Consider the following 57,671-nt stretch of genomic DNA (forward strand, 5'->3'; position numbering starts at 1 on the left):
GTGGGCGGACGCCCTGGGGGCGGTAGGGTGGCGCAATTGCTCCGGTTAGTGAAGCGTTGCGGTCTCGCAGAGAAGCCGACGCCCGGGGCGGAACCCCCGGGCGTTCAGCAACGGCGCTTATTTATTAGTGGACACGTCCGGCGCCCGCTGTCAAGCCGGCGCTGCCCGGCCGGGCTGCCGCGGAGGCGGCGACGCGGCCGCCGGGGGCCGCAGGACTCAGTGCCAGCCGCCCTTGGCGGCCATGCCGATCGCCAGGATCACCACCAGCAGCGAGGCCGCGGCCAGCAGGCCGAACAGCGACAGAATCACCACGGTGACGGTGCCCAGCTTGCGCTGCTGCCACTCCGGGTGGTCGGTGTAGGCCCACTTGTCCACCACCAGGGTGTCGCAGAGCATGTCGTGCAGGGCCTGCTTGCGCTCGGTGAAGGCCGCCATCAGGTAGCCGATGCCCACGGTCAGGCCGCTCAGCATGAAGCCGAAATAGCGGCCGATGCCGCGGGCCACGGTGATGCGGCTGCCATCGGTACGCACCACCTTGATGCCGACCGCCATCTTGCCCAGCGTGGCCTGCTTGGTGGACGCGTGGAACAGGCCGTAGTACAGGGCCGAGATCGCCAGCGGCACCAGGTACATCATCAGCAGCATGATGATGCCGGCGGCGGAGGTGAAGTTGGGTTGGCTGCCGACGCGGTTGACCCCCATGAAACCGAGGATCACCACGAACTGGATCACGTTGGAGACGATGCCGACCAGGAACGCGTCGATCAGGTAGGCGGCCACGCGCTTCCAGAAGCCGGCCTGCACCACCTCGCCGCCGCCGACCACCCGCGCACCGCTGTCCAGCATGGCGCTGGGCGCCGCGTAGGGCGATGCCGGCGCGGTGGGCGCGGGCGAGGCCCAGGCGTCGGGGATGGGCGCGGCCGGTGCCGGAGGCGGGACCTCTCCGCCAGCCTCGATGGGCGCGATCGCAGGGGCCGGCACCGGTGCCTGGGCCAGGCCGAGCTCGTCGACGAATTCGGCCAGGGTGCGCCATTCGCTCAGGCCCTCGCGCCAGACCAGGGTGGACAGCCCGATCTCGCCGCGCTGGAAGCGCTGCTGCAGGTCGGCGGCCGCCAGCGGGCCATGGCGCTGCTGCGCCGCATCGGCGTAATACCACTCAGTCATTCTGTTCCCCGGGTGTTGCAGTCGAAAACGGTGCGCCGGTCAGCCGCCGCGGCAGTGGACCGGCAGGACGCGATCGTCCAGGTCGGAACTGCAGTTCCAGGCGGACGTGCGCTCATCGTAGTCCAGCCACAGCGCTTTGCCATCCAGCCGCTTGGTGTCGGGCAGGTGCAGTGTGGCTTCGAGGCCGCAGTGGCCGTTGTCGAAGCGGCCGACCCGCACCTGCGCGATGGCGTCGCCGGCATAGCTCTGAGGGGTGCCGAAGCCGGTGTCGCCGTTCACCGGGCAACGGTGCTCCTGCGCGGTGAACGCGCCGATCTGGTCCTTCAATGGCGCCAGGGTGCCGAGTGCCTGCGCGACCTTCGCGCGCGCCATGTAGTCCTGATAGGCGGGCAGGGCGATCGCCGCGCCAATGCCGAGGAAGGCCACCAGCAGCACGCCGGCGACGGCGCCGACGATGGCCATGATCGCGCAGCCGGACAGGCCGCTGCGTGGCGGGGCAGCCGCGGGGCCTGCGGGAGCGGCCGCCTGGAGCGGCGGCGGCAACGGTGGCGGGATGGGAGCGTCCGCCAGGCCCAGCTCGGCGGCGAGCGCATGCAGCGGTCGCCACTCCGGCAGGCCTTCGCGCCAGACCAGGGTGTCGCGCTGCAGGCGGCTGTCGTGCAGGCGTTCCAGCAGGGCCGACGCCGGCAACGGACCATGCCGCTCGCGGGCGGCATCGACGTAGTACCAGACTGCCAAGGGAGAGGTGTCTTCGTGCATCCGTGCGCGACCGTCAGCGGCTCAGTGGACCGGCTCCGGCTCGTCGACGAACATCTGCGTTTCCATCCACGCGTACGCCGCCTCGGCACCGGGTTGATTGAACAGCACCATCAGCACCACCCACTTCAGGTCGTCCAGGTCCAGTTCGTCCTGGTCCAGGGCCATGGCCCGGTCCAGCACCAGCTCGCGCTGGTCGCTGTCGAGGATGCCGTGCTGCTCCAGGAACAGCAGGAAGCCGCGGCATTCCACGTCGAGCTTGTCCAGTTCCGGGCCATGGTAGATGCGGATCGGACCGTCGATGCGCGGCTGCGCCACGGCCGGGCGCTGGTCGGCCAGGGCGTCGAGCCAGTCGAACGCCTTGCTGATCTCGGTGGGGCTGAAGCCGGCCTGGATCAGGCCATTCTGGAGGGAGTCGCGATCGCGGACCGGATCCGCGTCTTCGCTGAAATAGTGTTCGAACAGGTACAGCAGGACATCCAGAATGCTCTCTTTCATTGCCCCTCGGCCTGCGTCGCGAGACGCTGTGGAGGTGAAGAAACTAGGGTTTGCGGGTGTAACGACCGCGTTCGACCGCCACGTAGCCATCCAGTTCCATGGCCAGCAGCATGGAGGACGCCGCTGCGGCCGTCAATCCGCTGCGTGCGATGACTGAATCCATACAGATGGGGTCGTGGCCCAGCGCCTGCCACAAGCGCTGGTAGTCGGGGTCGGAGAAGGCCGGCGTGGCGCCGCGCGCGGTGCTGGCTCCCTGTGTGGGGACGTTCAGGCGCCCGCGCAAGGCGTCGGCCAGTTCGGCGGCCAGCGCGGCGACGCCGGCCACCACCTCCTCGGCGCTTTCCACCAGCCCGGCGCCGTCGCGGATCAGCCGATGGCAACCGCGCGCCAGCGGGTTGTGGATCGAGCCGGGCAGGGCGAACACCTCGCGCCCGGCCTCGGCGGCCAGCCGCGCGGTGATCAGCGCGCCGGAGCGGGTGGCGGCCTCGATCACCAGGGTCGCCAGGCTCAGCCCGGCGATGATGCGGTTGCGCGCCGGGAAGTGGCCCGCCCGCGCAGGGGTGCCGGGCGGATGCTCGCTGACCACCGCGCCGCATGCGGCGATCTGGCTGCGCAGGGCGGCATGCTGGCGCGGATAGGCCAGGTCGGGACCGGTGCCGACCACCGCCACGGTCCGCCCGTCGGCGCGCGACAGCGCCGCCCGGTGCGCGGCGGCATCCACGCCGCTGGCCATGCCGCTGGTCACCGCGAAGCCGGCCGCGGCCAGGGCCAGGGCGAAGCCGTAGGCGTTGTCGCGGCCGCCGGCGCTGGGCGCGCGGCTGCCGACCACGGCCACCGCCGGGTGCCACAGCGCCATCGGGTCGCCGTCCACGTACAGCGCCAGCGGCGGGTTGGGCGTGCGCCGCAGCAGTGCCGGGTAGTCGGGATCGTGGCAGCCGAGCAGGTGCCGGCCCGGCTGCGCCAGCCAGCGTTCGGCGGTGTCCAGTGCTGCGCGATCGGGACGCTGCAGCGCGGCGACCTGCGCCGCGTCCAGGCCGGCGGCATGCCAGGCGGCGGGACCGGCGGCCAGCGCCGCAGCCGGGCTGCCATGCCGCTCCAGCAACTGCCGCCGCGGGGCGCTGGCGCCGCCGGCCAGCGACAGGGTCAGCAGGGCCGGATCGGCGGGTGCGTCGAAGGAGGTGGTGGCCGAATGGGACATGCGCCCAGGCTAGGCCGCAGACGCAGACGGCGCCCTCGGGCGCCGTCTGCAATCGCTGTAGGGGGATGCCCCGTTGGCGGGTCAGCGCGCGTCCGGGTGCTTGACGTCGTAGCCGATCCGGGTCGGCTTGATGCCGTCCATCACCAGCGCGTAGCTGACCTTGTCGAAGGTGCGGAACACCATCGCGTGCGCGGCGTACTCGTCCGGCAGCGCCACCGTGGTGCCGCTGCCGCCGGTGAAGCCGTCGTCGGCGCGCGAGGTGTTGGGGTGGCGCACGCGGTCGTTGACCCGGGTGCCGTGGCGCCACAGCGACACCACCGTGCCGTTGTCGATGCCTTCGCGGCGGCCGCCGGAGATGGCGATCACGTCGCGCGGGCCGGCCGCGCTGAACGCGTCGGCCACCGCCAGCACCCGCAGGCCGGCGGCCAGCGCCTGCTCGGACGGCGGATGCGGCACGAACTGCAGGTCGTAGGGCTGCGCCTCGACCGGGATCAGGCGGTCGCCGGCGCGCACTTCGCGGGCGTTGTCCTGCAGCAGCAGGGCGGTGGCCTGGCGGCCGTCGGCGGACACGCGGGCGACGGTGCCGATGTTGACCTGGGCCAGTTCGTAGCCGAGGGACTCGCGGCGCTTGTCTGGCGGCACGAAGGTCTGCCATAGGTTGCCGCTGCCGGGGATGCTGCGGCCTTCGGCATCGAGGTCGTCGCTGAGCTTGGGCAGCAGGTAGCGCACGGTCGGGCGGACCACGGCGTAGCGCTGCCCGGCCTGGGCCTGGCCGAGGCCGACCGCGTAGACCAGTTGCCCGTCGGTGGCGCGCAGCCGGTTGTCTTCGGTGCCGACCACGTAGGGCAGGTCGTCGATGCGGTCGACCACGCGCAGGTTCTTCAGGAACGGCTCCACCTGCGCCAGCGGGATCGCGTCGATCGGCGCGTCCTGGCGCGGGCCCGGCTTGACCTCGGCATGCGCCACCCGGTCCAGGTAGGCCAGGCTGAGCACGTCGCCGGGGTAGATCAGGTGCGGGTTGTGCACCTGCGGATTGGCCTGCCAGATTTCCGGCCACAGCCAGGGCTTGCCGAGGAAGCGCCCGGCGATGTCCCACAGCGTATCGCCCTTGCGCACCACGTAGGTGTCGGGGTGTTCGGCGGCCATGCTGGCGGAAGCAGCGTAGGTCGCCACGGTGAGCATCGCCACGGCGACGACCGTACGGAGTCGATTGAACATGAGCGCGAAGCCTGATTCCCCAACAGGTTGGCGCACTATAGTGCAGAACCCTGGTGCGGGCGCAAGCGGCGGGCGCAGAAACGGGTAGAATCCGCAGGTCTTGCCGATTCGTCCGGCGCCCCCATCTTGGGTACCGCTATGGCCCTGCTCCCCATTCTCGAATTCCCCGATCCGCGCCTGCGCACCAAGGCGGTGCCGGTCGACGCCGCCGAGGTCACCTCCGCGGCCTTCCAACGCCTGCTCGACGACATGTTCGAGACCATGTACGACGCGCCCGGCATCGGCCTGGCGGCCAGCCAGGTGGACGTGCACAAGTGCTTCATGGTCATCGACGTCAGCGAGGAGAAGAACGCCCCGCAGGTGTTCATCAACCCGCAGATCGTGCAGCGCGACGGCGAGCAGGTGTACCAGGAAGGCTGCCTGTCGGTCCCCGGCATCTATGCCGACGTGACCCGCGCCGACGCCATCACCGTGCGCTACTTGGACCGCCAGGGGCAGCCGCAGGAACTGAGCACCGACGGCCTGCTGGCGGTGTGCGTGCAGCACGAGATGGACCACCTCGACGGCAAGCTGTTCGTCGACTACCTGTCCCCGCTCAAGCGCGAAATGGTGCGCAAGAAACTGGCCAAGGCGCGCAAGCACGTGGCGTGAGGCCGGGAACCGGGAATGGAGAAACGGGAATCGTAAACGCGGTGCCCGTGCCATTTCCGGGTCCGCGCGCTTTTCCCATTCTCCATTCCCCATTCCCGGTTCCCAGCCTCCATGAAACTCGTCTTCGCCGGTACGCCGGACTTCGCCGTGCCGTCGTTGCGCGCGGCTGCGCAGCGCCATGAAGTGGTCGCGGTCTACACCCAGCCGGACCGGCCCGCCGGGCGCGGCCGTGGGCTGACCCCGTCGCCGGTCAAGCTGGAGGCGGTGGCGCGCGGCATTCCGGTGCTGCAGCCGCAGACGCTGCGTGCGCCGGAGACGCTGCAGGCGCTGCGCGCGCTGCAGCCGGACCTGATCGTGGTGGTGGCCTACGGGCTGATCCTGCCCAAGGCGGTGCTGGCGATCCCGACCCATGGCTGCTGGAACGTGCATGCCTCGCTGCTGCCGCGCTGGCGCGGCGCCGCGCCGATCCAGCGCGCGATCGAGGCCGGCGACAGCGAAACCGGGGTGTGCCTGATGCAGATGGAGGCGGGGCTGGATACCGGCCCGGTGCTGCTGTCGCAGCGCACCCCGATCGGCGCCGACGAAACCGGCGGCCAGTTGCACGACCGCCTGGCCGCGCTGGGCGCGCAGGTGCTGGCCGACGGGCTGGGCCTGCTGCGCGCCGGTCTGCGCCCGGTGGCGCAGCCGCAGCCGGAGGCGGGCGTCACCTATGCGCACAAGCTGGACAAGGCGCAGGCGCGGCTGGACTGGCAGCAGCCGGCGGCGCAGTTGGCGCGGCAGGTACGCGCCTTCGATCCGTGGCCGGTCGCCGAGGCGGTGCTGGCCGGCGAGCGGGTGCGGGTGCACGGCGCGATCGCGCTGGACCTGGCCCATGGGCAGCCGCCGGGCACGGTGCTGACCGCGTCCAAGCACGGCATCGACATCGCCTGCGGCCAGGGCGCGCTGCGCCTGCGCGTGCTGCAGCGCGACGGCGGCAAGGCGATCACCGCCGCCGACTACCTCAACGCGCGGCGCGACCTGCCGGTTCTGGCGTAAGGGTTCGGCATGCCTGCGTACGCCGCGTTTGGCCTGGCAGGCGCGGCCGTGGCCGCCCCCGCGCTGCGGCGCGGGCGGGCGTTCACCGCGTCGCGCACCCCCATCATCCGCACGCGCAACCACGACATGGCATGCGCGCTGATCCCTAACGCATTCTGGAGCGCGCGCCGATGACCGCATCGCCCAGCGCTGCATGGCCGCCGGGCGTGGCCCCGCGAGTGCTCGCCGCCCGCGTGCTGACCGCGGTGATCGACCGCGGCCGCTCGCTCAAGGCCGAACTGGCCGCGGCATTGCCGACGCTGCCCGATCCGCGCGACCGCGCGCTGGTGGAGGCGATCTGCTTCGCCGTGCTGCGTCGCCGCCCAGCCTACGAGGCGGCGCTGCGGATGTGGCTGCAGAAGCAGTTGCCGCAGCGCGACGCCGAACTGCGCGGCCTGCTGCTGGCCGGCTTCGCCCAGCTCGATGCGCTGGGCCTGGCGCCGCATGCGGCGCTGTCGGCGACGGTGGAGGCGACGCGCGCGCTGGATCGGCCGCGCCAGGCCGGCTTGGTCAACGCGCTGCTGCGGCGCGCGCTGCGCGATGGGCTGCCGGCGGTCGCCGCCGACGCCGGCTGGCCGCTGTGGCTGCGCGATGCGCTGCGCGCCGACTGGCCGCAGCAGGCCGAGGCGATCTTCGCCGCCAGCCAGCAGCCGGCACCGCTGTGGCTGCGGGTCAACCGCCAGCGCGGCACCCGCGACGCCTACCTGCAGGAACTGGCCGCGGCCGGCATCGCCGCGCAGGCATCGCCGCTGCTGGCCGATGCGATCCGGCTGGAGGCGCCGCTGGCGGTGAGCGCCTTGCCGGGCTTCGCCGAGGGGCGCGTGTCGGTGCAGGACGGCGCGGCGCAGCAGGTCGCCGACGTGCTGGCGCCGGCGCCGGGCGCGCGCGTGCTCGACGCCTGCGCGGCGCCCGGCGGCAAGTCCGCACACCTGCTCGAACGCGACCCGAGCCTGCGCCTGACCGCGCTGGATGTGGATGCGCGACGCCTGGCGCGGGTCGGCGAGACCTTCGCGCGCACCGGCGCCGGCGCGCAGGCGCAACTGCAGGTCGCCGACGCGGCGCAGCCGCAGGACTGGTGGGACGGCGTGCCGTTCGACGCGGTGCTGCTCGACGCGCCGTGTTCGGCCACCGGCATCGTGCGCCGCCAGCCGGACGTGTTGCTGCACCGCCGGCGCGAGGACGTGGTGGCGCTGCAGGCGCTGCAGGCGCGCCTGCTCGACGCCGCCTGGCAGGTGCTGCGGCCGGGCGGGGTGCTGGTCTACGCCACCTGCTCGCTGCTGCAGGACGAGAACGCGCGGCAGGTGCAGGCCTTGCTGGCGCGGCAGCCCGGCGCGGCGTTGGAGGACCCGGGCGCGGCCTGCGGGCATGCCTCCGGCGGCGGCCGCCAGCGCTTCCCCGGCGAGCAGGACGGCGACGGCTTCTACTACGCGCGGTTCCGCAAGACGGCATGAACCGGCGCCGGTATCATCGCTTCCCATGCTGAAGACCCGCGCGTCCCGAGAGTTCTGGTTGTTGGCCATCCTGGCGGTGCTGGTGCTCGGCGCCGGCCTGGGCCTGCGCGATCCGCACCCGGCCGACGAACCGCGCTTCGCGCTGGTCGCCAAGCAGATGGTGGAGAGCGGCAACTGGCTGTTCCCGCACCGCGGCACCGAGCTGTACTCGGACAAGCCGCCGATGCTGATGTGGCTGCAGGCCAGCTTCTACACGCTGTTCGGCAACTGGCGGGTGGCGTTCCTGCTGCCGTCGCTGCTGGCCGGGCTGGGCACGCTGGCCTGCGTCTACGATCTCGGCCGGCGCCTGTGGACGCGCCGCGTCGGCATGTACGCGGCCTACGCGCTGCTGTTCGCCTTCCATTTCACCTACCAGGCGAAGAAGGCGCAGATCGATCCGCTGGTGGTGTTCTTCATCACCCTGGCCAACTACGCGCTGCTGCGCCACCTGTTGCGCGGGCCGGACTGGCGGTTGTGGGCGCTGGGCTGGTTCGCTGCCGGGCTGGGCACCATCACCAAGGGCGTGGGCGTGCTGGCGCTGCTGATGCTGCTGCCGGCCGCGGCGGCGTCGCTGGCGCACTGGCGCGGGGTGCGGGTCGGCCTGCGCGATCCGCGCTTCTGGCTGGGGCCGCTGGCGTTCCTGGCGGCGGTATCGATCTGGCTGGTGCCGATGGTCGCCACCGCGCTGTCGAGCAACGCGCCCGAGTACCGCGCCTACCTCAACGACATCCTGTTCCGGCAGACCGCCGGCCGTTACGCCAAGTCCTGGGACCACGCGCACGGGCCGCTGTACTTCTTCGGGGTGATGCCGAGCATGTGGCTGCCGGTGCTGCTGGCGTTGCCATGGGCGATCCCCGCCTGGGCGCGGCGCCTGCGCCGGCGCGACGCGCGCTACCTGCTGCCGCTGGCCTGGTGGGCGCTGGTGGTGCTGTTCTTCTCGATCCCGACCGGCAAGCGCGATGTCTACGTGCTGCCGGCGCTGCCGATGCTGTGCCTGGCGATGGGACCGCTCATTCCAGGGCTGTTGCGCAAGCCCGGGGTCAAGCGCCTGCTGCTGGCGTTCACCGCGTTGCTGACGCTGGCGCTCGGCGGCGTGGGCGCGGCGATCCTGCTGGGGCACGGCTTCCGCGCGAAGATGATGGAAGACCGCGGCATCGACCTGGCCACCGTGCAGGTGCTGGCCTGGATCCTGCTGGCGATCGGTCTGTGGGGCGTGGCCAGCCTGGCCGCATTCGCGCGGCGCCGCCCGGAACTGGCGACGGTCTCGACCCTGACCATGGTCTGGGTGATGGCCGGCTTGCTGGTGTACCCGCTGATCAACCTGTCCAGTTCCGCGCGCGGCGTGATGGAGTCGGTGGGGCGCCGCATCGGCCCGGAGGCCGAACTCGGCCTGGTCGCCTGGAAGGAGCAGAACCTGCTGATGTCCGACCGCCCGGCCACGACCTTCGGCTTCGTGGTGCCCTGGGACGAGCAACTGCGCCGCGGCATCGCCTGGCAGGCGCAGGCGCCGCAGCGGCGCTGGCTGCTGGTGCAGGAGGCGGCGATGCTGGGCTGCGTCGACCGCAACGCGAGCATCCTGGCCGGCGTGTCCAACCGACGCGACTGGTGGCTGGTCCCGGCCAGCGCCGTGCACGGCCACTGCGTGGTCACCCAGGACGACCGCGACCGCCTGCGCGAGCAGGACAAGGACCGCTTCGAATGAGCCGCACCTGCGCACCCCGGCGGTGTGCTGCGACTGCCGGTGGCGGCCAGCGCGTCGCGCGGGCGGGGGAGCGCGCATGCCGCCGCCGCTGATCCGGGTGATCAGCCGCGACAACGGCGGCGGCCTCAGCCGCGACCTGCAGGTGGTCGCCGACCTGCTGCGCGAGACCGGCCGCTACCGCGTGGAGGTGCTGGGCTTCGGCACCGTGCGCATGGCCAATCGCCTGCGCGAACTGCGCCTGTTCCTGCGCAGCCTGCTGCTCGGGCGTGCCGACCTGCAGATCTTCCTGGAGCGGGTGTATCCGCGCTGCCTGGGCAGCGGTCTGCGCAATGCCCTGATCCCCAATCCGGAGTGGTTCCGGCACAAATGGCTGCGCTGCCTGCCGCGCTTTGCGCAGGTGCTGTGCAAGACCCGCCAGGCCGAGCAGCGGTTTTCCACGATGGCGCCGACCGCCTTCATCGGCTTTTGCAGCGACGATTGCTACCGTCCTGAGGTCCCGCGCGAACGCGCCTGCCTGCATGTGGCCGGGCGCAGTTCGGCCAAGGGCACGGCACTGCTGCTGCAGACCTGGGCGCGGCACCCCGAGTGGCCGCGGCTGACGGTGGTGCAGAGCGCGAAGAAGTCCCACCCGATCGAGGCCGAGAACATCGACTACCTGACCGGCTACCTCGACCAGCAGGAACTGCGGCGGCTGCAGAACGCGCACCGCTTCCACCTGTGCCCCTCCGAGGTGGAGGGCTTCGGCCACTACATCATGGAAGCGCTGAGCGTCGGTGCGGTGGTGATCACCACCAATGGGGCGCCGATGAACGAACTGGTGAGCGCCGAGCGCGGCGTGCTGATCGATCCGGTCGGCGAGGGTCCGGACAATTTCGGCGTGCGCTACCGGATCGAGGCCGCCGGCCTCGAACAGGCGATGGCGCAGGCGCTGGCGCTGTCGCCGATGCAGTGCGACGCCCTGGGCACGGCCGCGCGCGGCTTCTTCGAGACGCGCCGGCGCGAGTTCGGCGAGCGCCTGCGCGCGGCCGTGGCCGATCTGCTCGGGGAAGCGCCGCCGCCCACCGCCCCGGCCAGCCGCGGCGCCGATCGCGAACAGGTCAGGCCGGGTTAGGGAAGCGCCCCGGATCATCGCCGACCACCCCTACCCCGACGGCTTCTCTCCTTGATGTCCCAGCCCATCGCGCCACGCCATGCCGTTTCCGCGTTCTCGCGCCAGTCCCTGGCCGAGCGCGGCGCGGCGCTCGCGCTGCTGTGCCTGCCGGCGCTGGCGATCAGCATGCCCAGCGGTCTGCTGCCGTTCGGCCTGCTGCTGCTGGCGACCAGCCTGCTGGCCCTGCCGCAGCTGCGCCAGGCGGTGGCGCCGATGCAGCCGTCGTTGCGCTGGCTGTGGATCCTGGCGTTGCTGGTGATCGGGCTGTCGCTGTGCTCGGTGCTGTACTTTGGCCAGCCGTTGAAGGACATCGACAACCGCACCCGTTTCCTGGTGTTGCCGTGGGCGGCGCTGTGGGCCTATGCGTTGCGGCCGCCGCAGCGCCTGCTGTGGTGGGGCGCGCTGCTTGGCATCCTCGCCGCGCTGGTCGTGGCCAGCGTGCAGGTGTTGCAGGGCCAGCCGCGCGCCGAGGGCTGGACCAACGCCATCGTGCTGGCCGACGTGGTGCTGATGCTGATGGTGCTGGCGGTGTTCTGCCGGCCCCGCGGCCAGTGGCCGTGGGCCGCCGCCGCGGTGGTGGCCGGCGGCATCGTCATCCTGCTCAGCGGCAGCCGCGGCGTGTGGCTGGGCGTCCTGCTGCTGCTGGTGGTCAGTGCGCTGTGCCTGCGCTGGCGCGACAGCGCGACCCGGCTGATGATCCTGGGCGCGTGCACCGCGCTGGCGGCGGTGCTGGTGCTGAGCGTGCCGGCGCTGACCAAGCAGACCCGCCTGGCCGAACTGCACCACGACGTGCAGCGCTACGAACGCGGCGACAGCGATTCCTCGGCCGGCGCGCGCATCGAACGCCTGCAGGTGGCGGCGGCGACCTTCGTCGAACACCCGGTGGTCGGGGTCGGCGTGGGCCGTTTCGACAACGCCATGCTGCGCCTGCCCGACTGCCGCAAGGGCTTCGTCGAGCGCTGCCACCTGGGCCATGCGCACAACGACTTGGCCGAGTGGAGCGCGACCCAGGGCCTGCCCGGGACCGTGCTGATCCTGATGGTGTACGGGGTGCCGCTGTGGCTGCTGCTGCGCCTGTACCGGCGCCGGCCACAGCCGCATTTCCACGGCGCGGCGGCGGCCGGGATCATGGTGGTGGCGGCCTACGTGCTGTGCGGCATGACCCAGTCGATGTTCGCGCACCAGGTGAGCACCGGTTTCTACGTCGCCCTGGTCGGCGTGCTGATCGGGCTGGCCGCACGCGAGGCGGAGCCGGCGCCGGGCGCTGAAGGCGCCACGCGAAGCCGGTAGACTGCCGATCCCGCATCGCCGGGCGGCACGGCGCCTGGCGCCGACCGCCGGCACCGCGCCTGACTTCCGGATACCGCGCGCCATGGCCGACGCTGCCGCCGCCACCCTGCCGCTGAGCCTGGTGGTGATGACCTACAACGAGGCCGCCAACATCGCGCGCTGCCTGGACAGCGTGCCGTTCGCCGCCGACAAGCTGGTGGTGGACTGCGGCAGCACCGACGACACCGTAGCGATCGCCCGCGCGCACGGCGCGCGCGTGGTCGAGCAGGCCTGGCTGGGTTTCGGCCCGCAGCGCAACTTCGCCTCCACCCAGGCCGCGCACGACTGGATCCTGGTGCTGGACGCGGACGAATTCCTGTCCGACGCGCTGCGCGCCGAATGCCAGGCGCGGCTGCCGCCACTGCTCGCCGAGAATCGCGTGGACGCGGTGTGGCTGCGTCGCAGCACCTGGTACATGGGCGCGCCGATGCGCTGGTACAAACCGATGGTCGGCGAGCGCCTGGCGCGGCTGTACCACCGCGGCCGCGCGCGCTGGAGCGATGCACGGGTGCACGAGTCGCTGCGCTTCGACGGCGCCAGCGCCGAGTTCGCGCCGCCGTTCAACCACCTGCACAACCCGACCCTGGTGCACAAGCAGCTCAAGGTGCTGCGCTACGCCGAACTCAAGGCGCTCGGCTGGCGCGACAAGCGCAAGCCGGTGAGAATGTGGCAGAGCCCGTTCGTGTTCGCCGGCGCGTTCCTCAAGGACTATCTGCTGCGGCTGGCGTTCCTCGACGGCTGGCGCGGCTTCGTGGTGGCGCAGACCGCAGCCAGCTACGCGCTGTACAAGCGCATGCGCTACTACGAGATGCAGATCAACCCGGCCTCGGTGGAGCAGGCGCGGGCGCAACTGCAACGGCACGATCTGGAGCACTGATGAGCAAGCACTATCTGCTGTACGGATCCGAGCGCTACGCGCTGGCGATCCTGCGCCCGCTGCAGGCGGCGATCCGCGCGCGCGGCGACGACGCGGCGTGGTTCTTCGACGGCCCCGGCGCCGAGGATCTGAGCGCCGACGAGCGCCACCTGGCGACGGTGGAAGAGGTGCTGGCGTGGAATCCTTACGCGGTGATCACCTCCAGCAACGCGGTGCCGCATTTCTTTCCGGGGGTGAAGGTCGAGACCTTCCACGGCTTCGACGCCGGCAAGCCGCGGCACATCTACGTGCGCGGCTTCTTCGACCTGTACTGCACCACCGGCCCGCGCGATACCGCGGCGTTCGGTGCGCTGGCGCGCAAGCTCGGCCACTTCGCGGTCAAGGAGACCGGCTTCCCCAAGATCGACCCGTTCATGCGCGAGATCGGCGCGGAACTGGCGCCGGTGCGGCAGCCGCCGGTGATCCTGTACCACTCCACGTTCTCGCCGTCGTGGAGCGCGGCCGGCATCCTCTACGACGAGGTCGCGCGGCTCTCGCGCAGCGGCGAGTGGCGCTGGATCGTCACCTTCCATCCGAAGATGGACCCGGCGATGGTCGCGCGCTTCCGCGCGCTGGAGAGCGAGTACCTGCGTTTCGCCGACAACGACAACATCCTGGAACTGTTCCCGCAGGTGGACATGATGTGCTCGGACACTTCGTCCGCGCTCAACGAGTTCCTGCTCACCTACAAGCCGGTGGTGACCTTCAAGAACCGGCGTCCGGGGCCGCAGCTGATCGACATCGACGATCCAGCGCAGTTCGAACCGGCGATCCGTCGCGCGCTGCAGCGGCCGCCGGAACTGATGGCGGCGATCCGCGAATTCGCCGATGGCCTGCATCCCTACCGCGACGGCCAGTCCAGCGAGCGCGTGCTGCAAGCGATCGACGACTTCGTCGCCGAGGGCGCGCGCAACCCGCGGCGCAAGCCGCTGAACCTATGGCGCAAGCTGAAGATCCGCCGCCGTATCGGCTACTGGGGCCGCGGCGTGCGTCGCTGACGCGTATCGCCGCCGCACCGGCTCACCAGCGCAGCCGCCGCTGCGCCAGCGCCTCGCCCAGTTGCCGGTACAGCGCACGCGCCTGCGCGTCCGGCAGCAGCCGCACGCGCAGCGGCGGTTCGCCGTGGCGGGCGCCGGCGGTGTCCAGCCACAGGGTCGCGGTGCCGCACCAGCGGTCCAGCGGCGAACGGCTCAGGTGCAGCGTCTGCAACTTGTCCAGTTCGGCCAGCCGCCACCAGCGCCGCCACCAGCCGCCGCGCACCGCCACGTAGCGCGCGTCCAGCGCGTAGCCCATGCGCTGCGCCTGGCGCCAGGACTTGAACGCCGACCACGGCAGCCACAGCAGACCCAATGCCGCCCAGGCACCGAGCGTGGGCCATAGCCCGGCGCACAGCAGCGGCACCAGCAGCAGCGCCGGCAGCGACAGGCGCCACCAGTGGCGCGTGGCGATGCCGTGCCAGTGCGCGGGCGGCCAGGCGATCTGCGGCAGCAGCCGCTGCAGCAGCGCATCGCAGGCGCCCGGGGTGGCCAGCGGCGCCAGTTCCGTCAGCGCGTGGTCGTGCCCGTGGTGCGACTGGATCACCGCGGTGTCGATGTGCAGGCTGCGCCGCCGCAGCAGCCGCTGCAGCACGCTCTCGTGCAGGGTCCAGGCCTGGATCCGGCGCCGCGCCACGCTGCTGCGCAACCGCGTCAGCAGGCCGCGTTCCACGGTCAGCCGGCGCTCGCTCTCGCTCAGCCGGAAACCGTGGTATTGCACGAAGGCCAGCCCCATCGACAACGCGCGCATCAGCAGCAACAGCGTCGCCAGCATCAGCGCGAAGGTCACCGCGCCGGCCATCCAGCCCAGTTGCAGGTGCGTGGCGTAGCCGAACAGCTGCCGCCCGTAGTGCTCGATCGCGTTGGAGATCATGCGTTCGGGGAACAGGTGGTAGGTGGCGCCGAACGCGGTGAGCAGCACCACCATGCCGCGGTTGGAGATCAGCCCCTGGCGCAGCACCTCGGCGGTGGGCAGCGCCAGCAGCAGCTCGCTGTCCGGCGTAGCGGGCGCGGCGCCCGCGTCGTCGCTTGCCTGGGCACGCTCGGCGGCAGGCGCACGGTGGCGGATCTGCTGTTCCAGCGCCAGCGCCTGGTCCAACCGCAGCACCCGCATCTGCGCCTCGGGCTTGGTGCCGCCGGCCGATTCCAGACGCACTTCTGCCACGCCGAACAGCCGGTGCAGCAGCGACTGGTGCACCACCACGTTGTGGATGCGCGCGAACGGGATCTCGCGCAGGCTGCGCTCCAGCCAGCCGCTACGGATGCTCAGGCTGTCGTGGCCGATGCGGTACTGGTAGGTGAGATAGCGCAGCAGCGACACCGCCACCAGCCCGCTGCACACCGCCAGCATCACCAGGTGATCGGCGTGATCGCGGTGGCCGTCGCGGCTGCCGAACACCAGCAGCGCCAGCAACGGCAGCAGGAAGTGCCTGAGGTGCTGCAGCAGCACGAACAGCCACGACCACGGATGCAGGCGCCGTATCGGCGTGGTGCACTCGGTGTCGGCGAGGTCGCTCACAGCGCGTCGTCGTCGTGGTCGAGCTGGTGCGCCAGGCGTTCGCGCAGGCGCTGCGCGTCGGCCTGGTCCAGGCCGGGCACGGCGACGGCGGTATGCCGGGTGCCGGCGGTGTGCACGACCAGGGTGGACAGGCGCAGCGCGCGTTCCAGCGGGCCGCGGCGCAGGTCCAGGTGCTGCACGCGCGAGATCGGCACGTGCGTTTCGCTCTGCCACAGACGCCCGCGGAACACGTCCAGGCCCTGGGCATTCAGCCGCCAGCGGATGCGCCGGTGGCGGACGAAGCCGACCCAGGCGCCGCACAGGCTGCCCACCGCCGCCGCCACGGCGCCCAGCGCCAGCGCATGCAGGCTGTGCAGGCTGAGGCCGACGATGGCCGCGCCGATCAGCAGGCTGAGCCCGAGCATGCAGCCGCCGCCGAGCGCGGCCAGCCAGGCACCGCGCAACGGCAGCGGTTGCCAGTCGGTGGGCGGCCAGTCTGCGGGTGCCGGGGGGGCGGCGAAAGCGCTCGGCGCGGGCGCGGCGGGGGAGTCGTCCATGGGCGGTGCGATCACGTCGGGGTCTCGGGGCGCGGGCGCGCGGCGTGGCCTGCGATCCTAACGCGGCGATGGCGGGCGTGCGCTGTCCGCGGCGCGGTTTCCGTCCCGATCCTGGCAGGCGGTGGAGGGTGCCGACCTGCGGCGGTGGTTCAGCGCGCCGCGCGCAGCAGCGCGTCCACGTCCAGCGCGTGGCCGGCGCGGGCGGCCTTGGTACGGAGGTAGCCTTCGTTCTCGGCGGTGATGGTGCCGGTGACCGGGATGCGCTCGGTCACCTCGATGCCGGCCGCGCGCAGGCGCTCGGCCTTGTTCGGGTTGTTGGTGAGCAGGCGCACGCGGCCGATGCCGAGTCCGCGCAGCATCGCCACGGCGCTGCCGTAGCGGCGTTCGTCGGCGCCGAAGCCCAGTTGCGCGTCGGCGTCGATGGTGTCCAGGCCGTCGTGCTGGTAGCCGTAGGCGCGCATCTTGGTGGCGATGCCGGTGCCGCGGCCTTCCTGGTCCAGGTACAGCAGCACGCCGCCGCCCAGCGCCTTGAGCTTGGCCAGGCCGTGCCGCAGCTGATCGCCGCAGTCGCACTTGAGCGAGCCGAACAGGTCGCCGGTGAGGCAGGAGGAATGCACGCGCACCGGGACCGGCGCGCTCAGGTCGGGCTGGCCGATCACGATCGCGACCTGGTCGCGTTGCGCCACGCCGCCGCGGAACACCACGAATTCGCCAGGGCCCAGGTCGCGCAGCGGCACCTGGGTGCGGGTGACCAGGGTGTAGCTGTCGGAGGCGGCGAGGGCGCAGCCGTGTTCCAGGTCGTCCAGCCGCAGCGACTGGCAGCCCTGGAAGGCGCTGCTGTCCGCGCCCAGGTCCGCCGCGACCATCGCCGGCAGCAGCAGGCCCAGGCGCGCGATCTCGGCGGCGCCGGCATCCAGCGCGTCGCCGGGCTGCCACTGCGCCGGCACCGGCCCGTCGCGCAGGTAGGCCAGCGCCGCCAGCGCGTCGTAGGAGTGCCCGGCCAGGGCGATGCGCGCGCCCTGCGGCGCGTCCAGGCCCAGCACCTGCGCGCGCGGCGGGGTCACGAACAGGTAGTGCCGCTGCCCGCTGGCCTCGGCGAAGCCGAGGTAGGACGGTTCGGTGCTGCTGTCCAGCGCCATCACCGCGCGGGTGTGGCCGTTGCCGTCTTCGAGTAGGACCGGGCGCCCGGCACGCAACTCCGATGCCGCGCGTTCGCTGCGGATCGCGGCAGGATCGCCGAAGGCGTGCGCGGAAGGGGCGGTGGGGCTGGTCATGCACGACTCCAGATGGGGGATCGGCGGCGCCGCTTCAAGGCTGCCGCGTCCGGTCGCGGCGGCCCCGGCGCGGCGCCGGCAGGCGCGTGGCGCCCGGCGCCATTGTCGCGCGCTTTGCCTGATGCGCCAGCCTGCAGGCGATGGAACGCACTGTGCCCGGCCGCGCTGCATCGCCGATGCAACCGGATGCGGCGTCTGCGGCAATGCCGACATTTCGGCGCGGAGCGGGTGTGCACGCGCCGCCGGTTGCTTGCTACTGTGCCGCCTCGCATCCCCTCCGGCCTCCCGCCCGCATGCAACTCGTCGATTGCACCGAACCGCGCCACGCGATGGCGATCCTGGAGATCTTCAACGACGCCATCGTCCACTCGACCGCGCTGTACGACTACCGGCCACGCCCGCCGGAGAGCATGGCGGCCTGGTTCGCGACCAAGCGCGCCGGCAACTTCCCGGTGCTGGGCCTGGAGGACGCCGACGGCACCCTGGTCGGCTTCGCCAGCTACGGCACCTTTCGCGCCTGGCCGGCGTTCAAGTACAGCGTCGAGCATTCGGTCTACGTGCACCGCGACCACCGCGGCCGCGGCGCGGGCCGACGCCTGCTGCAGGCGCTGATCGACACCGCGCAGGCGCGCGGCGTGCACGTGCTGGTCGGCGGCATCGACGCCAGCAATGCCGGCAGCATCGCCCTGCACGAGCAACTGGGGTTCGTCCACGCCGGCACCGTGCGCGAGGCCGGCTTCAAGTTCGGGCGCTGGCTGGACCTGGCGTTCTACCAGCGCATCCTCGCCGGTCCGGCGCAGCCGCACGACGACTGACGCGGGTTCTGCCGGGGGCGAACGCCCTAGTGCGGATGGCGCTCGGTGGCGTAGGGATTGGGCTCGGCCGGGTCCGGGCGCAGGGTGTAGCGCTTGTAGGTCCACTGGTACTGCGCCGGGTCGCGCCGCGCCACCCGCTCCACGCCCGCGTTGAGCGCGGTGGCCGCGCGCAGCGGGTCGGCATCGGCGATGTCCGGTGGCGCCGGCTGCACGTGCAGGGCGAACTCCAGGTCGTTGCCGACGCGCTCGCACCAGGCGAACAGCACGGTGGCGCCGGTGCGTTCGGCCAGGCGGTTGACCAGGGTCATGGTCAGCGCCGGCACGCCGAAGAACGGCGCGAACACGCCGTCGCCGGCCTTGGGCTGCTGGTCGGGCAGGATGCCGACCGCGCCGCCGTCCTTGAGCGTCTTGAACAACTGCCGCACCGCCGGGCCCTCGGCGCGCACCTGGCGCACCCGTTCGCCGCTGCGGACCAACTGCAGGAAGGCATCGCCGACCGCCGACTCCGGCGCGCGGTAGACGATGGCGATGTCGCCGCGCGAGGCCAGCCACTGGTTGAGCAGCTCCCAGTTGCCGAAATGCGGTGCGGCCACGATCACCCCGCGGCCGGCGGCCAGGGCGGCGTCGTACAGGTCCTGGCCGTGGCGCAGGCGCAGCCGCGCCAGGTTCTGTTCCGGCGGCCGGGTCCACAGCGCCAGGGTCTCGAACGCCTGCCGCGCGGTGGAGCGCAGCACGTCGCGCTGCAGGGCCACGCGCTCGCTGGGCAGCAGCTCCGGATAGGCCAGTTCCAGGTTGCGCCGGACCACCCGGCTCTCGCGCGCGTCCAGGCGCAGCCACAGCCCGGCCAGGCCGTCGGCCAGGCGGTGCAGCCACGGCCACGGCAGGCGCGCCACGGCGGCGGCGCAGCGATACAGCAGGGAAGCGAGCGTGGCGGGTTTCATCGGCGCAGTTTATCCGCTCGGCGCGTCGCGCCTGCCCGACCGGCATCGCGGATCCCGTCGGCCGCGTGCGCTGTCCCTTTCTCAATCTCGCCCATTCGGCGATGATGCCGCACGATCGCAACCGTTCGTCGCGGCGCCACCAATCCCCAATCCCCAATCCCAGCCCTATGCTCTCGCTGATCCAACGCGTCACCCATGCCTCGGTCAGCGTCGACGGCGAGGTCGTGGGCCAGATCGGCCCCGGCCTGCTGGCGCTGGTGGCGGTGGAGCCGGGCGACGACGAGGCCAGGATCCGGCGCATGGCCGAGCGCCTGCTCGGCTACCGGGTGTTCTCCGACGACAGCGGGCGGATGAACCGCTCGCTGCGCGACACCGGCGGCGGCCTGCTGCTGGTCAGCCAGTTCACCCTGGCCGCCGATACCGGCTCGGGCATGCGGCCCAGCTTTACCACCGCGGCACCGCCGGCCGAGGCTGAACGCGGCTTCAACCGATTGCTGGAGGTGTGCCGCGCGCAGCACCCGCCAGGGGTGGAAAGCGGCCGCTTCGGTGCCCATATGGTCGTCAGCCTGGTCAACGACGGCCCGGTCACCTTCCTGCTCCGGCCGTAGACGCCGGCGCGTTCCTGGCGGAGCCGTTCAGGCTCCTCGTCCGGCAAGCGGCGGTCCGGGCTGTTATAATGCTAGGTTCACTCATTCACCTACCTGCCGGTGGCGCGAGCACTCATGGCCAACGAACGTCCTGCCCAGCAATCCGACATCAAGCAACTGATCAGCAAGGGCCTGGAACAGGGCTATCTGACCTACGCGGAAGTCAACGACCATCTTCCCGACGATCTGGTCGACCCCGAACAGATCGAAGACATCATCGGCATGATCAACGGCATGGGCATCGATGTCCATGAAGTTGCGCCCGATGCCGAAACCCTGTTGCTCAACGACGGCAACACCGGCAACCGCGAAGTCGACGACACCGCGGCCGAAGAAGCCGCTGCGGCGCTGACCGCGCTCGACACCGAAGGCGGCCGCACCACCGACCCGGTGCGCATGTACATGCGCGAGATGGGCACAGTAGAACTGCTGACCCGTGAAGGCGAGATCGCCATCGCCAAGCGCATCGAGGAAGGCCTCGGCCAGGTGCAGGCCGCGCTGGGCGCGTTCCCGCTGGCGGTGGAGACCCTGCTCGAGGACTACGAACAGCACAAGGAAGGCAAGAAGCGCCTGGCCGAGATCGTGGTCGGCTTCAACGACCTGATCGAGGAAGAGCCGGCCCCGCCGGTCGCGGTGTCCGACGACGACAGCGCCACCGATGCCGATGCCGACGAGGACGACGACGACGACGTCGACACCGCCGAAGAGGACGCCGGCCCGACCGGTCCGGATCCGGCCGAGGTCGCGCGGCGCATGGAAGTGCTGGCCACCGAGTACGCCAAGTTCAAGAAGGCCCACGCCAAGAACGGCGCCGAGCACAAGCTGGTCACCAAGCTGCGCAACGACATCGCCGAGGTGTTCGTCACCCTGAAGCTGCCGCTGCCGCTGACCGACGTGCTGGTGCGCAAGCTGCGCGACACCATGGCCCAGGTCAAGGACCACGAGCGCCGCGTGCTGCACCTGGCCACCCACGTGGCACGCATGCCGCGCAAGGACTTCATCCGTTCCTGGGAAGGCAACCAGACCAACGTGGCCTGGGTCGACGACGCGCTCAAGCGCAAGCAGAAGTGGTCGTCGGCGCTGCGCGACGTCAAGGACCAGATCATCGCCGAGCAGGAAGCCACCGTGGCGGTGGAGCAGGCCACCTACCTGAGCCTGGCCGAGCTGAAGGAAATCAGCCGCGCCATGGCCTATGGCGAAGCCAAGGCGCGCAAGGCCAAGAAGGAAATGGTCGAGGCCAACCTGCGCCTGGTGATCTCCATCGCCAAGAAGTACACCAACCGCGGCCTGCAGTTCCTCGACCTGATCCAGGAAGGCAACATCGGCCTGATGAAGGCGGTGGACAAGTTCGAGTACCGCCGCGGCTACAAGTTCTCGACCTACGCCACCTGGTGGATCCGCCAGGCGATCACCCGCTCGATCGCCGACCAGGCGCGCACCATCCGCATCCCGGTGCACATGATCGAGACGATCAACAAGTTGAACCGCATTTCCCGGCAGATGCTCCAGCAGTACGGCCGCGAGGCCACCCCGGAGGAGCTGGCCAAGGAAATGGACATGCCCGAGGACAAGATCCGCAAGGTGATGAAGATCGCCAAGGAGCCGATCTCGATGGAAACCCCGATCGGCGACGACGAGGATTCGCATCTGGGCGACTTCATCGAGGACACCAACGTGGAGTCCCCGATCGAGAACACCACCAACATCAACCTCTCCGAGACCGTGCGCGACGTGCTGGCCGGGTTGACCCCGCGGGAAGCCAAGGTGCTGCGCATGCGCTTCGGCATCGACATGAACACCGACCACACCCTCGAGGAAGTCGGCAAGCAGTTCGACGTGACCCGCGAGCGCATCCGCCAGATAGAGGCCAAGGCGCTGCGCAAGCTGCGTCACCCGAGCCGCTCGGAACAGCTGCGCAGCTTCCTCGATATCGATTGATCGAGCGCTGTTCGCGGCAACGAAAAAGCCCCGCCAGGTGCGGGGCTTTTTTGTGGGCGCAGATGCCGGATCGGACGATGCACCGCATCCCTTGTAGGAGCGGCTTCAGCCGCGACCGGGCTTTACCGGGAACGCCGAGTCGCGGCTGAAGCCGCTCCTACAACGGGCAACAAGGGCGCCGGATCGCCGGCGTCCCTGTGTAGGTCGCATCCGCTTACGCGAACGCCTTGCTGCCGCGCATCACCGCCAGCACGTCGTGGCAGGCGCCCATGGTGTGGTAGTCGGTCTTGCCGGCCGGGCTCTTCTCGTCGCTGTAACTGCGGTTGTCCCGGCTGAGGATGCGGAACCAGGCGCCGTAACGGTGGTCGACCAGGTGCTCCCAGGAGTACGCCCACAGCTTGTCGTAGGCGGCGCGGTAGCTGGCATCGCCGCTGGCGGCAAGCAGCCGCGAGGCGGCAGCAATGGCTTCGGCCTGCACCCAGAAGTACTTGTCGTCGTCGCAGAAGTAGGTGGGCGCCGCGGCCACGTCGGGCACGCCGACCACCGGCGCCTCTTCGGTACCGGAGGCGAAGCCGTAGACGATGCCGCCGTGCTGCGCGTCCCAGCCGTGCGCCAACGCGGTGTCGAACAGGTGGCGCGCGGTGGGCAGCAGCCACGCCGGCGCGGTGCCGGTGGCCGCCTGCAGGTGCCCGTGCAGCAGCACCAGCAGCTTGGACCACTCGACCTGGTGGCCGGGCTGGAAGCCCCACGGCCGGAACAGGTGCTTGGGGTTGTCGCGGTTGTAGTCCCAGTCCACCTGCCAGTCGGCGTCGTAGTGCTCCCACACCAGGCCGCCGGCCAGCGCCGCCTGGCGCCGGGTGATGTGGTCGGCCAGCAGCAGCGCGCGCTGCAGGTAGCGCGGCTCGGCGCTGGCCTCGTAGGCGGCGATCAGCGCTTCGCACAGGTGCATGTTGGCGTTCTGGCCGCGGTAGCTGGAGAACGTCCACTCCGGGGTGGCCTCGTCGCGGTACAGGCCGGCGGCGGCATCCCAGTAGCGGGTCTCCAACAACTGCCAGGTCTCGTCCATCCACGCGTCGGTGTCCAGGCCGGCCTTCTTCGCGGTGGCGTAGGCCAGCAGCACGAAGGCGGCGCCGTAGGCGTGCTGGGTGCGGTCCTCGGCCACGCCGTCGCGCAGGGTCCACACGTAGCCGCCGCTGGCGCTATCGCGGTGCACCTCGCGCAGGTAGCGCAGGCCGTGGCGCGCGGCGTCCAGGTACTCGGCGGCCAGCGCCGAGTCGGCGAACTCGATCGCCGCCATCGCGTAGTTGAAGACGAAGCGGGTGCTGCTGACCAGGTGGCGATGGCCGGCGTCGTACACGCTGCCGTCGTCGCGGAAGTAATGGAAGAAGCCGCCCGCCGGGTCGATCGCGCGCGGGTGGTAGAAGGCCATGGTGTCGGCGATGTGCGCGCGCAGGACGGCGGCGTCGGCGAAGTCGGGCAGGGGCGTGGCGGGCAGGTTCATGCGGTTGGCTGGCGAACTGTGTGAGGGAGGAGAAGACGGCGGTGCACGACGGCGGCGTGTGGGCCGCCGCCGTGCCGGGAACGGATCAGCGGATCAGTGCATCACGCGCGCGGCCGGCGCGGTGACGGGCGCGGCCGCCGCCAGGTCCGGCGACAGGCGCGAGCCGCGCAGGCCGTACCAGACGATGTAGGCGTAGCACAGCAGCGGGATCACGAAGGCGTGCTGGATGCCGATGGCGTCGGCCAGCGCGCCTTGCGCCAGCGGCACGATGGCGCCGCCGACGATGCCCATGATCAGCAGGCTGGAGGCCTTGCTGGTGAGCACGCCCAGGCGTTCGATGGCCACGGTGAAGATGGTTGGGAACATGATCGAGTTGAACAGGCCGATCGCGATCACGCTCCACATCGCCACATGGCCGGTGCTGAGCATGGTGGCGATCAGCAGCAGCGAGGCGATGCCGGCGAAGGTCGCCAGCAGCTTGCGTGCCGGGACGAACTGCAGCAGCGCCGCGCCAGCGAAGCGGCCGACCATCGCGCCGAACCAGTAGTACGACAGATGGTGTGTGGCGTCGGCTTCGTTGAGGCCGCCCGTGGTGGGGCTGGAGATGTAGTTGATCAGGAAGCTGCCGATCGCCACTTCCGCGCCCACGTACATGAAGATCGCCACCACGCCCCACAGCAGGTGCGGGTGGCGCAGCGCGTCGGCGAAGCGGTGGTGCGACTCGGCTCCGGTGTCCTTGTCCTCCCGCAGCGACGGCACCCGCATGACCAGCATGAACACTGCCAGCAGCAGCAGGCCGCCGGCCAGCATCAGGTAGGGGATTTCCACCGTACGCGCCTGTTCGATGCGATACGCGGACAGCTGCGCGGGATCCATCGCCGCGATCTGGTCGGCGCCGAGCACCGCGCCGGCCAGGATCAGCGGGCCGATCAGCCACGGGAACACGGTGGTGCCCAGCGAGTTCAGCGCCTGGGCGAAGTTGAGCCGGCTCGGCGCCTTCTCCGGCGCGCCGATCAGGCTGATGTAGGGATTGGCCGCGACCTGCAGCAGGGTGATGCCGCTGGCCAGCACGAACAGCGCGGTCAGGAACAGCGGATAGGAGGGCAGGCGCGCGGCCGGGTAGAACATCGCCGCGCCGATCGCCGCCACCACCAGGCCGATGACGATGCTGGCCTTGTAGCCGACCCGCGACACCACGGCGCCGGCCGGCACCGACATCAGGAAGTAGGCGCCGAAGAAGGTGAACTGGATGAGCATCGACTGCGCGTAGTTCATCTGGAACACGGCTTTCAGATGCGGGATCAACACGTCGTTGAGGCTGGTCAGGCCGCCCCAGGTGAAGAAGATCATGCTGACCACCGCGATGGCGGCGGTGTTGGACAGCGGGCGACGGCTCATGCAGCGACTCCGGGAACGGGCGAGAGGGCGACCCGGCTACTGGCGCGCAGGCACAGCCGGGCGGGGGCGATGGTAAGCGCAGGCAGGGCCTGCCGGTGGCGCAGCGCGTCCAGCACCAGGCGCGCGGCCTGCATGCCGCGCTCGCGCGGGGCGACGGCGACGGTGGACAGCGGCGGAGTGGCGACGGCGGCTTCGGGGATGTCGTCGAAGCCGATCAGCGCGTAGTCGCGGCCGGCCACGCGGCCGCGTTCGGCCAGGCCGCTGGCCAGGCCCAGCGCGACCACGTCGTTGTAGCAGACCAGCGCGGTCGGCAGCGGGTCGCGTGCGCACAGTGCGCCGGCCTGGCGCGCGGCTTCCAGCCGGGTCGGCGCGCATTCGATCAGCCACGCCGGATCGACGGCGATGCCGGCGGCGGCCAGCGCCTCGCGGTAGCCGGCGCGGCGCTCGGCGCAGGAACTGGACTGGCGGTGCCCGCCGAAGAAGGCGATGGCGCGGTGGCCCTGCCCCAGCAGGTGTTCGGTGGCCAGGCGCGCGCCGCGGCGGTTGTCCAGCGCCAGCAGCGGCCAGTCGCCGTCCAGCGCGCGGTTGAACAGCAGCACCGGCAGGCGCGGCCCCAGCAGCTGGCGCAGCCGCGCCGCGTCGGTGTTCTCGGTGGGCGAGAGGATCATCGCCGCCGGGTGGTGCTCGATCAGCGAGGCCAGCACGGTCTGCTGGCGCTCCGGCGATTCGCCGGTGCTGCCCATCAGCATAACGTAGCCGGCCTCGGCCAGCGCCGCGTCCACGCCGCCGGCGAACTCGGCGAAGAACGGGTTGGCCAGGTCGTTGACCACCAGCGCCACCGCATTGGACGCGCGGCCGCGCAGGCTGGCCGCACCGCGGTGGTAGACATAGCCCTGGCGGGCGATCTCCGCCGCCACCCGCGCGCGCGTGTCCGCGTGCACCAGCGGGCTGTTGCGCAGCACCAGCGACACGGTCGCCCGCGACACGCCGCAGGCAGCGGCGATGTCGGACACGGTGACGCGTTTGTCGGCGGAAGACGGCGCCACGGCGCTTTAGACCGGTTCAAAAGGTCGCTCATCCTGCGCCGTCGTGATCCGATCCGCATTTTGCAGTGCAGCAAGGCATTGCAGTGGCTTTGTGCTATCCGTTTGGATCGATTCGATACGGGGAGCCTGCCATGCGCAGCTCAAGGAAGCTGGGCGGCGCTACCGCACTGCTGCTGGCCGCGCTGTGGCCGATCGCATCCGCCGTCGCGGCGACGGGTGGCAACGCCGGCGAGCGTGCGGTGGCGGCGGTGGACCCCTTCATCGGCACCGGCGGCGAAGGCCACACCTATCCCGGCGCCACGGTGCCGTTCGGCATGGTCCAACTGAGCCCGGACACGCGCATCCAGCCGCGCAAGGATGCCTACGGCTGGGCGGCCGGCTACCGCTACGACGACCGCAGCCTGGTCGGCTTCTCGCACACGCATTTCTCCGGCACCGGCCACTCCGACCTGGGCGACGTGCTGCTGATGCCGATCAGCGGCACGGTGCGGCTGGAGCGCGGCGATCCGGACACACCCGGCAGCGGCTACAGCGCGCGCTTCCGCCACGACGACGAGCGCGCCGAGCCGGGCTACTACGCGGTGACCCTGGACGACTACAGGGTGCGCGCCGAACTCACCGCCAGCGCCCGCGTCGGCGTGCACCGCTATACCTATCCGGCCGGCCAGCCGGCGCACGTGCTGCTCGACCTGCGCACCAGCCTGTACGACTACCCGGGCAAGATCAGCTGGTCGCGGCTGCGCCTGCGCGCCGACGGCACCGTCACCGGCTTCCGCGAGACCCGCGGCTGGGCGCCGGGGCGACAGCTGTACTTCGCCCTGCGCTTCTCGCAGCCGCTGCGCGGCCATGCCTTCCACAACACCGAGCAGGACATTCCCTACAAGGGCTTCCCGCCGCCGGGCGACAACGACCCTGCCCAGCGCGCGCAGATCGAAGGCCGGCAACTGGTGGGCTCGTTCGACTTCGGCGACGGCCTGCGCGGGCCACTGCTGGTCAAGGTGGCGATCTCGCCGGTCAGCGAGGACAGCGCCATTGCCAATCTCGACGCCGAAGTACCGGGCTGGGATTTCGACGGCGTGCGCCGTGCCGCGCGCGCGCAATGGGCACAGGCGCTCGGCGCGGTGGAGGTGGATGCGCCGCCCGCGCAGCGCACCCAGTTCTACACCGCGCTGTACCACAGCCTGCTCGGCCCGACCCTGTTCATGGACAGCGACGGCCGCTACCGCGGGCCGGACAATGCCGTGCACCAGGCGCAGGGTTACACCCACTATTCGACGTTCTCGCTGTGGGACACCTACCGCGCGCTGCACCCGCTGCTGACCATCGTGCAGCCGCCGCAACGCACCAACGACATCGTCAACTCGCTGCTCGCGCACCAGCGCGAAAGCCCCTACGGCGTGCTGCCGGTGTGGGCGTTCCACGGCCTGGAGACCTGGTGCATGATCGGCTACCACGCGGTGCCGGTGATCGCCGACGCGTACATGAAGGGCATCCGCGGCTACGACACCGACGCCGCGCTCAAGGCCATGGTGGCCAGCGCCGACTATGGCCCCTACGACGGCATCGCCCAGTACCGCGAACTCGGCTACGTGCCGATCGACGAGGAAGGCGAGGCCGCCTCCAAGACCCTGGAGTACGCCTTCGACGACTGGACCATCGCACGCATGGCGCAGGACATGGGCCGCAGCGAGGTCGCCGCCGCCTTCGCCAAGCGCGCCGGCAACTGGCGCAATGCCTTCGACCCGGACACCGGCTTCATGCGCGCGCGCAAGCGCGACGGCGCCTTCCGCACCCCGTTCGATCCGGACGCCAGCGGCTACGGCACCGACTACACCGAAGGCAACGCCTGGCAGTACTCCTGGTACGTGCCGCAGGACGTGGCCGGCCTGGCCCGCGCGCATGGCGGGGACGACAAACTGCTGGCGCGGCTGGACCAGGTGTTCGACGCCAAGGTCGATCCCAAGGTGTTCGCGCACATGGAGGACATCACCGGGCTGATCGGCTGGTACGCGCACGGCAACGAACCCAGCCATCACGTCGCCTATCTGTATGCCTACGCCGGGCAGCCGTGGCGTACCCAGGCGCGGCTGCAGCAGATCATGCGCAGCCAGTACGCGGCGCGGCCGGACGGGCTGGCCGGCAACGACGACATGGGGCAGATGTCGGCCTGGTACGTGTTCACCGCGCTGGGCTTCTACCCGGTGGCGCCTGCCAGCAACCAGTACATCCTCGGCCGCCCGTTCCTGCCGCGCGCCACCCTGGCGCTGCCCAACGGCAAGCGCTTCACGGTGATCGCCGATGGGTTGGACGACGCGCATCCCTATGTCGGCAGTGTCACCCTCAACGGGCGTCCATTGAACCGTGCATTCCTGCGCCATGAGGAACTCATGGCCGGCGGCGAACTGCGCTTCACCCTGCAGGCCACGCCCAACACCGCCTGGGCCGCGGCGGGTGCCGAGCGTGCCTATTCGATGAGCGAGTGAAGGGCATCTCCACGACTGCGGGACGTCTCCTGTAGGAGCGGCTTCAGCCGCGACGAGGCGTTCCCGGTGAAGCCCGGTCGCGGCTGAAGCCGCTCCTACGGAGAAAGCGGCACGCGGCGTGCGTTGCGCACGGCGGATGCAATGCTCGCTGCAGACACGATGCGTGCACGCACGCGTGAGTGTCAGCACCGCGTGAATGTTTGCTGTGTCTTGCGTCGCGCCTGGCGTCTCGCGGCGTGTGCCGCCATACCCTGCCACCCCGCGTCGCATCACATGCACGCGTATTTAATGTCATCCACACATTCCATTTGCGGCGATCGTGGTCTTGTAGCGCGGCTGCATCGCATCGCGCGGACCGGGTGCGCCGGCACCGTCGCGATCTTTGGAGGCGCGACTGCGTGCAGGCCCATCCCGGTCCGGTGTCTTTGCCATGCGACGGCGCGATCGGCGCTGCCGGCAACGGCGCGCAGAGGCGACGTGTCCTTCTCATTCGTCGAACGGGATCTTCCGAATGCATGTCTGCCTGCTGTCCTCCTTTCCTCCTCACGATGCGGCTGCGCTGGACGCGGCCATGGCGGCGGCGCAGGCACAGGGCTGCGATCACATCGTCTTGCCCAATCCGTTCGCGCAGGATGCGCAGGGTCGTCTTCACGACCCTGCAGCCGACGACGCGGCGGGCCAGACACAATTGCGCCACTGGCTGCAACGCGCCGAGCAGCATGGGCTGCGCGTGCTGCTGGATCTGCGCATCGACGAGATCGGCGGCGGCAGCCGCCTGCTGCAGGAACATCCGCACTGGTTCCGCGCACGCAGTTCGGCGCTGCCGGATCCGCGCGCCGAACGCGCCGCGCCGGACATTGCGGTGGGCCGCTTCGCCTCCGCGGAAGAAGGGGCGGGCCTGGCGCAGTGGTGGAGTGCGCGCCTGGCCGACTGGCTGCGCAGCGGCGTGGCCGGCTTCCGCGTGCTGCAGCCAGAGCGCATTCCGGCACCGTTGTGGCGCACGCTGATCGACGGGGTCCACGCCCAGGCGCCGCAGGCGCGGCTGTTGGCGTGGACGCCCGGGCTGGGCCTGGACGCGTTGCGCGGCCTGGCCGGCGCCGGTTTCGATGCCGCGTTCTCCTCGCTGGCCTGGTGGGACGGCCGCGGCGACTGGTTCTTCGACGAAGACAGCGCGCTGCGCGCGCTGGCGCGTTGCGTGGTCGCCACCGTCGACGACGAGACGGCTTCAGATACGCAACCGCCCTTGCCGCGCGCGCAGCGGCAGCGCCTGGCTGCCGCGTTCGGTGGCGCGTGGGCGATCGCCGCGCAGGACGTGTCGCCGGAGCACGGGCAGCCCGAGCACGCGCAGCCCGCGACGTCCGAGAGCGATGCGTCCACGCCGGCTGCGTCGTTGCCCGACGCCACCGCAGCGCTGCGGCTGCGCCCGCTGCTGCGCGACGGCGCGCTCACCGCCGTGGCGGTGGAGCCGCTGGACGCCGCGCCATGGCTGGTGCTGCTCAACAGCGACCGCGACCACCTGCTGCCGGTGCCGGGGCCGGCGTTGCTGCGCCTGCTCGGCGACAGCGAAGGTTTGCTCAGCGACCATGGCGAGCCGATCCAGGGCGAGCAGGGCGGCACGCTGGAAGCGGGCGAGGTGCGCATCTATCGCAGCCTGCCGGCGCGCCCGGTGCTGACCGCGGCGCGCGCACGCACCCCGGCCGAGGTCGCCGCCGGCGAGGCGCGGGTGTGCATCGAGTCGGTGACGCCGTCGGTGGACGACGGGCGTTTCCCGGTCAAGCGCACGGTCGGTGACAGGGTCTGCGTGGAAGCCGATGCGTTCTGCGACGGCCACGACCGCATCGCGGTGGCGCTGTTGTGGCGCGCTGCCGATGCGCGCACCTGGTCCAGCACGCCGATGCGCGCGCTCGGCAACGACCGCTGGCGCGGCGAGTTCCCGCTGCAGCGCCTGGGTCGCTACGAGTTCCGCATCGAGGCCTGGCGCGACGTCTACGCCACGACTCATGCCGACCTGGAAAAGAAGCGCGCCGCCGGTACGCTGCTGCCGGTGGACGTGCAGGAAGCGTTGGCCCAGGTCGAGGCGGCGCGCGGGCGCAGCCGTGGCGCATTGGCGACGCGCTTGAAAGCCATCGCCACCCGTATCGCCCGCACCGACGACCTGGCCGAGAAGGCGCAACTGCTGCTCGAACCCGACACCGCTGAAGCGATGGCGCGCGCCGACGCCAAACCGTTCCGCACCGAATACCCGATGACCTTCCGGGTCGAGGCCGAACGCCGCGCCGCACACTTCGCCAGTTGGTACGAATTGTTCCCGCGCTCGCAGAGCGGCGATCCGCAGCGCCATGGCACCTTCGACGACTTGATCGCGCGGCTGCCACACATCCAGGCGATGGGCTTCGACGTGTTGTACATGCCGCCGATCCACCCGATTGGCGAGAAGAACCGCAAGGGCCGCAACAACGCGGTGACCGCCGAGCCGGGCGAACCCGGCAGCCCGTACGCGATCGGCTCGGCCGAGGGCGGGCATACCGAGGTGCATCCGGAACTGGGCGGGCTGGAAGGTTTTCGCCGCCTTCGCGCGGCCGCGGCCGCGCATGGCCTGGAACTGGCGCTGGACTTCGCCATCCAGTGCGCGCCGGACCATCCGTGGCTGCGCGACCATCCGGATTGGTTCACCTGGCGCGCCGACGGCTCCATCCCGTACGCGGAGAACCCGCCGAAGAAGTACCAGGACATCGTCAACGTCGACTTCTACGCCAGCGGCGCGGTGCCGGCGCTGTGGAACGCGCTGCGCGACGCGGTGCTGTTCTGGGTCAACGAAGGCGTCACCCTGTTTCGTGTCGACAACCCGCACACCAAGCCGTTCCCGTTCTGGGAATGGCTGATCGCCGAGGTGCGTGGGCGCCATCCGGAGGTGGTGTTCCTGTCCGAGGCCTTCACCCGGCCCAAGCCGATGTACCGGCTGGCCAAGGTCGGCTTCTCGCAGTCCTACACCTACTTCACCTGGCGCCAGCACAAGGCCGAACTGCAGGCCTACATCGAGGAACTCAACAGCGGCGCGCCCAGCGAGTGCTTCCGCCCGCACTTCTTCGTCAACACGCCGGACATCAATCCGCTGTTCCTGCAGCACAGCGGGCGCAGCGGACACCTGATCCGCGCCGCGCTGGCGACCACGCTGTCCGGGCTGTGGGGCATGTACCAGGGCTTCGAGCTGTGCGAGGCCACGCCGCTGCCGGGCAAGGAGGAATACCTGGACTCGGAGAAGTACCAGTTGCGCGTGTGGCCGGAGCGTGCCCCGGGCGACATCGTGGAGGAGATCACCCGCCTCAACCTGCTGCGCCGCCAGCATCCGGAACTGCAGTCGCACCTGGGCACGCGCTTCTACGTCGCGCACAACGAGCAGGTGCTGTACTTCGGCAAGTTCCTCGATGCCGCGCACCTGGCGCGCGGCCGCAGCCTGGTACTGGTGGCGGTGAGCCTGGACCCGCATGCGGCGCAGAACGCGCAGATCGAAGTGCCGCTGTGGGAACTGGGCCTGCCCGACCACGCCAGCGTCGCCGTGCGCGACCTGTGGGACGGCCACGACTTCGCCTGGCACGGCAAGACCCAACACATCCGCCTCGATCCGTCGCGGCCGTTCTCCCTGTGGCGCATCCGCGCCGGAGTTCCTGCATGAATGTCGCCGCGCCGTCGTCCCCCCAACTCGAGCCGCGCGCACCGGCCGGCGATGCGCGCTGGTACAAGGACGCGATCATCTACCAGGTGCACGTCAAGTCGTTCTTCGACTCCAACGACGACGGCATCGGCGATTTCCCCGGGCTGATCTCCAAGCTCGACTACATCGCCGACCTGGGCGTGGACACGATCTGGCTGCTGCCGTTCTACCCCAGTCCGCGCCGCGACGACGGCTACGACATCGCCGAGTACATGGCGGTGCATCCGGACTACGGCAGCATCGCCGACTTCCAGCGCTTCGTCGAACAGGCGCACGCGCGCGGCATCCGCATCGTCACCGAACTGGTGATCAACCACACCTCCGACCAGCACCCCTGGTTCCAGCGTGCGCGCATGGCCCCGGCCGGCTCGCCGGAGCGCGCGTTCTACGTGTGGTCCGACAGCGACCAGGACTACGCCGGCACCCGCATCATCTTCTGCGATACCGAGAAGTCCAACTGGACCTGGGACCCGGAGGCCGGCCAGTACTTCTGGCACCGCTTCTACTCGCACCAGCCGGACCTCAACTTCGACAATCCGGCCGTGCTGGAAGCGGTGCTGGAAGTGATGCGTTTCTGGCTGGACCTGGGCGTGGACGGGCTGCGCCTGGACGCGGTGCCGTACCTGATCGAGCGCGAGGGCACCTCCAACGAGAACCTGGCCGAGACCCACGCCATCCTGCGCCGCATCCGCGCCACGCTCGATGCCGAATACCCCGACCGCATGCTGCTGGCCGAGGCCAACATGTGGCCGGAAGACACGCAGCAGTACTTCGGCGAGAACGCCGACGAATGCCACATGGCGTTCCACTTCCCGCTGATGCCGCGCATGTACATGGCGATCGCGCGCGAGGACCGCTTCCCGATCACCGACATCATGCGCCAGACCCCGGAGATTCCGGAGAGCTGCCAGTGGGCGATCTTCCTGCGCAACCACGACGAGCTGACCCTGGAGATGGTCACCGACTCCGAGCGCGACTACCTGTGGCAGACCTACGCGGCCGACCGCCGTGCGCGCATCAACCTCGGCATCCGCCGGCGCCTGGCGCCGCTGCTGGAGCGCGACCGCCGCCGCATCGAACTGATGACCTCGCTGCTGCTGACCATGCCCGGCACGCCGGTGCTGTACTACGGCGACGAGATCGGCATGGGCGACAACATCCATCTCGGCGACCGCGACGGCGTGCGCACGCCGATGCAGTGGTCGATCGACCGCAACGGCGGCTTCTCGCGCGCCGATCCCGCCGCGCTGGTGCTGCCGCCGATCATGGATCCGCTGTACGGCTACCAGGCGGTGAACGTGGAGGCGCAGCAACGCGACCAGTATTCGCTGCTGACCTGGACCCGGCGCATCCTGTCGGTGCGCAAGCGCTACCGCGCCTTCGGCCGCGGCACGCTGCGCTTCCTGTATCCCGGCAACCGCCGCCTGCTCGCCTACCTGCGCTGCCACGAGGACGAGACCGTGCTGTGCGTGGCCAACCTCTCGCACACGCTGCAGGCGGTGGAACTGGACCTGTCCGAATTCGAGGGCCGGGTGCCGGTGGATATTCTCGGGGGCGGCAGCTTCCCGCCGATCGGGCGGCTCACTTATCTGCTCACCGTGCCGGCGTTCGGCTTCTACGCCTTCCAACTGGTCGGCAATGCCACGCTGCCGGACTGGCACGTGCCGGCGCCGGTGCCGCTGCCCGATTACCAGACCCTGGTGCTGCGCGGCGGCACCGACAGCGCCGGCCTGCAGCCGCACCTGCCGACGCTGGAGCGCGACATCCTGCCGGCGTGGCTGTCCACGCGGCGCTGGTTCGCGGCCAAGGACCGCGCGCTGCGCAGCGTGCGCATCGCCTGGCGCACGCCGCTGTCCGGCGGCGACGGCCTGACCCTGCTGGAGATCGAGGCGGAACTGGACGATGGCGCGCATGAGCGGTACATCCTGCCGCTGGGCATCGTCTGGGAGCGCGAGCAGCCCAGCGTACTGGCCGAGCAGCTGGCGCTGGCGCGCGTGCGCCATGGCCGCGAGGTCGGCTATCTCACCGATGCCTTCGCGCTGAAGCCCTTCACCCTGAGCATGCTCGCCGCGCTGCGCGACAAGGCGGAGCTGCGCGTGGATGGCGAGGCCGACAATGATGCCGGCACCGAACGCATCCGCTTCTGCCCGACGCCCGCATTGCAGCGCGTGGACATTCCAGCCGATCCGGAGATCCGCTGGCTGTCGGCCGAGCAGAGCAACAGTTCGCTGATCGTTGGCGATGCCGCGGTGTTCAAGCTGCTGCGGCGCGTCTCGGCCGGCATCAACCCGGAGATCGAGATCGGCGAGCGCCTCACCACGCTGGGCTACGCCAACGCCGCACCGCTGCTGGGCCATGTCGCCCGCGTCGAGGCCGACGGCAGCGAGACCACGCTCGCGCTGCTGCAAGGCTTCGTGCGCAACCAGGGCGATGCCTGGCGCTGGACCCTGGATCACCTGTCGCGCAGCGCCGAGGAGTACGACGCCGCGCAGGACGATGCCGCACGGCTGGACATCGTGACCAGCTACGACGCCTTTGCGGCGATCGTCGGGCGGCGCCTGGCGGAGCTGCATGCGCTGCTGGCGCAGCCCAGCGACGCGCCCGCCTTCGCGCCGCAGGCCGTGGACGCCGCCGCCGCGCAGCAGGTGGTGGATGGAGTCGTGCACGAAGTGCAGGCGATGTGGGACACCCTGCTCGCGCATCGCGACGCCAACGACGACCCGGCCGAACACGCGGCGGTGGATGCCCTGCTGGCCGAACGCCCGCGCGTGGACGCCTGGTTGCAGCAGGCGCCTGCGCTGCTGTCCGGCGCACTGCTGACTCGTGTGCACGGCGATTTCCATCTCGGCCAGATCCTGGTCGCCTTCGACGACGTGGTGCTGATCGACTTCGAAGGTGAACCGGCCAAGTCGCTGGACGAACGCCGCGCCAAGGCCAGCCCGCTGCACGACGTCGCCGGTTTCCTGCGCTCGCTCGACTACGCCAGCGAAGTCTCCGCGCGCGGCGAGGAAGGCACCGCTGCGCGTGTGGGCGCGGGTTTGGATACCGCGCAGGAGGCGTTCCTGGCCGCGTTCCGCAGCCGCGCCAGCGCTGCGTTCCTGTCGGCCTACCGTGCGGTGCTCGATGCGAGCCCGCATCCATGGGTGGCGCCGGCCGCGTTCGAGGCCACCACCTTGCTGTTCCTGATCGAGAAGGCCTGTTATGAAATTCGCTACGAGGCCGCCAACCGCCCGGCATGGATCATGGTGCCCATACAGGGACTGTTGCGCATACTCGACCGCTTTCCCGCGCCCCAGGAGTCGATTCGATGAGTGATGCCGTCCACGTCTGGGACGACGCGACGCAACGCGCCTTCGCCACTGCTCGCCATGGCGACCCGTTCGCCGTGCTGGGCGTGCATCGCCTCGGCAATGCGCGGGTGCTGCGCAGCTACCAGCCGGGCGCCGATGCGGTGCTGGCGGTGCTGGAGGACGGCAGCGAAGTGCCGCTGCAGCAAGGACTGGAAGGCTTCTTCCACGCCGAACTGCCGCACGAGGGTCGCTACCGCCTGCGCATCCGCTGGCCAGGCGGCGAGCAGGACACCGCCGACGCCTACGCCTTCGGCCCGCAGCTGAGCGACTTCGACCTGCACCTGATCGGCGAAGGCCACCATCTGCACCTGGCCGACGCGCTGGGCGCGAACGTGGTCGAAGTCGACGGCGAGCAGGGCACCCGCTTCGCGGTGTGGGCGCCCAACGCCTCGCGCGTAGCGGTGATCGGCGACTTCAACAGCTGGGACGCGCGCCGCCACCCGATGCGCCTGCGCCACCAGGCCGGCGTGTGGGAACTGTTCGTGCCCGGCGTCGGCCCCGGCGCGCGCTACAAGTTCGCCCTGCGCGGCCCCCGCGGCGAAGACCTGCCGGCCAAGGCCGACCCGGTCGCGCGCCAGGCCGAACTGGCGCCCGGCACCGCCTCCATCGTCGCCGACCCCGCGCCGTTCCAGTGGCGCGACGACGCCTGGATGGCCACGCGCGCGCGCCGCCACGCCCCGCAGGCGCCGATCAGCGTGTACGAAGTGCATGCTGGTTCGTGGATGCACGCCGACGACGGCAGCATGCTGGACTGGGATGCGCTGGCCGAGCGGCTGATCCCCTACGTGGCCGACATGGGCTTCACCCACATCGAACTGCTGCCGGTCACCGAGCACCCGTTCGGCGGCTCCTGGGGCTACCAGCCGCTGGGCCTGTTCGCGCCGACCGCGCGCTTCGGCAGCCCGGAAGGGTTCGCCCGTTTTGTCGACCGCTGCCACCGCGAGGACATTGGCGTCATCGTCGACTGGGTGCCGGCGCATTTCCCCACCGACGCGCACGGCCTGGCCCACTTCGACGGCACCGCGTTGTACGAACACGCCGACCCGCGCGAAGGCTTCCACCGCGACTGGAACACCCTCATCTATAACCACGGCCGTCGCGAAGTCTCCGGTTTCCTGATCGCCAGCGCTCTGGAGTTCCTGCAGCGCTACCACGTCGATGGCCTGCGTGTGGATGCGGTCGCCTCCATGCTCTACCGCGACTACAGCCGCAACGCCGGCGAGTGGGTGCCCAACATCCACGGCGGCCGCGAGAACTACGAGACCATCGCCTTCTTGCGCCGGCTCAACCAGGTGGTGGCCGACCAGGCCCCCGGCGCCATGACCATCGCCGAAGAATCCACCGCCTGGCCCGGCGTCACCGCCGACCTCGCCCACGGCGGCCTGGGTTTCAACTACAAGTGGAACATGGGCTGGATGCACGACAGCCTGCACTACATCGAACTGGACCCGATCTACCGCCGCTACCATCACGGCGAGATGACCTTCAGCATGGTCTACGCGTATTCCGAGCGTTTCATGCTGCCCATCTCCCACGACGAAGTGGTGCACGGCAAGCGCTCCCTGCTTGGCCGCATGCCCGGCGACGACTGGCAGCGCTTCGCCAACCTGCGCGCCTACCTCGGCTACATGTACACCCACCCCGGGCGCAAACTGCTGTTCATGGGCTGCGAAATCGCCCAGCCCACCGAGTGGAACCACGACGCCGCGCTGCCCTGGCACCTGCTGGATCAGCCCAACCACCGCGGCATCCAGCGCCTGGTCCGCGACCTCAACCGCCTCTACGCCGAACACCCGGCGCTGCACGCCCGCGACGACGAACCGGAAGGTTTCGCCTGGGTCATCGGCGACGACGCCGGCAACAGCCTGTTCGCCTACCTGCGCAAGGCCCGCAGCGGCGATACCCCGCTGCTGGTGGTGGCCAACCTCACCCCGCAGGTGCACCACGGCTACCGCATCGGCGTGCCGCGTGCTGGCCGTTGGCGCGAACTGCTCAACTCCGACAGCGAGATCTACGGCGGCAGCAACACCGGCAATGGCGGTAGCGTGCGCGCCGAGAACGTTGGCGCGCATGGGCATCCGGCGTCGCTGGTGTTGACCATCCCGCCGCTGGCGGTGCTGGTGTTGGGGGTTGAGGAGTAGGGCGAGTAGGGCGAGAAAGCAAAGGGGCCGCGGCTAGAGCGCGGAAAGAGCCGGCTGCCCGGACAGAGCAGGCTGTTGTGGGAGGGACTTCAGTCCCGACGCTGTCCCAACCCGCTGTCAGCACCTGAGCCGCAACCTCAGGAGATGCCAAGGATTCGCACCGATCAGGTGCAGTCCTCGGTGCCTAACGCCCTGGGCCCACAGGCCGAGCGCAATTCTCGGCCCCGTCTACCGCCCCAGGCAGACAGCCCACCACCCCGACCGGTAAACTCACGCCCGCCTCGGCGCCTTCCTCTGCATGCGCGCCAGAGGCGCCAGCCGGCGGCAACGCATCGCCCGCCCGCTCCGGACGCGTCCGGGCCTATAGCTCAACGGTTAGAGCAGAGGACTCATAATCCTTTGGTTCCAGGTTCGAATCCTGGTGGGCCCACCATCAACATACAAGCGGTGTTGCGCCGCGCGCTCTTCAGTATGAGTAGACGCCAGGTGCGCAATTGACCCGTTGATTCCGTCAAGCTAGTTAATTGGGTGTCGATGGAATGAGCCGCTTGTATTTTCTTCGTCAGCTTAGAAGGTCCACGCTTGTTGTGCCATGAAGCCTTCAAGGGTGATGCATTGGACGTCGAAATACTGGCAGATGTTGGGAATCTTTGCGGACTTTTCCTTGAATAACTCCTCGGTTACTACCGCGCCTGCGCGCGCTTTTGCCGCAGCTATTACGAACGGATCGGCTACAGGTGTGCCTTTCAGTCGCTGCTTCTCACCAATAATACTTTGGAAATGATTGACCGCCAGGATTGAGGCTACGATCTGCAGCTCATGCATTGAAGGAGTGGTGAAGATGTGGCCGTTTTTCGCGATCCACCCATCAACATGCGGGTCGGGTGTGCCGCTCTGAAGTTCTCGCCTGACTTCTTTTGTTGAAAGCAAGGATCCGGCTTTTACCATGCTGTCTAATCCGGCCCATAGTGTTGCAAATACACCTGGGTAGTAATGTTTTAGCTTACTGAATGAGCTGGTGTCGAAGACATAGATCATTGCGATTTCCTTCGCAAAACGAGCTCCTCGAGACCGGGTACCTGAGACGCCTTTACTCCCAGGAAGTCTGCTGCCTTTTCCTGACTTAGTTGACCACGCAAATGTCTTGAAAAAACTTCTTTTAGCAGTTTGTCGCTGAGGTATGCGCCCTTTGACGCGTACCAGCTACCTCCACCGGGGCCTTCCTTCTTCTGTTGAGTCCATTCAAGGGCTTTGGCCTCATAAAATATCCTGGTTGCTCTGCCTCGATCAAGAAAGCGTCGGAGGATTGCTTCTCGACTTACCCCAAATGCGCGCGCAAGTTCTGAAAAGAATGAGTCTGGGAGGCTATCGACGTGTTGAGGTGCTCTTTCCGTGCGTTGGTTAAAAAGCGCAGAAGGAATCAATACCTCGGCGGCTACTGCATTGCAGAACACCTCAATGGCTTGCTCCTGTTTGGGCAAGCCGTTGATGTACGCGGTGTCAAACTTTGATATGCCGTTGATGGAAAAAAGTGCATGTGCGAGTTCATGCAGCAACGAAAAAATTTGACGAGTCTTTGTGGTGCTGTTGTTGATGTAAATTAGTGGGAATTCATCGTCTCTCAAGCAAAATCCAGAAATATTGGCCTGCTTGAAACTGTCCTTGAAGACGAATATTCCGGACTTCTCAATGGCTTCACGCCAAGCTTTTAGCGCATCCTCGTCCCGTACCCAAGAGGCTTGCATTTCGCTATCAATGCCAAGTGCGGAGCGGATATGATGAGCTTTCAATACAAGGTCATCGCCAATACTTAGCCTTACCTCATTCCATATTTTGGAATGGGCCGGATTATTGTTTTCGTAAAGCTCCTTCAGTCCTAGCTGGTAGGCGCGCGCCTTGCGTAAATGAAGATAGGTGTCCCTATCTAGCTTCGCGAGATCTTCGTCAGGAAGCGTACGAAATTCTTGTTTGGGAGATGCTTCCTTGGGCGGAGCTGGAAGAAAGAAAACCGCAAGGGGACGCTTGTAGAGGTCGTAAGCCAGCATTTCTAGTTGAGCGTAGGTGGGAGAAGTGTCACCGCGCTCCCAAGACTCAATCTCAGTAGTCTGTCGCTTCAGGCGCGAAGCGACATCGGCCACCGACATGCCGATGGACTCGCGTGCCCAGCGCATCACTGACGGCTGAACGGCGACTATTGTCTTAACCATCTCTATTCTCCATGGGACCAGTATGGCCTTCGCAGGGTGCTGTTGCCCAGTCCCAAGCATTGCGACTGGCCTTGTGCTTGTCTAGGACGGCGCCGAACGCCCGGTCCTGAGGATCTTGGGGTCAGGTTGAGCCACTCCCTATAACTCGGACACCTCAGAGCGAGGACAATCCTCGCACGGAGGTGTTCGACAGAAGCGGCAGCGGTTCACGGCGTAGTTCAAGCGGGAAGGCGGGAGATCGGCCAGCAGCCGTGATCGCGGGGGAGTTAGGCATCCCCGCGCAACCGTCTCTACAAGTGGGCCACGGATCTCGATGCGAAGGGCGCTGGCGCCTTTGGCGGCAGTGGCCGGCCCAACGCCAACCCGGATGAACTGGCCAAGCTGCAGCGAGAGAACGAGCGGCTGCCCTAAGAGAACGAAATCCCCAAAAAAGCGGTGGCGTACCTTGCGCGGGAGCTTGAATTGCCGAGCGTCGAAGGCGGAATTTGCGGCATGGTCTGCCAGGACGATGGAGTTCCGGCGCTTCGCGTACAATGCCGTGCCTCATCCGTCGGGAGAGCCGGCACTGCGGGTGATGCTGTAAAACGTCGGTCACTAGCCTAAGGAACGAAATTCGTGCGAGTGCTTGCGGTCATCGGTGTCATGGCAGTCATTAGCGGCTGTGCAACAAATCAGAAGAAGGCAGCCCCCGAAAAGAACGAGGCATCCGTCCGGTTTTATCCTGGCAAGACCTCCGCCGAGTTGAAAGTGGCTGCAGCGAAGGAATTCACTGCGCTTTCCCCCGGACAGATGCGCGTGGAAGTCCTGGAGAACGAGGTTCGGGCCAGGTACAGCTACAGCTATATGGCAAGGGGCATCGGCTACGTTGGTAATACCACTTCCTTCTCAGGTGTCCGTGCCGACGGAGCTACATGGTACACCGTGACAGTCCAGCAACAAGCTGGCGGGACGCTGGCGCAGTTCACTTATCTCAATGCGGAGCCTGCAGGTGTGTTCCACCCGGGCTTCAAGTCGAATTTGCCTGTGAGGGCTGAAGACAGTATCGAGGGATTTAAGCTCTTCCATGACCGGCTGGAGTATTTGGTTGGGATTCGTAAAGAGTGGACCCCTTGCCCAAGCTCGCCCGTGGGCGAACGCGAATTCATCGAAATCTGTGATCGGCGCGGCCTACACAGTTCCGCCCTCTGACATCGATATCTGGGTGAGGTTGACTAATCCGCGCCGACGCGATCTTATGCATTTTTCTACAAGCGTCTTGTTTTAAGTGTTGATAGCTCTTTTGGTTCGAGCGACTATCCATTCGCCGCGGCAAATTCCGTAGCCTGGTTTGGTCTCCCGAAATCACTTGGCGACTCCCACTCAAATGGAGGACGTCATGCCCGGTAGTGCTGCCGCTCGTTCAAAGACCAAATCCCCTCGCCGCACCGCCAAGCCCCAGTCCTGCTGGCTCAAGCTCGAATCGCCCGACCCCTTGGGGGCAATTGCCGCCGAACCGCTGCCCGGTGCAGCGTCGGCGCCGCCCGTCTGCCTTGATGCCGACAAGGTCGCCGCGCCCAGACGCTCGATCCCTCGCCCACCCAAGCAATGCACCATCGGCTACCGCTACTACGACGTGGAGCGCAATGGCATGCGGGTCGGGCGGCAGGTGCCGAGCTTGCGCTTGTATGGCCTATGGCTGGAAGGCATCGGCTTTGCGGTGGGTGGCAAGGTGCGGATCACGATGGCCAATGGCGCCCTGCTGATTACGATCGTGCCGGCGCCGCCGCCTGTGGCGAAGAAGCGACGCAGGTGTAAGGTGGCGCCGTAGCTGCTCGGTTTTGAAGGTGGGTTGCCGGGGCGGGGCCGTGAGCCGAAGCGCTTGACGGTGGAGATGACGCGTACCGGTCGCGTCGTCGCTACACGTCGGCGCCTTGAACGGAGGTTGCCTCCCATACGTTAGGCATCCGCTGCCCCGGTAGGCAATGCGGAAGTTGTGCGGCGATTGGCCGCCCAAATCATCGTAGAAAGTGCGGTGATTGCGCCAAGGAGGCCGAGGCCCAGGCATCGGGACCGATGCAGTAGGCCGAGGACATCGCTTATCGGTTTCCAGCAAATTCCACCATTGGCAGGCGCGTCATGCCCACGCTTGGCGCGTTCGCCAACCAAGCCCGCCTCCGCGCCACTTGCACCGCATCTCTGTCGTGATGCGTCTGTTCGACCATTCGGAACCCGGCGCCTCGGCGGGACGATCGTGCGCATCAATCGGATTACCCGAATATCAGCTATTTGAAATTTATTTCTTTTGCAGGTATTTTGCGTTTAGCTGGATGACGGGTGCCACCACAATGCTGCCACGCCACGTTCTGGTCACCGCGACGCAACTAGGCGCCACGCTGCAGGCCGCACGCAAGGCCCAGGGACTGACCCAGTCCGCACTGGCCAGCCGTCTCGGCCTGAGCCAGTCGCGGGTTTCCCATCTGGAGTTGAATGCTCATGCGTTGAGCGTCGAACAACTCTTGGCCTGGTGCGCGGCGCTGGGGTTGGAGCTGACCATCGGCACCCGTGGCGACCCTGCCGCGTCCTCCAGCACGCAGGCGGAGTGGTGAGATGGGGCGTCGATCGCACAGCCGCAGCCTCTCCATCTGGACCAATGGCGTTCGCGTGGCGCGATGGACGCTGCCTGCGCGCGGGGAAATGGAACTGCACTACGACGCGGATTGGGTGGGCGCCGACATTGGCCGGCCGCTGTCGCTGTCGCTTCCGTTCAACCTGCAGAACCAGCCGCTCAGGGGCGAGAAGGTCTTCAACTACTTCGACAACCTGCTGCCCGACAGCGATGCGATCCGCCGGCGCGTGGCGCAGCGCTTCACGGCGGCATCCACCGATCCGTTCGATCTGCTGAGCGCGGTCGGACGCGATTGCGTCGGGGCCGTGCAGATCCTGGGCGAGGACGAGGTTCCGCAGGATGTCGAACGTATCGACGGCGTACCGTTGTCCGAAGAGGACATCGAGCGGCACCTGATCGAAACCGTCTCGCCGCATGCCTTCGCCGCACACCGCGACCCGGATGCGGACTTCCGCATTTCCTTGGCTGGTGCGCAGGAGAAGACGGCCTTCCTGTGGTGGGAGGGGCGGTGGTACGCGCCGCGCGGCGCCACGCCGACCAGCCACATCTTCAAGCTGCCGATGGGCCTGGTGGGCGGTCGGAGGGCGGATTTCAGCACTTCCGTCGACAACGAATGGCTGTGCCTGCGGCTGTTGAAAGCGTATGGCTTGAACGTGGCCGATGCGCGCATCGCGCGCTTCGGCCAGCAGCGCGTGCTGGTGGTGGAGCGCTTCGACCGGCGCCTGGCGCACAATGGGCAGTGGCTCATGCGCCTGCCGCAGGAAGACTTCTGCCAGGTCGAAGGCTGCTCGCCGCTGCGCAAGTACGAGAACGAAGGCGGTCCAGGTCTCAAGGCCTTGTTCGGCACGCTGCGCCAGTCGGTCGATGCCGAGGCCGACATGAAGACGGTGCTGGCCGCGCAGGTGCTGTTCTGGTTGCTGCGCGCGCCCGATGGCCATGCCAAGAATTTCAGTATCCAGTTGCTGCCGCGTGGCCGTTTCCGGTTGACTCGGCTGTATGACGTGATGTCGGCCTATCCGGTATTGGGCGACGGCCCCCATCAATGGTCGCCCTACGACATCAAATTGGCCATGGCGTTGCTCGGCAAGAACAAGCATTACGCGATGCACAGCATCCAGCGCAGGCACTTCAGCAGCACGGCGCAGCGGGTCGGCTATGGGCCGACGGCCGAGCTGCTCATCGAGGAAATCCTTGCGCGCACGCCCGCCGCCATCGCCGAGGCGCGTGCGGACCTGCCGCAGGACTTCTCGCCGCGCGTTGCCGACGCCATCCTGGGCGGACTCCAACAGGCTGCCGCGGCGCTCGAGGGGATGACTGCATAACTAACGAAAAATGGGGAGAGGTGGCAGAGTGAACTTGTTCGCATCAGTTCCGAATGAGCAAGGACCCAAATCCATGTGGTGTGAGATGTGCTCTGACCCCAGGCTTCCAACCGTGGGCCATACTGCGCAGATGAACATCCGTCGATTGATCTTATGCCTCAGCTGGCTCTCGATCGCTGGCCCCGCGTTCGCAGGCGGCAGCCGCTGCGCTCTGCACGAATTCACCAGCTCGCGTGAGTTGCACCGGTTCCTGAGTCTTCGCGCCGTTGACGTCCTCAGGCAGGCAGAAAATTCTGGTAGCGGACTCGCGGATCTGGTTGCCCCAATGGCCACTTTTAACCTCGGTGCTGGTGACGTGGGTCGTCCGTTGGGCACAGGCATCGACGGCGCTCGTGCTCTTGCGCGAGCGATGCAGGCCGACTCGTATCGTTTCCTTGGTTGGGACTCCATGGACATGGCGCCCAATGCCTGCTCAGAGCGTGAGGTGGACGTCGAGGTCGAGTTCATCGACAGCCAAGGCAAGCGCGTTTCCCACGTGAAGTTCACGTTCGAGGTGGAGCGCGTTCGCTTAGTTAGCGCCACGGGCTGGGAACGATCGTTTGAAGCGGGTCGGTTGTAGAAGCGATCCGCGTCGAGCGGATTGATCCAGAGTGTCATTAGGCACTCTGGATCCTGGTTGCGCGTAGCGCTGTTCACACGCTACTGGGGCAGGTGCCAGTCGAACCAAGCGACGTTTGGGTTGTTGCAGGTCGACGCGAAGCGCGGCCTCAGTCGCGCTCGAAGCGCTGCAATTCGTCCAGTTGCGCCAGCGCCTTGCGCAGGCTGCCGCCGCTCAAGGAATCGTCCATCTTCCGGCCGAACTCGGCGCGTTGCGGGCGGCGCGCCCAGCGATGGAACCACCAGGTGCCGAGCAGGCCGGCGATGCCGATGCCGTAGCCACCCCAGACCAGCGCGGGGGCCTTGGCCAGCAGATCGACATCGCCCAGGCCGGCCAAGGTCTGCAAGACCGCGATCCACAGAAACCACCACGGCAGACCGGCGACCATGCCGCTGCGGATATACAACGAGCGGGCGCGCAGCAATTGTTTCTGGATGCCGACCACCGGCTGCGCATAGTCGATGTTGCCGATCCGCCCCAGCACCACACCCGCGGCGACGATGGTCAGTACCCCATACGCCTGCACCAGCACGCCGGCGACGATGGACGAGGCATGCGCCGGCTCGCTCATCCACAGCAGTGAGGCGAGCAGGATGAAGGCAATGCCGAACAGGATCTGCATCACCTGACCCCAGAACAGCGGGCGCAGGCTGCCACGCGTCTTGTCCAGCTTGCGCTCGCGCAGCTCTTGCAGCTTCAGCGTGTTGTCCAGTTGCAGCCTGCGGTCCAGCGATTGCCAGGCGGATTTGAGGTCATCGAGTTCCATCATGGTTTCCATGTCGGGTCTTAGCGAAATTCGTCGCGGATGCGCTGTTTCAGGCGTCCGATCTTGGTGGAGACATTGCTTTCTGTGATGCCGAGGATCTGGGCGATCTCGCGTTGCGGGCGGTCTTCGAGGTAGAGCAGCAACAGTGCGCGGTCCAGCGGCGGCTGGCGGGCGATGACGTCCTGCAGCAGGCGAATACGCTGTTCGTTCTCCGGGTCGGTGGCGTTGCCGTCGGCCACGTCGTGCAGGGTTTCGTCCAGCGGCATCGCGTCGTGCCGCTGCCGCAGTTCGCGGTTGCGCAGGTGGCTGATCGCCACGTTCAGCGCGATCCGGTACATCCAGGTGCTGACGCTGCGCGCCGGGTCGTACGTCGGCCAGGCGTGCCAGAGCTGTGCCGCGATCTCCTGGGCCAGGTCTGCGCGGTCCTCGGCACCGCGTGCATAGCTGCCGGCGACCTTGAACACGATGCCGGAATGGCGCTGCAGCAGCGCGCTGAAGGCATCTCGGGTGTCGTTTGCGGTCATGGCGGGTGCGATGGTATCCATTGGTTCACCGGCGCGGTCTTCGCGCCCCTCGGAACCATGATTCGCGTCAGCGCACGGAATCTCACACCCGGCCAGCAATGAATTCCAAGGAGATGCCCGGCTCCGAACCCTCGGTGATCACTTGCGGCGCGTCGGCGATACCGCGGGAGGTTTCCTCCAGTGCCACAACCGCCAGGCGCGCCATGCGGATGCACCTGACCCGGCCGCCTGCTCAGCCCGCCTCCGGGAAACAGCGGTCAGAGTGCACTTACTTGCATCAGTCTCTACCGGGTAACGCTCCTAGTTTCCGCAGTCGCTTTCCAAGCAAGTTGAGGATATGGATTGGGCTCCGCGTTGCTTACTGCTTCCGAGCCGGTGACGTCGTCGGAGGTGTCGCGGGCCGCGCAAGAATCGCGCCAGTCACCAGCTCGAACAGGCGCTCGGACCGCTGAGCATGCGACGGCTGTTCCCGCAGCCAGGCCAGCGCCGCGATCAGGTCGAACAACGCGTCACCGTCCATATCGGCGCGCGCCTTGCCCTCCGCCTGCGCGCGCGCCAGCAGAGCGGCGCCCGCGGCGCGCAGCCGCACGCAGGCCGCGTGCAGCGCGGAGGAGTCGTCTTCGATGGCCGACATCATCGGGGCGAGGATGCCGCGCTGCTGATGAGTGAAGGCGATGATCTCCTCAAGCCAGGCCAGCAATGCCTGGTCCGAGGCCGCGGCCGCGCACAGGGCATCGGCCTTCGTCGCCAGGTCCTCGAAGTCGTTGCGCAGCAGCGCCTCGAGCAGGGCTTCGCGGGTGGGGAAGTGGCGGTACAAGGTGCCCAGGCCGACTTCGGCGCGGCGGGCGATGTCGCGCAGCGAGGTGTCCGCGCCGGATTCGGCCAGGGCCTCGCGGGCCACGTCCAGCAGGCGTTGGTAGTTTTTTTGGGCGTCGGCGCGCATGGTGTCCTTTACAAGTGGAACAGTGCTCCGTATATTCGGAGCACTGTTCCGATCAGGATACGTCATGCACAGTTCCGAAGAAACGCCGCGCACCATGAAAGCCGTCCGCCAGCGTGAGTTCGGCGGCCCCGACGTGCTTCATTACGAGGACGCGCCCAGGCCCGTGCTGCGGCCGGGCGAGGTGCTCATCCGGGTTCACGCCGTCGGGCTGAATCCGCCCGACCTGTACCTGCGCGAGGGTTACAGCCGCCTGCCGCCGGAATGGCGGCCGCCGGTGGCGTTTCCGCTGATCCTGGGCACGGACGTTTCGGGGGTGATCGCGGCGTTGGCGGAAGATGTCGACGGGTTTGCGCCCGGCGACGCCGTTTACGCGATGGTGCGCTTTCCGAGCGGCTTGGCCGGCGGCAGTCAGGCGTATGCGCAGTACGTCGCCGTGCCCGCCAGCGAAGTCGCACTCAAGCCGGCCGGGATCGACCACGTGCACGCGGCGGGCGCGCCGATGTCGCTGCTGACGGCGTGGCAGTTCCTGATCGCGCAGGGCCACGACGTGGCCAATCCGCTGCAGCCCATGCCGCATGTGCCGGTACCGTTGCAGGGCAAGACGGTAGTGGTCAACGGAGCGGCCGGCGGCGTCGGCCATTTCGCGCTGCAACTGGCCAGGTGGCAGGGTGCGCGCGTGATCGCGGTCGCGTCCGGCAAGCACGAGGCGTTCGTGCGCGGGTTGGGCGCCGAGACCTTCATCGACTACACCAAGACGGCGCCGGAGGACGTGCTGCACGACGTGGACCTGGTGGTGGACGCGGTCGGCGGCGCCGGCGCCGGAAAGTTCCTGCGCACGCTCAAGCGTGGCGGTGCGCTGTTCCCCATCTTCCCGCTGGGCTTCGATGGGCACGATGCGGCGACGGCATTGGGCGTGACGGTGTCCACCACGCAGGTGCGTTCCAGCGGCGCGCAACTCGGCGAACTTGCGGCGTTGCTGGGCGCAGGCACGGTCCGCGTAGCGATCGACAGCACCTTCGCGCTGTCGCAGGCACGGCAGGCGCACGAGCGTGCGGAACGTGGACACGTCCAAGGCAAGATCGTGATGACGGTTGAGTGAGATCTGGATCGCGGCGTTGCCGCCGGCACCGAATGGCTCAGCGGCTCGGCGATGCGTCGACTGCCGAGCCGCGAACCACGTTGCCCTAATCGCTACGGGTCGTGGTATTGCCGTAGGAGTCTGTGCTGCTGCGTGTCACGCTTCCGTCGTCGCCGCGGCAGGTTTTGTTGCCGTACGAGTCCGAGGAGCAGCGAACGGTGTTGCCCCGGTCGTCACGGGTCGTGGTATTGCCGTAGGAGTCCGTGCTGCTGCGCGTCACGCTTCCGTCGTCACCGCGGCAGGTTTTGTTGCCGTACGAGTCCGAGGAGCAGCGAATCGTGTTGCCCTGGTCGTCACGGGTTGTGGTATTGCCGTAGGAGTCTTTGCTGGTGCGCGTCACGCTTCCGTCGTCGCCGCGGCACGTTGTGTTGCCGTACGAGTCCGTCGAGCAGCGTGTGGTGTCGGCAAGTGCGCTCGACGTTACCAGCAGTCCAGCCAAAACTGCGAGTGTGGCCATTTTCATTTAAAACCCCCTGTGTGTGTGGAGCGATCTGACGCTTGCCAGTGTAGCCGTTGATCGTCAGTCAGGCAGGGCGTCCTATCGCCTTCCACTCGCGTGTTGCCGCGTGAAGATCGAGTGCCATGCCTTCTCCGTTCACGGCCTGAAGCGGCATGGCATGTCGAGCATCGATACGTGTAAGAACTGTTGCGCAGCAGCATGCAAGGCCGAAACAGGCGTGTTACACCTAACCGGGTTGGATCGATCCAAAGCCGTTGATGCAGCGCATCCTTGGGGAAGACGGCGAGTAGGGGATCGCGTGCTACGAGTTTGCTGACGCCTGCTCTCTGGTCCGCATGCATCTGCGGTCGTGAAGCGGTGTTGGATGCCGACTTGAGCGGCGATCTCTCGGGTCGATCCGGTCCACGTTGCGTGCCCTTCGCCGCGCGCCGTTGCTACCGGAGGTGCGTGACGCCACGCGGCGCGGCACAGCCGATCGAGAGAGTTTGGGGAGCCTGCCATGCCAATCCGCCCGTGCTTTGCGTACCTGCCTGGATTTTCGCGCCGGTGGTTGGCGTCCGTCGTGGCGTCGGTGCTGTTGTGTGCGGGCAGCGGCGCTGCACGCGCGGCCGAGGCCGGCTTCGTGTCTTCGTTCGAGCGGGGCGAACCTGCGCCTGCGTCGGTCACGCAGTCCGACAACACAGGCATCCAGGTCGCCATCGGCAACGGCCCCGAGCAGCCCTATGCGGCCAAGGCCGGCGTGGGCTACACCGGACTGCATGCGCTGCACTATCGCGCCACTGCGGCCGGGCACGCACAACTGTTCGCGGTGGATCTGCCGGTGGAGCAGGACACGGTACTGTCGTGGATGGTGCTGCCGGAGATCGTCGACGGCGAGACGGTGGCGTCGACGGGCGTGGCAGTGGATCTGCTGTTCGACGATGGGCGCCGCTTGTCCGAGTTGGGCGTAGAGGATCAGCACGGTGCGCTGGTCAGTGCGGCGGGGCAGGCGGCGTCGAAGACGCTGTATCCGCAGCAGTGGGCGCTCAAGCAGGTGCGGCTGGGTGACGTGGCGGCCTTGCGCGGTAGGCGCATTCGCGCGATCGAACTGCAGGTGCAGCCCGGCGCCGGCAAGGTGGCGTCGGGCTGGATCGATGATGTCGCGGTGCGCCTCATGCCGGCGCCGCAGGCGGCACGGCGGCCCAGCGACGAGGTGGTGACCACGCGTGGGACGCAGTCCAACGGCACGTTCTCGCGCGGCAACAACATCCCGGCCACGGCGATGCCGCATGGCTTCAACTTCTGGGTGCCGGCGACCGATGCGGGGACACTGGGCTGGCTGTACCGCTGGAACGAGCAGAACGGCGAGGACAATCGGCCGCGGCTGCAGGCGCTGTCGATCAGCCATGAACCCAGCCCGTGGATGGGCGATCGCCAGACCTTCCAGGTGATGCCCTCGTCCACGCGTGGGGTGCCGGAGGCGGACCGCGCGAAGCGCGCGTTGTCGTTCAGCCACGACCACGAGGAAGCGCGCCCGCATCTGTACCGGGTGGACTTCGACAATGGCATTCGCGCGGAGTTGGCGCCGAGCGAGCGGGCGGCGATCTTCCGTTTTCGTTTTCCCGATGGCGGAGACGCCAATCTGCTGTTCGACAACGTCGACGCACGCGGTGGACTGACCCTGGACGCGGCGACGCAGACGTTGCGCGGCTATTCGGACACGCGCAGCGGGCTGTCCAACGGCGCCACGCGCCTGTTCGTGTATGCGCGCTTCGATCGCCCGTGGACCGCCAGCGGCAAGATCGCCACAGGGCGCCCGACCGGCTACGTGAAGTTCGCGCCGGGCGCGGATCGCACGGTGGTGATGCGCATCGCCACCTCGCTGATCTCGGTGGAGCAGGCGCAACGCAATCTGCAGCAGGAGATCGGCGACGCCGGGTTCGAGGCGGTGCAGTCGCGTGCACAGGACGCGTGGGACGCGGTGCTGGGGCGGGTGCAGGTGCAGGGCGCCGGTCATGACCAGCGGGTCACGGTGTACTCCAATCTGTATCGGCTGTTCCTGTATCCCAACATCGCCCACGAGAACGTCGGCGACGCGGCGCATCCCGATTGGCGGCATGCCGACCAGAACAGTTGGGCCAAGGACAACACGGGCGGCGATGCCGAGCGCACGTCGGCGCCGATCCTGCCGGGCAAGGTCTACGTCAACAACGGCTTCTGGGACACCTTCCGCACCAGTTGGCCGGCGTATGCGCTGTTTGCGCCGGAGCAGGCCGGGGCGATGATCGATGGCTTCCTGCAGCAGTCCCGCGACGGCGGCTGGGTGGCGCGCTGGTCCTCGCCGGGCTACGCGGACCTGATGGTCGGCACCAGTTCCGACGTGGCCTTCGCCGATGCGTGGCTGAAGGGTGTGCGCGGGTTCGACGCCCACGAGGCCTACGCAGCGGGGCTGCGCAATGCCACGGTGGTGCCGCCGGTCCCGAATGTGGGCCGCAAGGGCCTGGCCCGTTCGATGTACCGCGGCTATGCCGCCAACGACGTGCACGAAGGGCTGTCGTGGACGCTGGAGGGCGCGCTCAACGATTTCGGCCTGGCGCAGATGGCGCAGGCGCTGGCGGAAGAGGAAAAAGAACCGCAGCAGGCGCAGCGCTACCGCGAGGAAGCCGAATACTTCCAGGCGCGCGCAACCGATTACGTCTACCTGTTCGATCCCACCACCCGCTTCTTCCGCGGGCGCACGCCGGCCGGCCAGTGGAGCACGCCTGCGTCGAAGTTCGATCCGCGCGTATGGGGCGGCGACTACACCGAGGCCAATGCCTGGACCTTCGCCTTCACCACGCCGCACGACGCGGCCGGGCTGGCCACGCTGCTGGGCGGCGAGGACGCCATGGCCGCGCGATTGGACGAACTGTTCGCCACGCCCGAGACCGCGGACAAGCGCTTCGCCGGCAGTTACCGCGGGGTCATCCACGAGATGACCGAGGCGCGCGACGTGCGCATGGGCATGTACGCGCACAGCAACCAGCCCTCGCACCATCTGCCGTGGATGTACGTGGCGGCGGGGCAGCCGTGGAAGACCCAGCGCCTCACCCGCGAGGTGCTGCGCCGGCTGTACCTGGGCAGCGAGATCGGCCAGGGCTACCCGGGCGACGAGGACAACGGCGAGATGTCGGCGTGGTATCTGTTCGCCATGCTCGGGCTGTATCCGCTGCGCATGGGCGCGCCGGAGTACGTGATCGGCTCGCCGGCGTTCCCGCGGGCCGAGGTCGATCTCGGCAAGGGCCGTAAGCTGGTGGTGATCGCGCGCAACAACAGTACGCGCAACGTGTATGTGCAGTCGCTCACTCTCAACGGCAAGCCGTGGCACAAGGCCTGGCTGCGCCACCAGGACATCGCCGACGGCGCCACGCTGGAGTTCGTGATGGGCGCGACGCCCTCACGCTGGGGCAGTGGCGCCGACGCGCTGCCGCCGTCGCTGACGCCGCCGGGCAGCGCGCCGCGCGGACTGGAGGACGTGGCGTCGCAGGCCGTGGCGGTGTCGTTGCAAGGGCAGCCCAGGGCCACGGTCTTGATCGACGACGATGCGACGACGGCGCTGCCGCTCCCCGTCGGTGCCAATGTCGACCTGCGCTTCGCGACGCCGCAGCGCGCCACGTACTACACGCTGACCAGCGGCGATGCCGCGTTGTCTGGCCTGGCGTGGACGTTGGAAGGGCGCAACGGCGATGGCGTGTGGACCACGCTGGACCAGCGGCGCACGCAGGCATTCGCCTGGGCGCGGCAGTTGCGGCCGTTCCGCATCGCCAAGCCCGGCGCCTACAGCGCGTATCGCCTGCGCCTGGACGCGGGCGAAACCGTTTCGCTGGCCGAGATCGAACTGTTGCAGCCGGTGACGCGGCAGGCCGCGCCGTGACCGGGTGCAAACGCGGCGAGCGTGTCGTGCCTGTCGGCCGGGCGCTGCACCACCCATTAGGCCCGTTGCGCGGCGGCATGCGCGGCGATGCTTAGTTTTCCAGTGCAAAAGACCATCAAGTCGCATCTGCGCAGAGGGAGGAACAAGTAGGAGGCTTGGTCGCCGCAATAGCACCGGATGTTTTTGTGTCACACCGCGCGGAGTTCTTGCCCGGTCTTTGGATCGATAGAAATCCGCCGCAGCCGATCAATCTTTGGGAGAGGATGATTGAAATGAACTGCATGCCATTCGCACGCAACCGCAGCACGCTGTCCGCCGGCATCGCCATCGCCTTGTGCGCCAGCGCCGCTTCCACCACCGCCTTCGCCCAGCAGGCCGACGGCACGCCGGCGCCCGCGGGCCAGGCCGACGTGCAGGCCACCGACCTGGACGCGGTGACGGTGACCGGCTACCGCTACGCGATCGAAAAGAGCCTGGAGCAGAAGCGCAATGCCAACGCCGTGGTCGACGTGATCACCGCCGAGGACGTGGGCAAGTTCCCCGACAAGAACGTGGCCGATGCGCTGCAGCGCGTGCCCGGCGTGGTCATCACCCGCGACGGTGGCGAGGGCAAGAACGTCAGCGTGCGCGGCCTGTCCTCGGAGCTGGTGCTGACCGAATTGAACGGCAACTACATCGCCACCGCCGAATCCAACGGCGACCCGACGCGCTCGTTCAACTACACGCTGCTGCCGTCCAACCTGCTGGGTAGCGCGGAACTGTACAAGACACCGGAAGCACGCATCGACGAAGGCGGCATCGGCGGCACGGTGATTCTGCAGACACGGCGCCCGCTGGAGCTGGAGCCCAACTCCGGCTTCGTCTCCGCCGAGGGCGTGTGGTCGGACAGCAGCAAGAAGACCGACGGCCAGTTCTCCGGTTCGTACTCGTGGCACGACCAGGACAACCGTTTCGGCGTGTTCGTCGGCTACACGCAGCAGAAGCGCACCGCGCGCACGCTCAACGCCAGCACCGAGAGCTGGCAGTGGTACGGCCGCGACGAAGGCGGCCCGGCGGTCGACGTCAACGGCAATCCGTCGGACTTCAACGCCAACTGGTGGGGCGGCACCGGCTTCTGGGACCAGAACGGCAAGTACTACACGCGCTTCATGATGCCGACCGCGGTCAGCCTGGACGTCAAGCAGGAGGAACGCGAGCGCAAGGGCGGCCAGCTGACCTTCCAGTTCAAGCCCACCGACGACCTGACCCTGACCGCGAACTACTTCCGCTTCGACCTGTCGCAGAACTCGCAGACCAACACGGTCAAGATCCCCGAGTGGAACATCGCGCGCTACTACGGCGACGGCAACTGGCGCGGCGGGCGCCTGCTCGACGGGCTGCAGTTCGATCCCAGCGGCACCATCGTCACCGGCGCCGACTACAGCCTGCATCCGGGCAAGACCTACTACTGCAGCGAGGCGCAGGCCGCCGCGGCCGGGCTGCCGCCGGGTGGCTGGGGCTCGGACGACTGCACGGTGCCCACGCCGCAGATCACCGGCAGCTACAACATCGAAAAGTCCCTGTCGCAGACGGTGGACCTGGGTGGCGAATGGCGCGGCGAGAAGGTGGACGTGTCGTTCAAGGCCGGCCGCACCTGGGCCAAGGGCGGGCCGGAGTTGCAGTTCTCGCTGCCGATCAAGCCGCGCCGCCAGAACGCCGATGGCAGTTGGAGCAATGGCAACTTCGCCAGTGCCTGGGACCTGACCGGCACGCCGACCATGACGTTCTCGCCGGAATTGATGCAGAACCTGCGCGACGGCATCCTGCAGGTCGACCTGGGTTCGACCGGTTCGTCCTGGACCCGCAACACCAATCAGCAGCAGTACGCGCAGATCGATACCACCTGGCATATCGATGGCGACTTCTTCGACTCGCTGCAGTTCGGCCTCAAGCGCCGCGACGGTGGCATCCACCGCAACACCGGCAACAACTACTGGGTGTGCCCGGGCACCGACCCCAGCGACTACAACAACCGTTACTGGAACGGGCGCTGCAATGCGCTGGCCACGCAGTTCTCGCCGGACCTGCTGTTCCCGCTGGACAACCTGGCCGGCGGGGTCAAATCCAGCGCATTCCCGGCGATCAACTTCCCCGGCTACATCGGCTACTTGAACCAGACCTACGGTGCGATGCAGACCCGTAGCGAAGACAACTTCGTCTACAACGTCGACGAGAAGATCTACTCCACCTATCTGCAGCTCAACTTCCACACCGAGCGCCTACGCGGCAACGTCGGCGTGCGGGTGGCGCGGACCGGGCAGCATGCCGATTCCACCGACAAGGTGACCGCCTACAACGACTACTTCTTCGATGGTGCCGACGGCAACCCGCTGGCCTGCCAGCAGGGCGCCGCCATGCCCGCCGGTGCGCCGGCCGACACCTACTGCGGCACCGAGGGCTATTGGCGGCTGTCGGATACGCAGCAGCGCACCGAGTCGTTCGTGGTCAGCGGCCTGGACCGCAAGTACACCGACGTGCTGCCCAGCTTCAACCTGGCCTACGACCTGACCGAGAACCTGCTGCTGCGCGCGGCGGCCTCGAAGGTGATCGCACGCCCGAGCTACAACGACATCGCCGCGCCCGGCAGCCTGGAGTACTACAGCCCCGAGTACGTGGCCGACCGGCGTCTGACCGGCGGCGCCAGCGAGCAGGGCTGGTACGGCTCGGGCAGCAACAAGAACCTGGAGCCGTACAAGGCCACCCAGTTCGACCTGGGGCTGGAGTGGTACTTCCAACCTGGCTCGGTGGCGGGCGTGGGGCTGTTCCGCAAGAACGTGGAGAACTTCGCCGTCGACGTGATCAGCGACGTGAACATGATGATCAACGGTCAGGCGGTCACCGTGCAGAACTACAGCACCCAGGCCGGCGGCCAGGATGCGGTGTCGCAGGGCGTGGAGCTGTACGCGCAGCACACGCTGCCGTCTGGCCTGGGCGTGCAGTTCAACTACACCTATAACGATGCCAGCAAGGCCGCGGTGCGGCTGGAGGACGGCACCGAGGTCGGCAAGACCTCGATGCCCGGCAGCGCCAAGAACCAGACCAACCTCACCGTGTTCTACGAGACCGACCGGCTGTTGCTGCGCGCCTCGTACAACCGCCGCGGCGAACTGGTGCAAGGCCTGATCAACGGGTTGAACGTGTACGAGGAGCCGTACTACCAGATCGATCTGAACGCGGCGTACAACATCACCCCGGCGCTCAGCCTCACCGCGTCGGTGCTCAACCTGACCAAGCAGGAGTCGCGCCAGCACCTCGGCGACGACACCAAGGCGCGCTTCTACACCGGCGGCTACGCCGGGCGGCTGGCGTACCTGGGGTTGACCTACAAGTTCTAAGCTAGAGGATGTCGTGCCCATGCCGGCCGCGCGGCGGTCGGCATGGGTGCGACGACCCGGCGATGGCCGGGCCACCGTTTTCGCCGTCCACGACCGCGCCGTCGCGCCGGCCGCGGTCGTTCACCACAGGACCCATCGCATGACGCGTTCCCCGTTGCCCTCGCTGCTGCGCACGCTCGCCCTGTCCTTGCTGCTGGTGACGCCGGCACTGGTCGCCGCGCCGCGGCTCAGTGCCGAGGTCAACACCTTCATCGGCAGCAAGGACGACGGCAACACCTTCCCCGGTGCGTCCGCCCCGTTCGGGATGATCCAGGTCAGCCCGATCGGCGCGCACTACGCCGGCTGGCGCTACGACGATCCGCAGATCCGCGGCTTCGGCCATTCCTTCCTGTCCGGTGCCGGCTGCTGGGAGCAGGGCGGGCAGGTCTCGGTGCTGCCGGTGACCGGGCGCATCGGCCCCGGCGGTGAGTTCGATACGGGCGATCCGAAGGCGTTCGACCACACCCGCTATGGCGCACGCTACCAGCACGACGGCGAGCGTGGCCAGGCCGGCTACTACAAGGTACGGCTGACCGATTACGGCGGCATCGATGCCGAAGCCACCGCGCTGGCCCGCGCCGCGGCCGAGCGCTACACCTTCAGCACCGCGGGCGAGGGCCACGTGCTGGTCAACATCGGCCAGGCCAATGCCCGCCACACGGTCACCGGCAGCACCCTGAGCGTGGTCGGCGACCGCGTGGTGGAAGGCAAGCTGGTCACACAGAGCTTCTGCGGCGGCCACCAGTACACCACCTGGTTCCGCCTGGAGTTCGATCGCCCGTTCAAGGCCTTCGGCACCTGGGGCGAGGCCGGCGGGGTGCCGGGATCGCGCCATGGCATGGAGGGCGAGGGCAAGCCCAGCGGCGCCTGGCTCACCTTCGACCTGAGCAAGGGTCGCGCGGTGACCGCCATCTCGGCGATCTCGCACGTGGACGCCGAGGGCGCACGCAACAACCTGCGCCGCGAGGGCATGGCCAATGGCCGCCTGCTCGGCTTCGACGCGATGCGCGCCCGCGCGCAGCAGGTGTGGGACAAGGAGCTGGCCAGCGTGCGCGTGCAAGGCGCCAGCGGCGACGACCGCGTGGTGTTCTACACCGCGCTGTACCACGCGCTGCTGCAGCCGCTGACCGGCAGCGACGCCGATGGCCGTTACCGCGGCTACGACGACGGCATCCACCATGCCGAGGGCTGGACCTACCACGAGTTCTTCTCGCTGTGGGATACCTATCGTGCGCAGAACCAGTTGCTGGCGTTGCTGCGGCCGCAGCGCGCCGCCGACATCGGCCGCTCGATCCTGGCGATCGATGCACAAGGTGGATGGCTGCCGCGCTGGGGCTATGCCAACTTCGAGACCAACGTGATGACCGGCGATCCGGTCACGCCGTTCCTGGTCGACCTGTGGCGCTTCGGCGCGCTGCAGGGGCGCGAGGCCGAGGCCTACACCGCACTGCGCCGCAATGCGTTCGAGATGCCGCCGTTGAATTCGCGGCACGCGGGGCGGTCCGGCAATGCCAACTACCTGGCGCAGGGCTTCGTGCAGTACGACCGTGCGTTCCCGTCCAAGGGCATGGATGTCGACCCGCACCACGGTGGCTCGGCGACGCTGGAGTACGCGCTGGCCGACTGCGCGCTGTCGGCCATGGCCGGCGCGCTGGGGCATGCCGAGGACGCGGCTGTGCTGAACCGCCGCGGGCGCAACTGGCATTCGATCTGGGATCCGTCGGTGCGCGATACGCAGACCGGCTTCACCGGCTTCCCACGGCCGCGCACCGAGGACGGCGCGTGGTACACGCCGCCGGACGGTCATTACGATCCGCGCTCGCAACACGGTTTCCACGAGGGCACGGCCTGGCAGTACCAGTGGCTGGTGCAGCAGGACGTGCCGGGCCTGGTGGCGGCGATGCACGGTCCGGAACAGACCGCACGGCGCCTGGATACCTTCTTCGCCTACGACGCGTTGCTGGCCGACCCGGCCGGCGCCGCGCGCAAGGAATGGGTGATGGGGCCGTACAGCTACTACAGCCAGTTCCGCTACAACCCCAACAACGAGCCGGACCTGCATGCGCCGTGGATGTACACGCTGATCGGCCAGCCGTGGAAGACCAGCACCGTGCTGCATGCGGCGCAGACGCTGTTCACCAATGCGCCCAACGGCGTCACCGGCAACGACGACCTGGGCACGATGTCGGCGTGGTATCTGTTCAGCGTGATGGGCCTGTATCCGGCGGTGCCCGGCACCGGGCAGTTCCTGCTGCACGCGCC

General features: G+C 68.6%; 43 protein-coding genes and 1 tRNA gene (1 of these 44 running past the window's edge). 25 read left to right on the forward strand and 19 right to left on the reverse strand.

What is annotated here, in order from left to right; all coding sequences use genetic code 11:
- Positions 1–216: 216 nt before the first annotated feature.
- The 5 genes from PG878_RS03405 to PG878_RS03425 form a co-directional block, all read right to left on the reverse strand.
- Entirely contained in the window at positions 217–1,164 is a 948-nt protein-coding gene (locus PG878_RS03405; protein ID WP_209032176.1) for an RDD family protein, read from the reverse strand.
- Between the two features lie 39 nt (positions 1,165–1,203).
- Positions 1,204–1,923, reverse strand: a complete 720-nt coding sequence (locus tag PG878_RS03410; protein WP_425611759.1) for a pilin — start codon at positions 1,921–1,923, stop codon at positions 1,204–1,206.
- A gap of 21 nt (positions 1,924–1,944) precedes the next feature.
- Positions 1,945–2,418, reverse strand: coding sequence for a DUF494 family protein (locus tag PG878_RS03415; RefSeq protein ID WP_010340686.1), 474 nt, complete (start codon positions 2,416–2,418; stop codon positions 1,945–1,947).
- Positions 2,419–2,461: 43 nt separating this feature from the next.
- Complete coding sequence (dprA, locus tag PG878_RS03420) at positions 2,462–3,616, reverse strand: DNA-processing protein DprA (RefSeq protein WP_209032174.1); 1,155 nt, start codon at positions 3,614–3,616, stop codon at positions 2,462–2,464.
- Positions 3,617–3,697: 81 nt separating this feature from the next.
- Positions 3,698–4,834 carry a LysM peptidoglycan-binding domain-containing protein gene (locus tag PG878_RS03425; RefSeq protein WP_209032173.1) on the reverse strand — a complete coding sequence of 379 codons (1,137 nt, stop codon included), beginning with the start codon at positions 4,832–4,834 and terminating at the stop codon, positions 3,698–3,700.
- A gap of 138 nt (positions 4,835–4,972) precedes the next feature.
- Here PG878_RS03425 and def point away from each other — a divergent pair, with 138 nt between their 5' ends.
- The 8 genes from def to PG878_RS03465 all read left to right on the forward strand — a co-directional run bounded on the left by def (position 4,973) and on the right by PG878_RS03465 (position 14,144).
- A complete protein-coding gene (gene def, locus PG878_RS03430; RefSeq protein ID WP_209032172.1) occupies positions 4,973–5,485 on the forward strand; it encodes a peptide deformylase in 513 nt (170 codons plus the stop codon).
- 111 nt (positions 5,486–5,596) lie between these two features.
- Positions 5,597–6,520 carry a methionyl-tRNA formyltransferase gene (fmt, locus tag PG878_RS03435; RefSeq protein ID WP_209032171.1) on the forward strand — a complete coding sequence of 308 codons (924 nt, stop codon included), beginning with the start codon at positions 5,597–5,599 and terminating at the stop codon, positions 6,518–6,520.
- Between the two features lie 170 nt (positions 6,521–6,690).
- The gene (gene rsmB, locus PG878_RS03440) at positions 6,691–8,010 is read left to right on the forward strand and encodes a 16S rRNA (cytosine(967)-C(5))-methyltransferase RsmB (protein WP_209032170.1); all 1,320 of its coding nucleotides are present in this window, start codon (positions 6,691–6,693) and stop codon (positions 8,008–8,010) included.
- Between the two features lie 25 nt (positions 8,011–8,035).
- A complete protein-coding gene (locus PG878_RS03445; protein WP_209032169.1) occupies positions 8,036–9,751 on the forward strand; it encodes an ArnT family glycosyltransferase in 1,716 nt (571 codons plus the stop codon).
- Between the two features lie 76 nt (positions 9,752–9,827).
- Complete coding sequence (locus PG878_RS03450) at positions 9,828–10,862, forward strand: glycosyltransferase (protein WP_209032168.1); 1,035 nt, start codon at positions 9,828–9,830, stop codon at positions 10,860–10,862.
- Between the two features lie 54 nt (positions 10,863–10,916).
- Positions 10,917–12,191, forward strand: a complete 1,275-nt coding sequence (locus tag PG878_RS03455; protein WP_209032167.1) for an O-antigen ligase family protein — start codon at positions 10,917–10,919, stop codon at positions 12,189–12,191.
- An 82-nt stretch (positions 12,192–12,273) separates the two neighbouring features.
- Complete coding sequence (locus PG878_RS03460) at positions 12,274–13,107, forward strand: glycosyltransferase family 2 protein (RefSeq protein ID WP_209032166.1); 834 nt, start codon at positions 12,274–12,276, stop codon at positions 13,105–13,107.
- Positions 13,107–14,144 (forward strand): CDP-glycerol glycerophosphotransferase family protein, encoded by a 1,038-nt coding sequence (locus PG878_RS03465; protein WP_209032165.1) that lies wholly within the window; start codon positions 13,107–13,109, stop codon positions 14,142–14,144. The genes PG878_RS03460 and PG878_RS03465 overlap by 1 nt, the downstream gene beginning before the upstream one ends.
- A 22-nt stretch (positions 14,145–14,166) precedes the next feature.
- On the opposite strand, the gene PG878_RS03470 is transcribed toward PG878_RS03465, so the two are convergent.
- The 3 genes from PG878_RS03470 to ribA form a co-directional block, all read right to left on the reverse strand.
- Positions 14,167–15,699, reverse strand: coding sequence for a PH domain-containing protein (locus PG878_RS03470; RefSeq protein ID WP_311186017.1), 1,533 nt, complete (start codon positions 15,697–15,699; stop codon positions 14,167–14,169).
- Positions 15,696–16,235, reverse strand: coding sequence for a PH domain-containing protein (locus PG878_RS03475; protein WP_209032164.1), 540 nt, complete (start codon positions 16,233–16,235; stop codon positions 15,696–15,698). The genes PG878_RS03470 and PG878_RS03475 overlap by 4 nt, the downstream gene beginning before the upstream one ends.
- Positions 16,236–16,384: 149 nt before the next feature.
- Positions 16,385–17,509 carry a GTP cyclohydrolase II RibA gene (ribA, locus tag PG878_RS03480; protein WP_209032163.1) on the reverse strand — a complete coding sequence of 375 codons (1,125 nt, stop codon included), beginning with the start codon at positions 17,507–17,509 and terminating at the stop codon, positions 16,385–16,387.
- 293 nt (positions 17,510–17,802) lie between these two features.
- Here ribA and PG878_RS03485 point away from each other — a divergent pair, with 293 nt between their 5' ends.
- Positions 17,803–18,324 carry a GNAT family N-acetyltransferase gene (locus PG878_RS03485; protein ID WP_209032162.1) on the forward strand — a complete coding sequence of 174 codons (522 nt, stop codon included), beginning with the start codon at positions 17,803–17,805 and terminating at the stop codon, positions 18,322–18,324.
- Positions 18,325–18,350: 26 nt separating this feature from the next.
- On the opposite strand, the gene PG878_RS03490 is transcribed toward PG878_RS03485, so the two are convergent.
- Positions 18,351–19,265 (reverse strand): lauroyl acyltransferase, encoded by a 915-nt coding sequence (locus PG878_RS03490; protein WP_209032161.1) that lies wholly within the window; start codon positions 19,263–19,265, stop codon positions 18,351–18,353.
- Between the two features lie 167 nt (positions 19,266–19,432).
- Here PG878_RS03490 and dtd point away from each other — a divergent pair, with 167 nt between their 5' ends.
- Positions 19,433–19,873 carry a D-aminoacyl-tRNA deacylase gene (gene dtd, locus PG878_RS03495; RefSeq protein WP_209032160.1) on the forward strand — a complete coding sequence of 147 codons (441 nt, stop codon included), beginning with the start codon at positions 19,433–19,435 and terminating at the stop codon, positions 19,871–19,873.
- Positions 19,874–19,987: 114 nt separating this feature from the next.
- Positions 19,988–21,850: an RNA polymerase sigma factor RpoD gene (gene rpoD, locus PG878_RS03500; protein ID WP_048490828.1), complete on the forward strand. Its 1,863-nt coding sequence runs from the start codon at positions 19,988–19,990 to the stop codon at positions 21,848–21,850.
- Positions 21,851–22,064: 214 nt separating this feature from the next.
- Here the strand turns inward: rpoD and PG878_RS03505 are convergent, their stop codons facing one another.
- The 3 genes from PG878_RS03505 to PG878_RS03515 form a co-directional block, all read right to left on the reverse strand.
- On the reverse strand, positions 22,065–23,351 hold the full coding sequence (locus tag PG878_RS03505) for an AGE family epimerase/isomerase (protein WP_209032159.1): 1,287 nt from the start codon (positions 23,349–23,351) through the stop codon (positions 22,065–22,067).
- 93 nt (positions 23,352–23,444) lie between these two features.
- Complete coding sequence (locus PG878_RS03510) at positions 23,445–24,749, reverse strand: sugar MFS transporter (RefSeq protein ID WP_209032158.1); 1,305 nt, start codon at positions 24,747–24,749, stop codon at positions 23,445–23,447.
- Positions 24,746–25,795, reverse strand: a complete 1,050-nt coding sequence (locus tag PG878_RS03515; RefSeq protein WP_209032157.1) for a LacI family DNA-binding transcriptional regulator — start codon at positions 25,793–25,795, stop codon at positions 24,746–24,748. The genes PG878_RS03510 and PG878_RS03515 overlap by 4 nt, the downstream gene beginning before the upstream one ends.
- 131 nt (positions 25,796–25,926) lie before the next feature.
- Here PG878_RS03515 and PG878_RS03520 point away from each other — a divergent pair, with 131 nt between their 5' ends.
- The 5 genes from PG878_RS03520 (at position 25,927) to PG878_RS03540 (ending at position 37,914) form a co-directional block, all read left to right on the forward strand.
- Positions 25,927–28,278, forward strand: coding sequence for a GH92 family glycosyl hydrolase (locus PG878_RS03520; protein WP_209032156.1), 2,352 nt, complete (start codon positions 25,927–25,929; stop codon positions 28,276–28,278).
- 511 nt (positions 28,279–28,789) lie between these two features.
- The gene (locus PG878_RS03525; RefSeq protein WP_209032155.1) at positions 28,790–31,951 is read left to right on the forward strand and encodes a maltotransferase domain-containing protein; all 3,162 of its coding nucleotides are present in this window, start codon (positions 28,790–28,792) and stop codon (positions 31,949–31,951) included.
- The gene (gene treS / locus PG878_RS03530) at positions 31,948–35,301 is read left to right on the forward strand and encodes a maltose alpha-D-glucosyltransferase (protein ID WP_209032154.1); all 3,354 of its coding nucleotides are present in this window, start codon (positions 31,948–31,950) and stop codon (positions 35,299–35,301) included. Before PG878_RS03525 ends, treS begins: the two co-directional genes overlap by 4 nt.
- Positions 35,298–37,481, forward strand: coding sequence for a 1,4-alpha-glucan branching protein GlgB (glgB, locus tag PG878_RS03535; RefSeq protein ID WP_209032153.1), 2,184 nt, complete (start codon positions 35,298–35,300; stop codon positions 37,479–37,481). The genes treS and glgB overlap by 4 nt, the downstream gene beginning before the upstream one ends.
- Before the next feature lie 357 nt (positions 37,482–37,838).
- Positions 37,839–37,914 (forward strand) — tRNA-Ile (locus tag PG878_RS03540).
- A 134-nt stretch (positions 37,915–38,048) separates the two neighbouring features.
- On the opposite strand, the gene PG878_RS03545 is transcribed toward PG878_RS03540, so the two are convergent.
- Both PG878_RS03545 and PG878_RS03550 read right to left on the reverse strand, forming a co-directional pair.
- Positions 38,049–38,519 carry a PIN domain-containing protein gene (locus PG878_RS03545; protein WP_244672707.1) on the reverse strand — a complete coding sequence of 157 codons (471 nt, stop codon included), beginning with the start codon at positions 38,517–38,519 and terminating at the stop codon, positions 38,049–38,051.
- Positions 38,516–39,688 carry an ImmA/IrrE family metallo-endopeptidase gene (locus PG878_RS03550; protein WP_244672706.1) on the reverse strand — a complete coding sequence of 391 codons (1,173 nt, stop codon included), beginning with the start codon at positions 39,686–39,688 and terminating at the stop codon, positions 38,516–38,518. Before PG878_RS03550 ends, PG878_RS03545 begins: the two co-directional genes overlap by 4 nt.
- Positions 39,689–40,330: 642 nt before the next feature.
- Here PG878_RS03550 and PG878_RS03555 point away from each other — a divergent pair.
- From PG878_RS03555 to PG878_RS03575, 5 genes are all read left to right on the forward strand, one after another.
- Positions 40,331–40,876 (forward strand): hypothetical protein, encoded by a 546-nt coding sequence (locus tag PG878_RS03555; RefSeq protein ID WP_311186018.1) that lies wholly within the window; start codon positions 40,331–40,333, stop codon positions 40,874–40,876.
- Between the two features lie 157 nt (positions 40,877–41,033).
- Positions 41,034–41,495: a SymE family type I addiction module toxin gene (locus PG878_RS03560; protein WP_311186019.1), complete on the forward strand. Its 462-nt coding sequence runs from the start codon at positions 41,034–41,036 to the stop codon at positions 41,493–41,495.
- Positions 41,496–41,871: 376 nt separating this feature from the next.
- A complete protein-coding gene (locus tag PG878_RS03565; RefSeq protein ID WP_244672705.1) occupies positions 41,872–42,273 on the forward strand; it encodes a helix-turn-helix domain-containing protein in 402 nt (133 codons plus the stop codon).
- Between the two features lie 88 nt (positions 42,274–42,361).
- Positions 42,362–43,615 (forward strand): type II toxin-antitoxin system HipA family toxin, encoded by a 1,254-nt coding sequence (locus PG878_RS03570; RefSeq protein WP_244672704.1) that lies wholly within the window; start codon positions 42,362–42,364, stop codon positions 43,613–43,615.
- 112 nt (positions 43,616–43,727) lie between these two features.
- Positions 43,728–44,234: a hypothetical protein gene (locus PG878_RS03575; protein WP_311186020.1), complete on the forward strand. Its 507-nt coding sequence runs from the start codon at positions 43,728–43,730 to the stop codon at positions 44,232–44,234.
- A 148-nt stretch (positions 44,235–44,382) separates the two neighbouring features.
- Here PG878_RS03575 and PG878_RS03580 read toward each other — a convergent pair whose 3' ends face one another.
- The 4 genes from PG878_RS03580 to PG878_RS03595 form a co-directional block, all read right to left on the reverse strand.
- The gene (locus PG878_RS03580) at positions 44,383–45,039 is read right to left on the reverse strand and encodes a serine/threonine protein kinase (protein ID WP_209032148.1); all 657 of its coding nucleotides are present in this window, start codon (positions 45,037–45,039) and stop codon (positions 44,383–44,385) included.
- Positions 45,040–45,059: 20 nt separating this feature from the next.
- The gene (locus PG878_RS03585) at positions 45,060–45,563 is read right to left on the reverse strand and encodes an RNA polymerase sigma factor (RefSeq protein WP_209032147.1); all 504 of its coding nucleotides are present in this window, start codon (positions 45,561–45,563) and stop codon (positions 45,060–45,062) included.
- An 82-nt stretch (positions 45,564–45,645) separates the two neighbouring features.
- The gene (locus tag PG878_RS03590; RefSeq protein ID WP_255549902.1) at positions 45,646–45,768 is read right to left on the reverse strand and encodes a hypothetical protein; all 123 of its coding nucleotides are present in this window, start codon (positions 45,766–45,768) and stop codon (positions 45,646–45,648) included.
- A gap of 153 nt (positions 45,769–45,921) precedes the next feature.
- Positions 45,922–46,506 (reverse strand): TetR/AcrR family transcriptional regulator, encoded by a 585-nt coding sequence (locus PG878_RS03595; RefSeq protein ID WP_209032146.1) that lies wholly within the window; start codon positions 46,504–46,506, stop codon positions 45,922–45,924.
- 64 nt (positions 46,507–46,570) lie between these two features.
- Between PG878_RS03595 and PG878_RS03600 the strand changes: the two genes are divergently transcribed.
- Positions 46,571–47,605: an NADP-dependent oxidoreductase gene (locus PG878_RS03600; protein WP_209032145.1), complete on the forward strand. Its 1,035-nt coding sequence runs from the start codon at positions 46,571–46,573 to the stop codon at positions 47,603–47,605.
- 85 nt (positions 47,606–47,690) lie between these two features.
- Here PG878_RS03600 and PG878_RS03605 read toward each other — a convergent pair whose 3' ends face one another.
- A complete protein-coding gene (locus PG878_RS03605) occupies positions 47,691–48,107 on the reverse strand; it encodes a hypothetical protein (protein ID WP_209032144.1) in 417 nt (138 codons plus the stop codon).
- Between the two features lie 496 nt (positions 48,108–48,603).
- Between PG878_RS03605 and PG878_RS03610 the strand changes: the two genes are divergently transcribed.
- From PG878_RS03610 to PG878_RS03620, 3 genes are all read left to right on the forward strand, one after another.
- Positions 48,604–51,996, forward strand: a complete 3,393-nt coding sequence (locus PG878_RS03610) for a GH92 family glycosyl hydrolase (protein WP_244672703.1) — start codon at positions 48,604–48,606, stop codon at positions 51,994–51,996.
- A 272-nt stretch (positions 51,997–52,268) separates the two neighbouring features.
- On the forward strand, positions 52,269–55,370 hold the full coding sequence (locus PG878_RS03615; RefSeq protein ID WP_209032143.1) for a TonB-dependent receptor: 3,102 nt from the start codon (positions 52,269–52,271) through the stop codon (positions 55,368–55,370).
- Between the two features lie 139 nt (positions 55,371–55,509).
- Positions 55,510–57,671 carry the 5' portion of a GH92 family glycosyl hydrolase gene (locus PG878_RS03620; RefSeq protein WP_209032142.1) on the forward strand. The gene runs 286 nt beyond the window's last position, so 2,162 of the gene's 2,448 nt are visible here — the first part of the coding sequence; its start codon is at positions 55,510–55,512; the stop codon falls past the right edge of the window.

Origin of the sequence: Xanthomonas hawaiiensis (genome assembly GCF_031834635.1) — a bacterium.
Taxonomy (GTDB): Bacteria; Pseudomonadota; Gammaproteobacteria; order Xanthomonadales; family Xanthomonadaceae; genus Xanthomonas_A; species Xanthomonas_A sacchari.

What these genes read in the sequence shown, in the direction of transcription:
- PG878_RS03565 (WP_244672705.1), top strand. Translation starts at nt 41,872, where the DNA reads ATGCGTCTGTTCGACCATTCGGAACCCGGCGCCTCGGCGGGACGATCG.
- PG878_RS03510 (WP_209032158.1), bottom strand. Translation starts at nt 24,749, where the DNA reads ATGAGCCGTCGCCCGCTGTCCAACACCGCCGCCATCGCGGTGGTCAGC.
- PG878_RS03570 (WP_244672704.1), top strand. Translation starts at nt 42,362, where the DNA reads ATGGAACTGCACTACGACGCGGATTGGGTGGGCGCCGACATTGGCCGG.
- PG878_RS03600 (WP_209032145.1), top strand. Translation starts at nt 46,571, where the DNA reads ATGCACAGTTCCGAAGAAACGCCGCGCACCATGAAAGCCGTCCGCCAG.
- dprA (WP_209032174.1), bottom strand. Translation starts at nt 3,616, where the DNA reads ATGTCCCATTCGGCCACCACCTCCTTCGACGCACCCGCCGATCCGGCC.
- PG878_RS03505 (WP_209032159.1), bottom strand. Translation starts at nt 23,351, where the DNA reads ATGAACCTGCCCGCCACGCCCCTGCCCGACTTCGCCGACGCCGCCGTC.
- PG878_RS03455 (WP_209032167.1), top strand. Translation starts at nt 10,917, where the DNA reads ATGTCCCAGCCCATCGCGCCACGCCATGCCGTTTCCGCGTTCTCGCGC.
- PG878_RS03595 (WP_209032146.1), bottom strand. Translation starts at nt 46,506, where the DNA reads ATGCGCGCCGACGCCCAAAAAAACTACCAACGCCTGCTGGACGTGGCC.
- PG878_RS03490 (WP_209032161.1), bottom strand. Translation starts at nt 19,265, where the DNA reads ATGAAACCCGCCACGCTCGCTTCCCTGCTGTATCGCTGCGCCGCCGCC.
- PG878_RS03405 (WP_209032176.1), bottom strand. Translation starts at nt 1,164, where the DNA reads ATGACTGAGTGGTATTACGCCGATGCGGCGCAGCAGCGCCATGGCCCG.
- PG878_RS03615 (WP_209032143.1), top strand. Translation starts at nt 52,269, where the DNA reads ATGAACTGCATGCCATTCGCACGCAACCGCAGCACGCTGTCCGCCGGC.
- PG878_RS03445 (WP_209032169.1), top strand. Translation starts at nt 8,036, where the DNA reads ATGCTGAAGACCCGCGCGTCCCGAGAGTTCTGGTTGTTGGCCATCCTG.
- ribA (WP_209032163.1), bottom strand. Translation starts at nt 17,509, where the DNA reads ATGACCAGCCCCACCGCCCCTTCCGCGCACGCCTTCGGCGATCCTGCC.
- rsmB (WP_209032170.1), top strand. Translation starts at nt 6,691, where the DNA reads ATGACCGCATCGCCCAGCGCTGCATGGCCGCCGGGCGTGGCCCCGCGA.
- PG878_RS03465 (WP_209032165.1), top strand. Translation starts at nt 13,107, where the DNA reads ATGAGCAAGCACTATCTGCTGTACGGATCCGAGCGCTACGCGCTGGCG.
- PG878_RS03555 (WP_311186018.1), top strand. Translation starts at nt 40,331, where the DNA reads ATGGCAGTCATTAGCGGCTGTGCAACAAATCAGAAGAAGGCAGCCCCC.
- PG878_RS03610 (WP_244672703.1), top strand. Translation starts at nt 48,604, where the DNA reads ATGCCAATCCGCCCGTGCTTTGCGTACCTGCCTGGATTTTCGCGCCGG.
- PG878_RS03520 (WP_209032156.1), top strand. Translation starts at nt 25,927, where the DNA reads ATGCGCAGCTCAAGGAAGCTGGGCGGCGCTACCGCACTGCTGCTGGCC.
- glgB (WP_209032153.1), top strand. Translation starts at nt 35,298, where the DNA reads ATGAGTGATGCCGTCCACGTCTGGGACGACGCGACGCAACGCGCCTTC.
- PG878_RS03460 (WP_209032166.1), top strand. Translation starts at nt 12,274, where the DNA reads ATGGCCGACGCTGCCGCCGCCACCCTGCCGCTGAGCCTGGTGGTGATG.
- dtd (WP_209032160.1), top strand. Translation starts at nt 19,433, where the DNA reads ATGCTCTCGCTGATCCAACGCGTCACCCATGCCTCGGTCAGCGTCGAC.
- PG878_RS03450 (WP_209032168.1), top strand. Translation starts at nt 9,828, where the DNA reads ATGCCGCCGCCGCTGATCCGGGTGATCAGCCGCGACAACGGCGGCGGC.
- def (WP_209032172.1), top strand. Translation starts at nt 4,973, where the DNA reads ATGGCCCTGCTCCCCATTCTCGAATTCCCCGATCCGCGCCTGCGCACC.
- treS (WP_209032154.1), top strand. Translation starts at nt 31,948, where the DNA reads ATGAATGTCGCCGCGCCGTCGTCCCCCCAACTCGAGCCGCGCGCACCG.
- fmt (WP_209032171.1), top strand. Translation starts at nt 5,597, where the DNA reads ATGAAACTCGTCTTCGCCGGTACGCCGGACTTCGCCGTGCCGTCGTTG.
- rpoD (WP_048490828.1), top strand. Translation starts at nt 19,988, where the DNA reads ATGGCCAACGAACGTCCTGCCCAGCAATCCGACATCAAGCAACTGATC.
- PG878_RS03525 (WP_209032155.1), top strand. Translation starts at nt 28,790, where the DNA reads ATGCATGTCTGCCTGCTGTCCTCCTTTCCTCCTCACGATGCGGCTGCG.
- PG878_RS03585 (WP_209032147.1), bottom strand. Translation starts at nt 45,563, where the DNA reads ATGACCGCAAACGACACCCGAGATGCCTTCAGCGCGCTGCTGCAGCGC.
- PG878_RS03410 (WP_425611759.1), bottom strand. Translation starts at nt 1,923, where the DNA reads ATGCACGAAGACACCTCTCCCTTGGCAGTCTGGTACTACGTCGATGCC.
- PG878_RS03550 (WP_244672706.1), bottom strand. Translation starts at nt 39,688, where the DNA reads ATGGTTAAGACAATAGTCGCCGTTCAGCCGTCAGTGATGCGCTGGGCA.
- PG878_RS03475 (WP_209032164.1), bottom strand. Translation starts at nt 16,235, where the DNA reads ATGGACGACTCCCCCGCCGCGCCCGCGCCGAGCGCTTTCGCCGCCCCC.
- PG878_RS03425 (WP_209032173.1), bottom strand. Translation starts at nt 4,834, where the DNA reads ATGTTCAATCGACTCCGTACGGTCGTCGCCGTGGCGATGCTCACCGTG.
- PG878_RS03485 (WP_209032162.1), top strand. Translation starts at nt 17,803, where the DNA reads ATGCAACTCGTCGATTGCACCGAACCGCGCCACGCGATGGCGATCCTG.
- PG878_RS03415 (WP_010340686.1), bottom strand. Translation starts at nt 2,418, where the DNA reads ATGAAAGAGAGCATTCTGGATGTCCTGCTGTACCTGTTCGAACACTAT.
- PG878_RS03580 (WP_209032148.1), bottom strand. Translation starts at nt 45,039, where the DNA reads ATGGAACTCGATGACCTCAAATCCGCCTGGCAATCGCTGGACCGCAGG.
- PG878_RS03590 (WP_255549902.1), bottom strand. Translation starts at nt 45,768, where the DNA reads ATGGCGCGCCTGGCGGTTGTGGCACTGGAGGAAACCTCCCGCGGTATC.
- PG878_RS03545 (WP_244672707.1), bottom strand. Translation starts at nt 38,519, where the DNA reads ATGATCTATGTCTTCGACACCAGCTCATTCAGTAAGCTAAAACATTAC.
- PG878_RS03605 (WP_209032144.1), bottom strand. Translation starts at nt 48,107, where the DNA reads ATGAAAATGGCCACACTCGCAGTTTTGGCTGGACTGCTGGTAACGTCG.